54 protein-coding genes and 1 other RNA gene (1 of these 55 only partly in view) are annotated in these 56,298 nt (G+C 51.4%); 25 read left to right on the forward strand and 30 right to left on the reverse strand.

What is annotated here, in order from left to right:
* Window positions 1–516: 516 nt before the first annotated feature.
* Window positions 517–1,542 (forward strand): aspartate carbamoyltransferase, encoded by a 1,026-nt coding sequence (pyrB, locus tag JFC11_RS03160; RefSeq protein WP_038480031.1) that lies wholly within the window; start codon window positions 517–519, stop codon window positions 1,540–1,542.
* Between the two features lie 28 nt (window positions 1,543–1,570).
* On the opposite strand, the gene ruvX is transcribed toward pyrB, so the two are convergent.
* From ruvX to JFC11_RS03195, 7 genes are all read right to left on the reverse strand, one after another.
* Window positions 1,571–2,026 (reverse strand): Holliday junction resolvase RuvX, encoded by a 456-nt coding sequence (ruvX, locus tag JFC11_RS03165; protein WP_038480028.1) that lies wholly within the window; start codon window positions 2,024–2,026, stop codon window positions 1,571–1,573.
* A gap of 12 nt (window positions 2,027–2,038) precedes the next feature.
* The gene (locus JFC11_RS03170; RefSeq protein ID WP_038480025.1) at window positions 2,039–2,596 is read right to left on the reverse strand and encodes a YqgE/AlgH family protein; all 558 of its coding nucleotides are present in this window, start codon (window positions 2,594–2,596) and stop codon (window positions 2,039–2,041) included.
* A gap of 73 nt (window positions 2,597–2,669) precedes the next feature.
* Window positions 2,670–3,626 (reverse strand): glutathione synthase, encoded by a 957-nt coding sequence (gene gshB / locus JFC11_RS03175; RefSeq protein WP_198348708.1) that lies wholly within the window; start codon window positions 3,624–3,626, stop codon window positions 2,670–2,672.
* Window positions 3,627–3,702: 76 nt separating this feature from the next.
* The gene (locus JFC11_RS03180) at window positions 3,703–4,407 is read right to left on the reverse strand and encodes a CvfB family protein (protein WP_198348709.1); all 705 of its coding nucleotides are present in this window, start codon (window positions 4,405–4,407) and stop codon (window positions 3,703–3,705) included.
* Between the two features lie 269 nt (window positions 4,408–4,676).
* Window positions 4,677–5,432 (reverse strand): 16S rRNA (uracil(1498)-N(3))-methyltransferase, encoded by a 756-nt coding sequence (locus tag JFC11_RS03185; protein ID WP_198348710.1) that lies wholly within the window; start codon window positions 5,430–5,432, stop codon window positions 4,677–4,679.
* Between the two features lie 2 nt (window positions 5,433–5,434).
* Complete coding sequence (gene secB, locus JFC11_RS03190; RefSeq protein ID WP_083000211.1) at window positions 5,435–5,944, reverse strand: protein-export chaperone SecB; 510 nt, start codon at window positions 5,942–5,944, stop codon at window positions 5,435–5,437.
* 70 nt (window positions 5,945–6,014) lie between these two features.
* A complete protein-coding gene (locus JFC11_RS03195) occupies window positions 6,015–6,437 on the reverse strand; it encodes a rhodanese-like domain-containing protein (protein ID WP_089040097.1) in 423 nt (140 codons plus the stop codon).
* 251 nt (window positions 6,438–6,688) lie between these two features.
* Here JFC11_RS03195 and gpmI point away from each other — a divergent pair, with 251 nt between their 5' ends.
* The 3 genes from gpmI (at window position 6,689) to JFC11_RS03210 (ending at window position 10,782) form a co-directional block, all read left to right on the forward strand.
* Window positions 6,689–8,251, forward strand: coding sequence for a 2,3-bisphosphoglycerate-independent phosphoglycerate mutase (gene gpmI / locus JFC11_RS03200; RefSeq protein ID WP_198348711.1), 1,563 nt, complete (start codon window positions 6,689–6,691; stop codon window positions 8,249–8,251).
* Window positions 8,252–8,256: 5 nt separating this feature from the next.
* Window positions 8,257–9,393: a murein hydrolase activator EnvC family protein gene (locus JFC11_RS03205; RefSeq protein ID WP_198348712.1), complete on the forward strand. Its 1,137-nt coding sequence runs from the start codon at window positions 8,257–8,259 to the stop codon at window positions 9,391–9,393.
* 87 nt (window positions 9,394–9,480) lie between these two features.
* Window positions 9,481–10,782 carry a S41 family peptidase gene (locus JFC11_RS03210; RefSeq protein WP_120385981.1) on the forward strand — a complete coding sequence of 434 codons (1,302 nt, stop codon included), beginning with the start codon at window positions 9,481–9,483 and terminating at the stop codon, window positions 10,780–10,782.
* Here JFC11_RS03210 and JFC11_RS03215 read toward each other — a convergent pair.
* From JFC11_RS03215 to JFC11_RS03230, 4 genes are all read right to left on the reverse strand, one after another.
* The gene (locus tag JFC11_RS03215) at window positions 10,779–12,035 is read right to left on the reverse strand and encodes a UbiH/UbiF/VisC/COQ6 family ubiquinone biosynthesis hydroxylase (protein WP_198348713.1); all 1,257 of its coding nucleotides are present in this window, start codon (window positions 12,033–12,035) and stop codon (window positions 10,779–10,781) included. The genes JFC11_RS03210 and JFC11_RS03215 overlap by 4 nt on opposite strands.
* 25 nt (window positions 12,036–12,060) lie before the next feature.
* Window positions 12,061–13,299, reverse strand: a complete 1,239-nt coding sequence (gene ubiH, locus JFC11_RS03220; RefSeq protein WP_095603325.1) for a 2-octaprenyl-6-methoxyphenyl hydroxylase — start codon at window positions 13,297–13,299, stop codon at window positions 12,061–12,063.
* Window positions 13,300–13,385: 86 nt separating this feature from the next.
* Window positions 13,386–14,726, reverse strand: a complete 1,341-nt coding sequence (pepP, locus tag JFC11_RS03225) for a Xaa-Pro aminopeptidase (RefSeq protein WP_198348714.1) — start codon at window positions 14,724–14,726, stop codon at window positions 13,386–13,388.
* Window positions 14,727–14,740: 14 nt separating this feature from the next.
* Window positions 14,741–15,319: a UPF0149 family protein gene (locus JFC11_RS03230; protein ID WP_198348715.1), complete on the reverse strand. Its 579-nt coding sequence runs from the start codon at window positions 15,317–15,319 to the stop codon at window positions 14,741–14,743.
* Window positions 15,320–15,523: 204 nt separating this feature from the next.
* On the opposite strand from JFC11_RS03230, the gene JFC11_RS03235 reads away from it, so the two are divergent.
* From JFC11_RS03235 to JFC11_RS03245, 3 genes are all read left to right on the forward strand, one after another.
* Entirely contained in the window at window positions 15,524–15,832 is a 309-nt protein-coding gene (locus tag JFC11_RS03235) for a cell division protein ZapA (protein WP_089040104.1), read from the forward strand.
* A gap of 51 nt (window positions 15,833–15,883) precedes the next feature.
* Window positions 15,884–16,066: non-coding RNA, 6S RNA (gene ssrS / locus JFC11_RS03240), on the forward strand.
* 34 nt (window positions 16,067–16,100) lie between these two features.
* Window positions 16,101–16,733: a 5-formyltetrahydrofolate cyclo-ligase gene (locus JFC11_RS03245; protein ID WP_193059900.1), complete on the forward strand. Its 633-nt coding sequence runs from the start codon at window positions 16,101–16,103 to the stop codon at window positions 16,731–16,733.
* A 412-nt stretch (window positions 16,734–17,145) separates the two neighbouring features.
* Here JFC11_RS03245 and ilvA read toward each other — a convergent pair whose 3' ends face one another.
* A complete protein-coding gene (ilvA, locus tag JFC11_RS03250) occupies window positions 17,146–18,660 on the reverse strand; it encodes a threonine ammonia-lyase, biosynthetic (RefSeq protein WP_198348716.1) in 1,515 nt (504 codons plus the stop codon).
* 160 nt (window positions 18,661–18,820) lie between these two features.
* Between ilvA and rpiA the strand changes: the two genes are divergently transcribed.
* Entirely contained in the window at window positions 18,821–19,495 is a 675-nt protein-coding gene (gene rpiA / locus JFC11_RS03255; protein ID WP_198348717.1) for a ribose-5-phosphate isomerase RpiA, read from the forward strand.
* Here rpiA and waaA read toward each other — a convergent pair.
* From waaA to JFC11_RS03270, 3 genes are read right to left on the reverse strand one after another with little or no spacing between them, the layout of a single operon-like run.
* On the reverse strand, window positions 19,487–20,776 hold the full coding sequence (waaA, locus tag JFC11_RS03260; RefSeq protein WP_198348718.1) for a lipid IV(A) 3-deoxy-D-manno-octulosonic acid transferase: 1,290 nt from the start codon (window positions 20,774–20,776) through the stop codon (window positions 19,487–19,489). The genes rpiA and waaA overlap by 9 nt on opposite strands.
* Window positions 20,776–22,206, reverse strand: a complete 1,431-nt coding sequence (hldE, locus tag JFC11_RS03265; protein WP_193059904.1) for a bifunctional D-glycero-beta-D-manno-heptose-7-phosphate kinase/D-glycero-beta-D-manno-heptose 1-phosphate adenylyltransferase HldE — start codon at window positions 22,204–22,206, stop codon at window positions 20,776–20,778. The genes waaA and hldE overlap by 1 nt, the downstream gene beginning before the upstream one ends.
* A complete protein-coding gene (locus JFC11_RS03270) occupies window positions 22,196–23,293 on the reverse strand; it encodes a glycosyltransferase family 9 protein (RefSeq protein WP_120385986.1) in 1,098 nt (365 codons plus the stop codon). Before JFC11_RS03270 ends, hldE begins: the two co-directional genes overlap by 11 nt.
* Here JFC11_RS03270 and JFC11_RS03275 point away from each other — a divergent pair.
* Window positions 23,292–24,059 carry a 3-deoxy-D-manno-octulosonic acid kinase gene (locus tag JFC11_RS03275; RefSeq protein ID WP_198348719.1) on the forward strand — a complete coding sequence of 256 codons (768 nt, stop codon included), beginning with the start codon at window positions 23,292–23,294 and terminating at the stop codon, window positions 24,057–24,059. The genes JFC11_RS03270 and JFC11_RS03275 overlap by 2 nt on opposite strands.
* A 3-nt stretch (window positions 24,060–24,062) precedes the next feature.
* Here the strand turns inward: JFC11_RS03275 and JFC11_RS03280 are convergent, their stop codons facing one another.
* Together JFC11_RS03280 and JFC11_RS03285 are read right to left on the reverse strand one after the other, a co-directional pair.
* Window positions 24,063–24,977: a glycosyltransferase family 9 protein gene (locus tag JFC11_RS03280; protein WP_198348720.1), complete on the reverse strand. Its 915-nt coding sequence runs from the start codon at window positions 24,975–24,977 to the stop codon at window positions 24,063–24,065.
* Window positions 24,974–26,005, reverse strand: a complete 1,032-nt coding sequence (locus JFC11_RS03285; RefSeq protein WP_198348721.1) for a glycosyltransferase family 4 protein — start codon at window positions 26,003–26,005, stop codon at window positions 24,974–24,976. The genes JFC11_RS03280 and JFC11_RS03285 overlap by 4 nt, the downstream gene beginning before the upstream one ends.
* Window positions 26,006–26,082: 77 nt before the next feature.
* Between JFC11_RS03285 and JFC11_RS03290 the strand changes: the two genes are divergently transcribed.
* Window positions 26,083–26,835, forward strand: coding sequence for a glycosyltransferase family 2 protein (locus tag JFC11_RS03290; RefSeq protein WP_038479964.1), 753 nt, complete (start codon window positions 26,083–26,085; stop codon window positions 26,833–26,835).
* 135 nt (window positions 26,836–26,970) lie between these two features.
* Window positions 26,971–28,623: a sulfatase-like hydrolase/transferase gene (locus JFC11_RS03295; RefSeq protein WP_198348722.1), complete on the forward strand. Its 1,653-nt coding sequence runs from the start codon at window positions 26,971–26,973 to the stop codon at window positions 28,621–28,623.
* On the opposite strand, the gene waaF is transcribed toward JFC11_RS03295, so the two are convergent.
* Window positions 28,613–29,659 carry a lipopolysaccharide heptosyltransferase II gene (waaF, locus tag JFC11_RS03300; protein ID WP_120385991.1) on the reverse strand — a complete coding sequence of 349 codons (1,047 nt, stop codon included), beginning with the start codon at window positions 29,657–29,659 and terminating at the stop codon, window positions 28,613–28,615. The two genes, JFC11_RS03295 and waaF, sit on opposite strands and share 11 nt — an antisense overlap.
* A complete protein-coding gene (rfaD, locus tag JFC11_RS03305) occupies window positions 29,652–30,608 on the reverse strand; it encodes an ADP-glyceromanno-heptose 6-epimerase (protein WP_089040115.1) in 957 nt (318 codons plus the stop codon). The genes waaF and rfaD overlap by 8 nt, the downstream gene beginning before the upstream one ends.
* Window positions 30,609–30,718: 110 nt before the next feature.
* On the opposite strand from rfaD, the gene glyQ reads away from it, so the two are divergent.
* From glyQ to gmhB, 4 genes are all read left to right on the forward strand, one after another.
* Entirely contained in the window at window positions 30,719–31,678 is a 960-nt protein-coding gene (gene glyQ / locus JFC11_RS03310) for a glycine--tRNA ligase subunit alpha (protein WP_198348898.1), read from the forward strand.
* Window positions 31,678–33,744 carry a glycine--tRNA ligase subunit beta gene (glyS, locus tag JFC11_RS03315; protein ID WP_198348723.1) on the forward strand — a complete coding sequence of 689 codons (2,067 nt, stop codon included), beginning with the start codon at window positions 31,678–31,680 and terminating at the stop codon, window positions 33,742–33,744. Before glyQ ends, glyS begins: the two co-directional genes overlap by 1 nt.
* A gap of 241 nt (window positions 33,745–33,985) precedes the next feature.
* Window positions 33,986–34,783, forward strand: coding sequence for a BUD32 family EKC/KEOPS complex subunit (locus JFC11_RS03320; RefSeq protein ID WP_038479951.1), 798 nt, complete (start codon window positions 33,986–33,988; stop codon window positions 34,781–34,783).
* Between the two features lie 9 nt (window positions 34,784–34,792).
* Window positions 34,793–35,371 carry a D-glycero-beta-D-manno-heptose 1,7-bisphosphate 7-phosphatase gene (gene gmhB / locus JFC11_RS03325; RefSeq protein ID WP_038479948.1) on the forward strand — a complete coding sequence of 193 codons (579 nt, stop codon included), beginning with the start codon at window positions 34,793–34,795 and terminating at the stop codon, window positions 35,369–35,371.
* Between the two features lie 156 nt (window positions 35,372–35,527).
* Here gmhB and gyrB read toward each other — a convergent pair whose 3' ends face one another.
* From gyrB to dnaA, 4 genes are all read right to left on the reverse strand, one after another.
* Window positions 35,528–37,948, reverse strand: coding sequence for a DNA topoisomerase (ATP-hydrolyzing) subunit B (gyrB, locus tag JFC11_RS03330; RefSeq protein ID WP_038479945.1), 2,421 nt, complete (start codon window positions 37,946–37,948; stop codon window positions 35,528–35,530).
* Window positions 37,949–37,987: 39 nt separating this feature from the next.
* A complete protein-coding gene (gene recF, locus JFC11_RS03335; RefSeq protein ID WP_198348724.1) occupies window positions 37,988–39,091 on the reverse strand; it encodes a DNA replication/repair protein RecF in 1,104 nt (367 codons plus the stop codon).
* Between the two features lie 105 nt (window positions 39,092–39,196).
* Entirely contained in the window at window positions 39,197–40,300 is a 1,104-nt protein-coding gene (gene dnaN / locus JFC11_RS03340) for a DNA polymerase III subunit beta (RefSeq protein WP_009723350.1), read from the reverse strand.
* A 55-nt stretch (window positions 40,301–40,355) separates the two neighbouring features.
* A complete protein-coding gene (gene dnaA, locus JFC11_RS03345; protein ID WP_038479938.1) occupies window positions 40,356–41,822 on the reverse strand; it encodes a chromosomal replication initiator protein DnaA in 1,467 nt (488 codons plus the stop codon).
* A 534-nt stretch (window positions 41,823–42,356) separates the two neighbouring features.
* On the opposite strand from dnaA, the gene rpmH reads away from it, so the two are divergent.
* The 4 genes from rpmH to mnmE all read left to right on the forward strand — a co-directional run bounded on the left by rpmH (window position 42,357) and on the right by mnmE (window position 46,179).
* Window positions 42,357–42,491, forward strand: coding sequence for a 50S ribosomal protein L34 (rpmH, locus tag JFC11_RS03350; RefSeq protein WP_009723348.1), 135 nt, complete (start codon window positions 42,357–42,359; stop codon window positions 42,489–42,491).
* A gap of 13 nt (window positions 42,492–42,504) precedes the next feature.
* Window positions 42,505–42,906: a ribonuclease P protein component gene (gene rnpA, locus JFC11_RS03355; protein ID WP_084183640.1), complete on the forward strand. Its 402-nt coding sequence runs from the start codon at window positions 42,505–42,507 to the stop codon at window positions 42,904–42,906.
* Between the two features lie 115 nt (window positions 42,907–43,021).
* A complete protein-coding gene (yidC, locus tag JFC11_RS03360) occupies window positions 43,022–44,707 on the forward strand; it encodes a membrane protein insertase YidC (protein ID WP_038479934.1) in 1,686 nt (561 codons plus the stop codon).
* A 101-nt stretch (window positions 44,708–44,808) separates the two neighbouring features.
* A complete protein-coding gene (gene mnmE, locus JFC11_RS03365) occupies window positions 44,809–46,179 on the forward strand; it encodes a tRNA uridine-5-carboxymethylaminomethyl(34) synthesis GTPase MnmE (protein ID WP_198348725.1) in 1,371 nt (456 codons plus the stop codon).
* 38 nt (window positions 46,180–46,217) lie between these two features.
* Here the strand turns inward: mnmE and JFC11_RS03370 are convergent, their stop codons facing one another.
* The 4 genes from JFC11_RS03370 to rdgB form a co-directional block, all read right to left on the reverse strand.
* Window positions 46,218–47,063 carry a 23S rRNA (adenine(2030)-N(6))-methyltransferase RlmJ gene (locus JFC11_RS03370; protein WP_198348726.1) on the reverse strand — a complete coding sequence of 282 codons (846 nt, stop codon included), beginning with the start codon at window positions 47,061–47,063 and terminating at the stop codon, window positions 46,218–46,220.
* Window positions 47,064–47,157: 94 nt separating this feature from the next.
* Window positions 47,158–47,832 (reverse strand): YiaD family glycine zipper/OmpA-like lipoprotein, encoded by a 675-nt coding sequence (locus JFC11_RS03375; RefSeq protein ID WP_198348727.1) that lies wholly within the window; start codon window positions 47,830–47,832, stop codon window positions 47,158–47,160.
* Window positions 47,833–47,880: 48 nt separating this feature from the next.
* Window positions 47,881–49,050: a radical SAM family heme chaperone HemW gene (gene hemW / locus JFC11_RS03380; protein ID WP_198348728.1), complete on the reverse strand. Its 1,170-nt coding sequence runs from the start codon at window positions 49,048–49,050 to the stop codon at window positions 47,881–47,883.
* Entirely contained in the window at window positions 49,043–49,651 is a 609-nt protein-coding gene (gene rdgB, locus JFC11_RS03385) for an RdgB/HAM1 family non-canonical purine NTP pyrophosphatase (RefSeq protein ID WP_038479919.1), read from the reverse strand. The genes hemW and rdgB overlap by 8 nt, the downstream gene beginning before the upstream one ends.
* A 284-nt stretch (window positions 49,652–49,935) precedes the next feature.
* On the opposite strand from rdgB, the gene JFC11_RS03390 reads away from it, so the two are divergent.
* From JFC11_RS03390 to JFC11_RS03415, 6 genes are all read left to right on the forward strand, one after another.
* Window positions 49,936–50,628, forward strand: coding sequence for a response regulator transcription factor (locus tag JFC11_RS03390; protein ID WP_198348729.1), 693 nt, complete (start codon window positions 49,936–49,938; stop codon window positions 50,626–50,628).
* Between the two features lie 22 nt (window positions 50,629–50,650).
* Entirely contained in the window at window positions 50,651–51,166 is a 516-nt protein-coding gene (locus JFC11_RS03395) for a CsgE family curli-type amyloid fiber assembly protein (RefSeq protein ID WP_198348730.1), read from the forward strand.
* Window positions 51,166–51,582, forward strand: a complete 417-nt coding sequence (locus JFC11_RS03400; protein ID WP_051626403.1) for a curli assembly protein CsgF — start codon at window positions 51,166–51,168, stop codon at window positions 51,580–51,582. The genes JFC11_RS03395 and JFC11_RS03400 overlap by 1 nt, the downstream gene beginning before the upstream one ends.
* Window positions 51,583–51,656: 74 nt before the next feature.
* Window positions 51,657–52,487, forward strand: coding sequence for a CsgG/HfaB family protein (locus tag JFC11_RS03405; protein WP_089040130.1), 831 nt, complete (start codon window positions 51,657–51,659; stop codon window positions 52,485–52,487).
* Between the two features lie 268 nt (window positions 52,488–52,755).
* A complete protein-coding gene (locus JFC11_RS03410) occupies window positions 52,756–53,304 on the forward strand; it encodes a hypothetical protein (protein ID WP_198348731.1) in 549 nt (182 codons plus the stop codon).
* A 61-nt stretch (window positions 53,305–53,365) separates the two neighbouring features.
* Window positions 53,366–54,127 carry a hypothetical protein gene (locus JFC11_RS03415; protein ID WP_198348732.1) on the forward strand — a complete coding sequence of 254 codons (762 nt, stop codon included), beginning with the start codon at window positions 53,366–53,368 and terminating at the stop codon, window positions 54,125–54,127.
* Window positions 54,128–54,202: 75 nt separating this feature from the next.
* On the opposite strand, the gene JFC11_RS03420 is transcribed toward JFC11_RS03415, so the two are convergent.
* From JFC11_RS03420 to thiD, 3 genes are all read right to left on the reverse strand, one after another.
* A complete protein-coding gene (locus JFC11_RS03420; RefSeq protein ID WP_198348733.1) occupies window positions 54,203–54,580 on the reverse strand; it encodes a hypothetical protein in 378 nt (125 codons plus the stop codon).
* Between the two features lie 76 nt (window positions 54,581–54,656).
* Entirely contained in the window at window positions 54,657–55,937 is a 1,281-nt protein-coding gene (hemL, locus tag JFC11_RS03425) for a glutamate-1-semialdehyde 2,1-aminomutase (RefSeq protein ID WP_038479904.1), read from the reverse strand.
* Between the two features lie 36 nt (window positions 55,938–55,973).
* A protein-coding gene (gene thiD / locus JFC11_RS03430) for a bifunctional hydroxymethylpyrimidine kinase/phosphomethylpyrimidine kinase (RefSeq protein WP_038479901.1) crosses the window boundary here: on the reverse strand, window positions 55,974–56,298 show its 3' portion. The gene runs 485 nt beyond the window's last position; 325 of the gene's 810 nt are visible here — the last part of the coding sequence; the start codon falls outside the window, past its right edge; the stop codon is at window positions 55,974–55,976.

A 56,298-nucleotide genomic window follows, 5' to 3' on the forward strand; every position in this document is an offset into this window, starting at 1 on the left:
TCACCCTCATCGGCAAGCGCCCACATGAATTACCTGATCAAATTGTTAAAGAGCTGTTTTCGCTGCTGAACTTCCGAAGAAGTAACTGGCTAACCGATGAACCGGCTTGCCTCAGCGAGGAATGCGTATTCTACGCATTTCCTGGTGTTTGTCAATCACTGTTTTGAGTGAGTGAAGCGAGTGAGCGAAGAAAGCGAAATAACGATGCTTTCTGGCGTGGCTCGTTTCAAAAAGCGTTGGAAGACATCGCAGCGTATTACTGCTGAGTTCTTCTAACTCTCTGACAAACCGAAGGTTTTCACCTTCATTTACCGCTGGTAACGCTGTGCGTCCCCGGCAGCGGATGCGTACTTTACGGATTCGCTGCCGTCTTGGCAAGAGCTATTTATAGATAAATGCAAAAAAGTTTTAAGGCAAACCGTTTTGTGTTTGAAAGCGCTTCGACGGCACTCCATTGACGGTTACACTTACTCAAGCTTTATAGCACCCAACGCCCACTTCACTTTGAGGTCCGTGATGAGCCAGCACCTATTAACTGTCGATTCATTACAGCGCGAAAGCGTTGACCACCTGCTACGCGTTGCGGCGCGTATGGAACCCATCGCCAGTCGCCGCCAAGTTACTCGGGTGCTGGAAGGTGCTGTGCTTGGTAATTTGTTCTTTGAAGCGAGTACACGCACACGCGTGAGCTTTAATGCTGCGTTTTGCCGTCTGGGGGGAAGTGTGTGTGACACCACCGGCTTTACTTTCTCTTCTATGGCCAAGGGTGAATCGCTTTACGATACTAGTCGAGTAATGAGTGGCTATTGCGATGCGATTGTTATGCGCCATCCAGATCAAGGATCGGTAGCAGAGTTCGCCGCTGCCACCAATGTGCCGGTAATTAACGGTGGGGATGGCCCTGGTGAACACCCAAGCCAAGCACTGCTTGATCTTTATACGATTGATAAAGAGTTTCAGCGATTAGGTAAATCACTCAGCGGCGCACATATTCTGCTGACCGGTGATTTGAAATATGGTCGCACCGTGCATTCGCTGATCAAGCTACTGTCTCTCTATGATCCGCTGCGCATTACCTTGGTATCTCCACCGGGCCTGGAAATGCCGACCGCGCTGATTGACCTTGTGACGTCTCGTGGGCACCGCGTCGAACAACGTGACTCACTGGCCAGCGACTTCTCAGATCTGGACGTGGTTTACACCACACGCATCCAGAAAGAGCGTTTTACTGATGAAATGAACGAGAGCTTTCAGGGGCTTTCCGACGACTTTATGGTTAATCGCGACTTTCTGGATCAGCGCTGCAGCCAAAGTACGATTGTCATGCACCCACTACCCCGAGATAGCCGCCCTGGCGCCAATGACCTAAACGTGAACCTTAACGGTGATCCGCGTTTGGCGATTTTCCGCCAAACTGACAACGGGATACCCATGCGGATGGCCATTTTTGCCACGCTATTAAAGGTAGATGAGCTGATTGAGAAAGACCTGAGACCCGTGCGCTGGTTTGTGCCATCTCAAACCGGCACTCTAGACCGTTAAGTCAGACCGTTAAGTCATTACATCAGGTTTAATGAGCGATCCGCCCACCAGGAAGTCCTTCTTGGTGGGCAAACCAACCTTCTAGAATAAGCACAGCAGCTATGCCATCGACACTTTCTTCTCGATAGTTACCACGATGACCTGCCGCATGAGCGATCTGCTTCGCTTCGCGAGTAGAGCCACGCTCATCAACCATTTCACAGGGCTTGCCATAGCGCCCGTGCAGGCGATTACCGAACTTGCGTGACCGCGCGCTCATCGCAGACTCAGTACCATCCATATTCAGCGGCAGGCCAACCACAAACAAGTCAGGCTGCCACTCCTCTACTAACCGTGTAACAACGTTCCAGTCAGGAATGCCGTCTCGAGCGGTTAGCGGCGTTAGCTCGCGTGCGCTATTAAGCAACTCATTGCCTACCGCGACGCCAATACGCCGAGTACCAAAATCAAATGCGAGTATTAGCCGTTGCCCACGATCAGCCATAAAACTTAACCATCATGCATGGCCCGCGTCGCGGGTCATCAGGTTTAGATCAACGCCCAGTATGCCAGCGGCAGCGGTTAGACGCTCGGCGGGAGGGGTGTTAAACAGTACGCTGCCTTGGCCTTCGACCGTCAGCCACGCATTCTCTTTTAGCTCGTCTTCTAATTGCCCAACGTCCCAACCAGCGCAGCCTAGGCACACCAGAAAATCTTCGGGGCCGGTATCGTCGGCAAGCGCCTGAAGAATATCCATCGAGGTGGTAAGCGCGATACCGTCTTCTACCTGAACACTGGAGTCCCACTCTTGGCTATCACCGATATGCAGAATAAAGCCACGATCCTTATGCATAGGGCCGCCATAATAGACCGGTGCATTACGGTGCGGGCTATCATCGCCTCCCAGCGACAGCTGCTCAAAGAGGGCATCGAGGGTAATTTCAAGTGGACGATTGGCGATGACCCCCATGCAACCATTGTGATCATGGTCGCAAAGGTAGATCAGGCTACCGGCAAAATTAGGGTCATCCAAGTGAGGCATAGCCATCAAAAAATGATGCTTAAAGCTTTGCATGCGTCTCCTACGGCTCGCTGAATACTCAACGAGCCTCGCGTTATTAGGCGAATAGAACGTTCAACGGCATCGGTTAGTTAAGACGACGCTCAATAGCATCCAGCAGCATTCCGGCAATGTCCGTGCCGCGCTGATCATCAATTTCACGTACACAGGTAGGACTGGTGACGTTAATTTCAGTGATGTAGTCACCAATCACATCTAAACCAACAAACATCAGCCCTTTTTCACGAATCATGGGTTGCACCTGCTGAATCAACCAGTGGTCACGCTCAGTCAATTCACGGCTGACACCGCGCCCGCCAGCGGCGAGGTTACCCCGAGTTTCACCCGCCGAGGGAATACGCGCCAGCCCATAGGGCACGGGTTCACCGTCAACCAATAAGATGCGCGTGTCGCCATCTTTGATTTCGGCTAGGTAGCGTTGCGCCATAATTTGCCGCTGGCCGCGCAGGGTTAATTGCTCAATGACCGCACCAATGTTGCGGCCATCAGGGCCAATATGAAAAATCCCAGTACCGCCCATGCCATCAAGGGGTTTGAAAATCACATCACCATGTTCCGCGTGGAAAGCACGCAGGACGTCATCACGACTGGCGACAATAGTGGGCGCACAGCACTGGGGAAACTGCTGGGCAAATAATTTTTCATTACACTGCAACAACGCAGCGGTTGGATTAACTACCAGAACGCCTTCCCGCTCGGCAAACCCCAGCAGATGGACCGCATTGGTAAAGTCGGCATCGACAGGCGGGTCTTTGCGCATTAGCACAATATCCAACTCCACCAGTGGGCGCTGAGCCGCGTCACCGAGGTCGTACCAATGGTTAGGATCGCGATGCACCGTTAATGGGCGCATACGTGCATAAGCCTGTCCTGCGTTCAAGAAAAGATCTTCTTGCTCCATATAATGCAGTGTGTAGCCGCGCTCTTGCGCCGCCCACAGCATGGCCATGGTGGTATCTTTCTTGTAAGCGATGTCGCTGATGGGATCCATCACCACACCGAGATGCAACGTTGATTGGCTCATCGGGGTAACATCCATACATGAACAAAAGGTAAGCAGTATGCCGCACTGCCTGCACAGCTCCAACCGTCGCTAGGGACTACTCGTCTTGCCCGTCCGTTAACGCGCCCGGTACAAGCCGGATAGCACCAGGCTCTAGGGTAATTAACTGCTGCTTATAAAGTCGCCCGATGGCCTGCTTATAAGCACTCTTGCTAACACCTAATCGCGTCTTAATATCATGCGCGGAGCTTTTATCACCCAACGCTAGATAACCACCACTTTCACGTAGCGCCTGCAATACTTTATCACCCACTATATCTAAGCGAGCCACACCCGGGGGGAGCAGGCAAATGTCGACACGACCATCTTCGCGGCGCTGCTTTACATAGCCTTTCAGCGACTGCCCGCGGCGCAGCGGCTGGGTAATATCATCTTGATAGATCAACCCCCAATAGCGGTGATTAACCACTACCTTCATTCCAAGGTCGGTGCGATCGGCCACTACCACAGCCACTTCATCACCTTTTTCCAGCGCCCAAGCATCGTCTGTCAAAAAACGATCCAGGCGCATGGTAGCCACAGGTCGCCCTTGGTCATCGCTATACAGCATTACCAGTACCCGCTTACCGGGATCGGGACGAAAGCGCTGCTCGCTATAAGGCAGCAGTACATCTTTGGGCTGCCCCCATTGCAGAAACGCCCCTGTGCTATTGACCGCCGTCACGGTCAAATAGGCTACGTCACCCAGCTGAGCAGCGGCGTCGCTTGCGGAACGGGGAGAAGAGTGAGACTCACGGACCATGGGTACCGTCCTTACAGAAAGTAGACCTTCATTATGGTGCCTTGCGCACGCAAGGCAAAGTGCAGCCGGTATACGTAAATTCGACAGCGCATAAGCAGCGACTGACACCACTCAACAGGGCATCAGCCCAGCTAGTAAGCACTTACTTACGCGCACCGTTAAAAAATAAGCCCCTAAAATATTCCTTAAGAATAGGCTCTTAAGAATAAATATTTAAAAATGAGCTCTTACAAGTGGGTACAGAGAAGTGAGCACTAAAAAGTGAGTACTTACACATCACCGAAGTGGTGCTGTAGCAACGTTAACGCAACAACAGGTGCCGTTTCAGTACGCAATACTCTTGGGCCGAGCGTCAGCGGTGTAAAACCACCGACAGTGGCCGCATTAATATCCGCAGCACTTAAGCCACCCTCTGGGCCGATTAAGAGCGCTACTGAAGCGGGGCATGGCTGTTGCGAAAATACATTGCCCGTCGCTAGGTGAAGCATCAAGCGTAACGGCTCTTGCCGCTCGGCCAGCCAATCATCCAGCGCTTTTGGTGGATAGACGGGGGGGACAACCGCTCGCCCACTCTGTTCACAAGCGCTAGCCGCAACCGCCTGCCAGTGAGCCAGTTTTTTCTCTTCACGATCGCCCTTGAGACGCACATCACCCCGCTCTGTGTAGAGCGGGGTAATCGCTGCAACGCCCAGCTCAACGGCTTTTTGAATGGCATAATCCATCCGGTCGCCTTTCGAGATCGCTTGGCCAAGGTGCACCGCTAACGGCGATTCGCCACTACCCGGCCAGACAGCCTCGATGATCACTGTCGTTTGCTTGCGACCAACATCGGCTAAGCGCACGCCAGCCTCTTGGCCGTTGCCATCAAACAGCATCAGCGGTGCACTTTCGCCCAACCGTAGCACCCGCGTCACATGCCGCGCTGGGCCGTCAGGCAGAGTGATGGTTGCGCCCACTGCAAACTCAGCGGGCACATAAAGGCGGGGCATTTTGCCGTGTAAGGCAACCCAGTCAGCAGCATGCATACTTAGTGAGTATTCTCGGCTGCTTGCTGAGCCTGCTGCGCTTCACGCTGCTTGCGCTGAGCATACATGGCTTCAAAATTCACCGGCGCCAGCATTAGCGGCGGGAAACCACCACGGTTGACTAGGTTGTCAACGCACTCACGGGCATAAGGGAACAGCAAGTTGGGGCAGAACGCACCCAGAGTTTGTTCCAGCTGAGCCCCTTCAATTCCAGCAATACGGAACAGGCCGGCTTGCTCTACTTCTGCAAGGAACGACGTAGTGCCGGTTTCGCTATCGTTAACCTGGGCAGTCACCTTTACAACCACTTCGTACTGGTCGTCGGCTATTTTCTGGCTAGTGGTGTTCAGATCCAGATTCACCTTAGGCTTAAATGCCTGCTTGAATACTGAAGGTGAGTTCGGCGCTTCAAAGGAAATATCTTTCACATAGATACGCTGTAAAGAGAACTTCAGCTGAGGCTTTTCGCCTTCTGCGGCGCCTGCCTGCGGGGTGTTGTTATCTTCCGCCATTGGGATACTCCTAATTGTTCATCTGCTAAAAAATTGCGCGACAGCGCACGGTTAAATACTTTCTACTTAATTACTTTTTTACCACCGGAAGACCATCGGCCTGCCACTGCACCATGCCACCTCTTAACTTATTGACACGTTCAAAACCTGCCTTAGCAAGTTTTGCCTGGGCAGCACCAGAGCTCTGGCCATGCTTACATACCACGATGATCGGCTGGCTTTTCACTTTCTCCAGTTCATTCATGCGGCTGTCGAGGTTGCTTTGAGGAATATTGCGTGCACCTGCAATATGTCCTGCTTTAAAGTCTTTGCTTTCACGGATATCCAGCACCACCGCGTCTTCACGGTTAATAAGCTGAGTCGCCTGGGTAGAGGTCACAGCATGCGTGGCGGCGCTGCGCGCTTCGTACGCCACCCATGCTATTAATACCAGCAAAAACGCCCCGACAAGTAGGGGGTGGTTCATTACGAATTCGAACAGCTGATCGATCATCGTGAACACAATCTCTTGGTCTATGCAGAAAAAAGCGGCCTAGCCGCCTCCAGAAACGCAACAAGTATACACGTCACACGGCATACCGCGCAGGCCATGACGCCCAACGGCTGCCTGCGTTATGATGCCCCATGCGCGCGCCTGTCGCGACCCTGATTATAAGGTGTTGTCTGAAAACTGTTTGAGCAACCTTCACCAACGTTTCAAACAGCACCTCATGTCGCTTGGCTGACCAACATAACGAGGTTTTCATGGCTACAACTGCACCGCGCCCCGTGGCGCTAATCATTTTAGATGGCTACGGCCACAATCCCGATAGCGCCCACAACGCAGTGGCCGCAGCTAATACGCCCAACATGGACAAACTGTGGGCCAACCGCCCGCATGCCTTTGTGCACACTGATGGTCGCCATGTGGGTCTGCCTGACGGGCAGATGGGTAATTCTGAAGTAGGCCATATGAATATTGGTGCCGGACGCATTGTCTACCAGGACTTCACCCGCATCACCAAAGCAATTGAAGACGGCGACCTAGACACCAACGAGGTGCTGACCAAGCCCATCGACGAGGCCGTTGCCAATGGCCGTGCTGTCCACTTGCTTGGGCTGCTTTCTCCCGGCGGCGTGCACAGCCACGAAGACCACTTTATTGCCATGGCCGAGCTTGCTGCCCGACGCGGCGCTCAGCGCATTTTTATCCATGCGTTTTTAGACGGACGCGATATGCCGCCGCAAAGTGCGCTCCGCTCGATCGAGCGTGCTAATGCACGTTTGGCAGAGCTGGTAGGTGCCGACAATGGCTTTGTTGCATCAGTCATTGGCCGCTTTTATGCAATGGACCGTGATAACCGCTGGGAGCGGGTTGAGCAAGCCTACCGCTTGCTGACCGATGGTCACGCTGACTTTATTACTTCCAGCGCTGAAACCGCCCTGCGCGACGCTTACCAGCGCGGCGAAACCGACGAATTTGTCGCTTCTAGCAGTATTCCGCTGAATGGCACCGCCATTACGCTCCAAGACGGCGATGCAGCTATTTTCCTTAATTTTCGCTCCGACCGCGCCCGCGAATTAACGCGTGCAATCACTGAAGCTGAGTTTAACGGCTTTGAGCGGCGTGTACGCCCTACGCTGGCTGGCGACGGTTTAGTCACGATGACCCAGTACGCCGCCAACATTCCAGCACCAGCGGCCTTTCCCCCATCTGATCTCACCGACACCCTGGGTGAAGTGGTTGCTAAACGAGGCCTAACTCAGCTACGTATTGCAGAAACAGAAAAGTATCCCCACGTCACCTTTTTCTTCTCCGGCGGTAATGAAGCCGAGTACGCAGGCGAAGAGCGCATTTTAGTGCCCTCCCCTCGTGACGTTAAAACCTACGACGAAAAACCCGAGATGAGCGCCTTTGAGATCACCGATAAGCTGGTGAACGCTATCGACAGTGGTCGCTTTGACTTAATAGTGTGCAATTATGCCAATGGCGACATGGTTGGCCATACCGGTGACTTCAACGCCGCAGTAAAAGCGATTGAAACCGTTGATACTTGCGTTGGCCGGGTAGTAGAGGCCATTGAGCGTGCTGGTGGTGCTTGCCTGATCACAGCTGACCATGGCAATGCCGAACAGATGGTGCATCCAGAAACAGGCGCGCCGCAAACAGCCCACACTACCTTTACGGTACCGTTGATTTACGTGGGAGAGCAGAATGGACGGCTGGAAGATGGACGACTGTGCGATTTAGCGCCGACGCTGTTAACCATGATGAACCAGGCTCAGCCCGAAGCAATGACAGGTAACCCACTGATTCATTTTGATTGATGCTGATGCGATGGACGTTAGCTGTCGCGCTCATGCTGGCGTTAGGTTATGCGCCAGCAAGTTTAGCCCAGCCAAATGAAAATGCCGCGCGCCAACAGTTGGATGCGATTGGCCAGGAGATCGAAGCGGCTGCCCAGCGCCTCAGTGCGACCGGGCAAGCGCGGGATAGCGCCGAGCGTGAGCTGCGCCATGTGGAAACGGAGCTTGCCGAGACTCACCAGCGCCTGGATCAACTTCAGGCCGAGCGCCGTCAACTGGCCGACGAAACGACCCAACTTCGCCAGCACCGAGAGCGCTTGGAAGGGGAGCGTGAAGCACAATACGCTGCGCTGAGCCAACAGCTGGCAGCCCTTTATCGACTGGGGCCAACACCCCAGTTAAAACTGCTCCTTAACCAAAGCGATCCTGCCGAGCTGGATCGAATGCAGGCGTATCTAAATCGCCTGACTCAGGCGCGTCAGCAACGCCTTACGGATATAAGCCGCCTCGACAACGCACTGGCAGATACCGAGCAAGCGCTCAGCGAGCGTCAAACGCGCCTTGATGCATTAGCCGACGAGCTAGAAGAGCAAAGCGCGATACTCGCTCAGCGAACCGAGGAACGGCGTGGCGTCGTAGCGACCCTGGATGATCGCTATGGCAGCGAAGAGGACCGCTTAGCCGATCTAAATCAAAGCCGTGAGCAGGCCGAGCAGCAGCTAAGGGCGATACAAGCGGAGCTAGCTCGTTTAGCCGAGCCAACACCGACCACACATATCACCCGCACGCAGGGCGATTTACCCTGGCCCGTTCAAGGAGCCATTACGGCAACCTTCCAGCGTAGAGACGGCGTGCACTATAACGGTATTGTGATCCGAGCAGATTCGGGCAGTGCAGTTACAGCCGTTCATACAGGCCGCGTGGTATTCGCCGACTGGATGCGTGGCTTTGGCAACCTGCTGATTATTGATCACGGTGACCAGATCATGACGCTCTATGCTCACTTGCAACAATTTAGTGCGCGGCCCGGCCAACAAGTAAGCCGTGACACTGAAATTGGACGTGTCGGCAACAGCGGCGGGCAGACCAACCCCGCGCTTTACTTCGAAGTGCGGCGTAGCGGTGAACCAATTAATCCACAACGTTGGATTGCACGCCGCTGACGGGATAAGCTGCCCCCTATGAATTAACAATCATGTCTCAACTTATGCAGCGCCTTCTGGCGCTGCCTTTCGCCTAGCGGAGTCCGCATGACGCTATCTGTTACCAAGGTATCGGCCCCTGCCAAGCGCTTTTTGGCTACCCTGCTCCCGCTTGTACTGCTGACTGCTCCTCTCCCCTTAGTGGCTCAGTCTGCAAATAGCGTTGCTGATGACCTACCGCTTGAAGAGATCCAGACCTTTGCTGAGGTGTTTGAGCGCATTAAACGTGGCTATGTCGAAGAGGTTGACGACCGCACGTTATTGCGTAATGCCATGCGAGGCATGCTCAGCGAACTAGATCCCCATTCAGCCTATTTAGATGAAGAAGAGTACCGAAGCCTGCGCGAATCCACCCAAGGTGAGTTTGGCGGTATTGGTATTGAAGTAGGCACAGAAAACGGGCAGCTAATAGTTATTACCCCCATCGATGACACACCGGCTTCACGAGCGGGCCTGTTATCCCGTGATGTGATTGTGGCTATCGATGGAACGCCAACCGACAGCTTATCGCTTCAAGAGGCGGTTAACCTGATGCGTGGCGAACCGGGTAGCCAACTGCGTATTTCCGTCTTGCGGGCGGGTGAAGAGTCTCCGCGTGAGTTCACACTAACGCGCGAAGTGATTCGCAATGAAAGCGTTAAGCATGAAGTGCTGGAGCCAGGCTATGGCTACTTGCGAATTAGCCAGTTTCAGTCGCGCACCCCAGAGCAGGCACGCAGATCGTTAGAACGTATGGCCCGAGAGCAGCCACTTGAGGGACTCATTCTCGATTTACGCAATAACCCAGGTGGCGTTTTGCAGGCCGCCGTTGGCGTTGCCGACCTGTTCCTGGATGAAGGACTGATTGTGTACACCGAAGGACGACTTTCTGACACCGAAATGTCGTTTTCGGCATCGCCAGAGACACCCGCTGGTGATGTGCCGCTCGTTGTACTGATCAACAGTGGTAGCGCCTCGGCTGCTGAAATTGTCGCAGGGGCGCTTCAAGACCAGCGCCGCGGGGTGATAATGGGTACCGAAAGCTTTGGAAAAGGCTCCGTGCAGCAGATCATGCCGCTTGGCAATGGTGAAGGTCTTAAGCTGACAACCGCGCTTTACTACACCCCCAATGGGCGCTCAATCCAAGCACAAGGTATCGAGCCTGATGTGGAAGTGGTGCGCGGCCGGCTGGAAATAGCTGAGGGGCAACGTCGAATCCGCGAAGCTGATCTTGATGGTCATCTAAGCGGCCAAGACGCAATGCCCCGGGAGCGGGCTGAAATGTCTCAGCGCCTACGCGAGGACTATCAGCTCAGTGAAGCACTGAACTTACTCAAAGCATTGAACGTGGTGGATCGTCGGCGCCGTTAACGACACGACTGCGGCAGGCGTCCTCGCTCTCCGATTGCCTGCCGCATCACCAGTCGTTTTATCGGCACCAACTGGTTCATACCACTCATTCCCATATTGCGCGCCAGCGTCAATGCAGGCACCTGGCTACCGAAAAGCACTTTAAACCCTTTCATCAGCCCTAGCATGGCGCTGTTATCGAAGCGCCTACGCCGCTCGTAGCGACTCAGCGTGGTCAGCGCCCCCCAGGGGGCTCCTCGCTGCCATGCATTAATCACTTCCTCAGCCAGCACTGCCGCATCCATAAATCCTAGGTTAACGCCCTGCCCCGCTAGCGGGTGAATGCTATGGGCCGCATCGCCCACCAAGGCAAAATTAGGCTGTACGTAGTGAGCTGCGTGGCGCTGAATCAGCGGAAACCGATAGGCTGTATCGACGGCACTCACCTGGCCTAAACGGTAGTCAAAGGCTTCACTTAGCGCCTGCCCCAACGCATCACTAGAGAGCGATGTAAGTTGATGTGCATGCTCAGGGGTGGTCGACCAGACAATCGAACAGTAGCGATCATCACCGCTCACTGTTAACGGCAAAAAAGCCAGTGGATGGCCAGCGATAAAAGCCTGGCGAGCCGTGTCGCCATGGGACTTTTCACACCTTACGGTGGTGACAACGGCCTCTTGCTGCATAGACTCTTCAGCCACCGATATCCCTGCCAATTCACGCATGGTGGAGCGTGCACCATCTGCAGCAATTAATAATGGCGTATTCAGTTGTCGGCCGTCATCCAGCACTAACCAGCGCCCGTTATCCGAGGTTTGCAAAGCCTCCACGCCCACTCCAAAGAAAGTGCTAACTGAAGGCAGCGCTAGCACCTGCTCATTTAACGCGGCCAATGTCACATCGTTTTCAACAATATGTCCAAGTACGGGCGCACCTGCTTCATCGGCGGAAAAATGGATGCTACCGCTGCCTTCTGCATCCCACACCTGCATATAACGGTAAGGCGTTATCCTAGTAGCAGCCATCGCGGGCCACGCCTTCAAATGTGAGAGCAGCCGCTGAGAAACCGGCGTCAGTGCACTCACCCTGGGGGCAGGCGGATGGTCACCAAAGGCATCTAAGCGCAGTGGTGCTGCTTTGGTTTCTACCAACGCCACTTGCATCCCAGCGTTAGCCAGCAGCCCTGCTAGCGCCGTGCCGACCATTCCGGCGCCTACGATCACCGCGTCAAAACGTTCAACCGGCACATCTATTGCCGCTGTTTGCGTTTTCATAACGTTCCCTTAGCTGCTTGTTGCATCAGCGCTCCAGACCCATTGCTCTACGTGCCAAGCTGCGGCGAAGCGGGCCCACTAAATTAAGCCCCACCAGGCCAGCTGCTCGGGCATGCGGCAGTAGGGGCAGCGAATAGCCAAATAGACGCACTAACCCATCGCTAAACCGGATGACATTGGCACGGTCTTGCGCACGACGCTGCTCAAAGGCGAGTAGCATGTCCATATCACCAAGAGTACGTTGGTTCTGAGCGCCCTGCGCTAGCGCTTCGACCAGATCCATCACTGAGCGCAGTGCCAAGTTGAACCCCTGACCCGCTACCGGGTGAAGCGCATGGGCAGCATTTCCCAACACCGCCAACCCAGGTCGAACTGGCTCTTCCGCGGTAATCAGCGAAAGTGGGTAGCTGAAACGCTGCCCCACCCGAGTAAAACGCCCGACTCGATCACCAAAGGCAGCTTGTAGCTGGCGTAAAAACGCCGAATCGGAGAGCGCTAGTCGCGCCTGCTCTGTGCCGCTGGCATGCGTCCAGACCAGCTCCATCGCTTGGCCAGGCAGTGGCAGCAGTGCGATTGGCCCTTCTGTTGTAAAGCGCTCATAGGCAACCCCCTCGTGGGGCTGGCTAATACCGACATGGGCAATGACGGCTGTTTGCTCGTAAGAGCGGTGGCGACTACTGATGCCCAACTGCTCTTTCAGCCCAGATCGCCCGCCATCAGCGAGAATTGTCAGCGCTGCCGTTAGTTCACTGCCATCGGAAAGCACTAGGCGGTGGCCGTTAGCTTGTGGCGTAAGTTGCGCCACCGTTGCAGGGCAGTGCCACTCAATCGGCAGTTGCTGAAGATGGTGATGCAGCACGCGCCCCATCCAAGCATTAGGAATGACATGCCCCAATGCCGACACTCCCAGCTCCTGAGCACTAAGCCTCGTGGCACCTAAGCGACCCCGCTCGCTGATATGAATGCGCTTGATCGGGGTAGCTTCACTGCGCATCGCTTCCCAAACACCCAGTTGGCGAAAGCGTTGGGCAGAGCCCTCAGCGATAGCACTGGCCCTAGCATCAAAGCTTGGCTGCCACGCTGACTTCTCAGCGTTTTCAGGTAAGGCTGCCGCTTCAACAATTGCCACACGCCAGCCGTAGCGCTCAATCAACGGCGCTAACGCACAGCCCAAGCTGGCACCGACCAACCCGCCTCCCACAATAACGATATCGTGGGTGAGCGTAGCTGCTTGCTGCTGTCTTACCTGCTGAGTCTTATGCATTGCCATCTCCTACGGATAAACCAAACCCAGCAAATGTAATTTCGTAATGTAAATTACATAAACAAATATCAATAGAATTTTACTGCTTATTTATTAACCATTAATTGCTCTATATCAGCAATTCGCTTTGGCACGGCTGACGTAAGTACTTCATGCCCATCGCGGGTCACCAAGACATCATCTTCAATACGAATTCCAATTCCGCGGTAAGCGGCAGGAATATCATCATCGCAGGGAATATATAAACCAGGCTCAATCGTGACGACCATGCCTTCGGTTAGCAGGCGCGGTGTCTCTTCATCCAACCGATAAGTTCCTACATCGTGTACGTCTAGCCCCAACCAATGGGACGTAGAGTGCAGGTAGAAGTGCCGATAGCTCTCATCGTCAATGCACGCCTGCACATCGCCCTCTAACAACCCGAGACTGATCAGTCCAGCGGTTAAATCCCTCACGACCCCTTGGTGAATATCCGCCAGCGTGGCTCCCGGCTTGACGGCGTGTACTGCACGCTCTTGCGCATCTAGCACCACTTGATAAAGCGCCCGCTGAGCGTCATTGAACCGACCATTAACCGGGAAAGTACGGGTAATATCCCCAGCGTAGAGGTCGAACTCGGCCCCTGCGTCAATCAGCACAAGTGTATCGGCCTGCAACGTATCGCTGTTCTCAATATAGTGCAGCACGCAAGCGTTAACGCCACCACCAACAATGGTGCTATACGCAGGCCCGCTAGCACCTTGCCAAACGAATTCGTGCTCTAACTCTGCCTGCAACTGATACTCGCTTAACCCTGGATGGCAGACACGCATCGCACGCGTATGCGCCTTTGCTGAAATAGCGGCCGCATGGCGCAGCAGGGTAATTTCAGCAGGGCTTTTAATAAGTCGCATCTCATGAACAAGCGGGCGGCTATCCAACCATCCTTTTAATGCTGGCTTACCTCGGCGTAGGCCAGCTTGAGCGAAGGCCAACGCCTCTTCTGCAATATTCAGCGCCTCAGGGTTATCTAACGGCAGGTAGAGCAGTTCGCGGCCTGCCAATAGATCTGGCAACAGTTCTTCCCGCTGAGCATTTTCAAACGCTTGGTCAATGCCATGCTGAGCCTCAACGCCCTGGGCTCCTAGTCGTCTACCTGTCCAGGCTTCCATAGTGGCGTCGCGGTCTTGGCAAAACACCACGCTTTGGCCTGCCTCGCGCCCAGGCAGCACTACAAGCAACGCATCGGGCTCTTGAATGCCGGTTAAGTAGTAAAAATCACTCTGCTGCCGGAACGCGTATTCGCTATCGTGAGAGCGCGTTACCAAGGCAGCGCTTGGCACCACTAGCGCAGCATTGGCAGGCAGTTGGGCGATGAGCGCTTCTCGGCGCTGCCGGTACTCTGCAGGCGCAATAGCGGCGGGCCGAGGCAGTAACTCAGGTAACATAGATAACTCCTGTATTAATGAACGGGGGCGTCGATCTGCTCAACCTGGGGCATTCCTGGGTGCTGCTCGGTGTAGAGCAACATTGCCGCCATACGCGCGTGTTCCGTCAGCGCAAATAGATCATTTTCGTTTTCAGGACTATCCTCGATATCGGTTTCGATCTGTACGAGTCCTGCGAGATCCTCGATGGCTTCTTGAAGCGTCTTAGACCAACGTTCGCGTAGCGCTTCATCAGCCACGTCTTCAATGACTTCCATAAAACCCAGCGTCCACTCTTTTAGCCCCTGGGCTTGCTCGGCGAGTGAAAAAAGCTCATCGGGTAGCAGCGGTGTGTAATTCAAATCGCTGGCGCTCAATGCCTCCAGCGTTTGACGCCGCCAACCTAGCAGGCGTTCAGCGCTAGCAGGATCTCGCGGCTGTTCGACACCTAAGCTTAGGCATACCTCTTCTAGCCATGCTTCAGCCGTCACATCACGTAGCGCTAACAGACCACTTAGGCGGCCATCCAAAAACGCGGGCGACTGCATACTTCCATGCAGAAGAAAAACATCCGCGACGTCAGAAAAATCCTGGCGTTCATTGATTAGGGACATGGGCATTGCTCGCTATACAAAATGGGGAATGAAGTCGTCGTAACAACATCTCTAAGGGTGTTAAACCGCAGAAGGAATCTTACGGCGCGCGCGCCTGTGCGTTGACCCCACATAAGCGGCTCTCTTATAGTGAACGCCAACTATCCTTCCTATGCAGCGATGTTAACGCATTGGTCAATAAAATGACCTGTGCTGGAGTTTTTGATGAGTAACGCGAAGCGGCCAACCAAAGAAATCACCCTACTGGGTCGCAGCTACATGATTGCTTGCGACACTGGCGAAGAAGCTAAGCTGGAACGTGCTGCTCGCTATTTAGATCGCGCGATGAATGGCATTCACGCCCAAAGCAATGCCCTTGGCAGCGAGCGGGTTGCAGTGATGGCAGCGCTGAATATCACCCATGAGTTGCTTGAAATTATGGATGAGCACCGCGCGAGCGAAGCAAACCTGAACCGCCTAAACGACCGCCTTGAACGGGCACTAGCGGATACACGCCAACAAAAAGAACCGTAAGAACCTGCTGTCGGCTCTTTGGCATTACCACTGGCTCTGTTAGGATAGAGATGTTCTCTGGGGTGTACGCCAGTCGTTATAGTCCCTCGAGCCTATGCGAAGTACCCAGGGGGCCAAATGCTAGCCAAACCCGTGTGCATGTCCGTGCGTCGGAAAGCCTGACGGTTTGGCTGCGGCCACCCACCTGAACCAGTAGGTTCAGGGCCAGAACGACAGCGGCATTCTGGGGAACACTTAGTCTTGATTAGCGCGTCACGAGTAGCTCGTTATGAACGATACTGCTGCCCGCAGTACATTCGGCGATAAAATTGCGCTTCGTCGTGAGCTTAGACGCAGACGCCGCACCCTTTCCCTAGATCAGCAAAAACAAGCCGCTACCGCCCTTTGCCAGCGCCTTAAAGGGTTGCCTGAAATTTGTCGTGCGAAACGCATTAGCCTTTATTTACCGGTTAACGGCGAGATAGACCCGACACCATTAATACCTTGGCTTCGACAGCGAAAAGTAAGTATTTACTTACCGGTATTGCGCCCATTTTCGACTAATCGCCTTTGGTTTGTTGCCTACCGCGAATCTACCCCCATGGTTAAAAACCGTTTTGGCATCGCAGAGCCCTGCTCACGATTTGCCGCCGATAGGCGCAATCGCCTGCCAGCTTGGGCGCTAGATACGCTTATTGTTCCGCTGGTAGGATTTGATAAGCAAGCAAATCGCATGGGCATGGGAGGTGGTTTCTATGATCGCAGCCTCGCTTTTATGCGCCGCCAAGGGCCAGCACCGACACTTATAGGCGTTGCTCACGCCTGCCAACAGGTGGATGCGCTACCCATCGAGCCTTGGGATATTCCGTTGGACGTGATAGCAAGTGACACAAGGGTTATTCGACCAACTAAAACGGGCTGATCATTAAGATCAGCCCGTTTTAAATATCAACCTCGACTAGCTTGGCGCAGCGTTTACGCTGAAAGCGCTGTGATCAACTTAGTAAGTTAACTCCCCGATAGCGCTTGCGCGTATCCAGTGGCGAGTACTCCAAGTAAAAACACCACTGTTAGCGCCATCACCATATCAGGCTTTTTACGCCGCATGCCTCATCTCCAACGTCTTTTACGGTTGCCAAATATCCTTAATGCGTCATCTAAACAGTGTTTCTAAAAAGATGACACACCTCATTAATTTCGCCCACGACTATAGGGCTATAGAAGAGGACTGACAACTGCTTTCAGTGCTATTTTTAACGCACCATTAAACGTTTTCAGAAGCTCACTCTTCTTAACAACTCTGCATCCCGGGGTTAGTGAGTACTTACAATTCTTTACGCCATAAAGAGCTTATACGCTGGGTTATCGCTCTCTAGCCAATAACGGTAGCCAATCGCATCTAAGTACTCTGCAACATGGGTTTGATCACTGCTCGGCACTTGCATACCGACCAATACACGACCGTAGGCAGCACCATGATTTCGGTAGTGGAACAGTGAAATATTCCAGTCATGGGGTAGCTGGGTTAAAAAGTTCATTAGCGCACCAGGGCGCTCCGGGAACTCAAAGCGGTAGAGCTCTTCTTCAAAGCGCTCGCTAGGCCGACCACCGCTAAGGTGGCGAATATGTAGCTTCGCCAGCTCATTGTCGGTCAAATCTTCAACCTGATAGCCAGCTTCACGAAGCTTATCAATCACCGCCTGGCGGTCTTCCCCACCCGGTTTAACTTGAACACCCACAAAGATATGAGCCTCGCTATTATCTGCATAGCGATAGCTGAACTCGGTGACCATGCGCTTGCCCAGCTTTCGGCAAAACTTTTTAAAACTGCCTGGGTTTTCCGCAATGGTCACCGCCAAGATCGCTTCACGCTGCTCACCCAGCTCGGTGCGTTCCGCAATATGTTGCAAACGATCAAAATTGGTATTCGCGCCAGAGTTAATACATATCAACGTCTCGCCTTCAGCACCGGTTTGCTGCACATATTTTTTCAAGCCAGCTAGCGAAAGCGCCCCAGACGTTTCTGCGACGGCGCGAGTATCTTCAAAGATATCCTTCACCGCAGCGCACATCTCATCGGTATTCACCGTGATAACGTCGTCGATTAAGTCACGTACTAAAGAAAAAGGCACTTCACCGATTTGCGCGACGGCGACACCCTCCGCGAACACGCCAACTTGATCCAGCACGACCCGCTCCCCGGCTTCTAGCGCGGCTTTTAAACAGGCACTGTCTTCAGCTTCTACGCCAATGATTTTGATATCTGGGCGTAGATATTTCACATACGCCGCGACGCCTGCAATTAAGCCGCCGCCACCGACAGGGATAAAAATAGCGTCTAGGCGGCCGCTGTGCTGGCGCAGAATTTCAACACCAATAGTGCCCTGACCTGCGACCACATCGATATCATCAAACGGCGGAATATAGGTATAGCCATGCTCTTTAATCAATTCTTGAGCATGCTCAGCAGCAGCAGCAAATGCATCACCTTTCAAAATAACCTTAGCGCCGCGGGCACGTACTGCCTGAACCTTAATATCGGGCGTAATACGCGGCATCACAATAACCGCTTTCACCCCCATCAGCTTGGCTGCCATAGCCAAACCCTGGGCATGATTGCCCGCCGATGCTGCAATCACGCCCTTGGCCTTCTGCTCTTCAGTTAGCTGGGCCATTTTGTTGTAAGCACCACGAATCTTGAAAGAAAACACTGGCTGAAGATCTTCGCGCTTAATCAAAATTTGGTTATTGAAACGACGCGACAAAAAGGGAGCGGGTGAAATAGGGGTCTCACAAGCGGCTTCATAAACGCGGGCTTGGAGGATCTTTTTGACGGTTGCTTCGAGCATGCGGGAATCCCAAAAAAATAACGTGACCCTGACGGGAGAGAGCAAAGCCTTTATTGGTAGCAGATTACGCCTAGCGTCGTCTAGCGGCGTTTCCATCGGCAGTGGGCGCTAAGGCCGTTATACTAGAGAGCACTGCCTAACCCTGACGCAGGAAAATATGATGACCCAAGATGAATTGAAAGCGGCCGTAGCGGATGCTGCGGTTAAAGAGATTGAGCCTCATCTCGAAAAAGATACCGTGCTAGGTATTGGCACAGGTTCCACAGCGAACCTGTTTATTGATCGTTTAGGCCCGCTAAGAGATCGTTTCAAAGGGGCCGTTGCCAGCTCAGAAGCCAGTGCTAAGCGCCTACAGGCGCTAGGTATTGAGGTGTTCGAGCTGAACAATGTTGGCGATGTTCCTTTTTACATCGACGGTGCAGACGAAGTAAACGCTAACTTACAAATGATTAAAGGGGGTGGCGCCGCCCTAACCCGCGAAAAAATCGTCGCCGCCTGCGCCAAGCGATTTATTTGCATTGCCGATGGCTCGAAATACGTGAACCAACTTGGCAACTTCCCGCTACCGGTAGAAGTTATTCCGATGGCACGCTCCTACGTCGCTCGGGAGCTGGTCAAGCTAGGTGCTGACCCCGTCTATCGGCAAGGGGTAGTCACCGATAATGGCAATCAAATTATCGACTGTTTTGACTTTATGATCGACGACCCAGCCTCCATGGAAGCGCGTATTAATGCCATTGTAGGCGTCGTCACGAACGGTTTATTCGCCCAGCGCGGTGCCGATGTACTGCTGTTAGGTAAAACGGACGGCGTGGAACGAACCGCGTTACGTTAACCACTGACTAAGCCCATCGAGCGTGCGCGCCAATGCGCCTCTATGGGCTTCAACTACCTCTCGCCCAGCCTGCCCAATTTGCAGAGCAAATGATGGCGTTGCCAGCCGCTCGGCCAGCGCGTCGGCCAAGGCATCGGGTGTTTCCACCACGCTTAACGCACCTACCGCTAACAGCGGTTCAGCCACATCGCTAAAGTTGTCAAGCGAAGGGCCGCAGAGCACTGGCTTACCCAACGCCGCAGGCTCCAGTACGTTGTGGCCACCCAACGGTACCAAACTACCGCCAACATAGGCCACATGCCCTGCTGCATACAGCGTTGCCAGCTCACCTAGCGTATCCCCCAGGTAAACCTGCGTTTGTGGCGTCACGGCCTGCTGCTGGCTGCGACGGCTGAGTGCCCAGCCGCCTTGGGAACACAGCCTGGCCACTTCGTCAAAACGCTGCGGGTGTCGCGGCACCAATACCAATAACGCTGTTGGAAAGCGCTGCAATAGCTGACGATGGGCCTCCAAGAGCAGTACTTCTTCCCCGTCGCGGGTGGAACCTGCCACCCACACTGGGCGCGCGCCCCAGACTTGAAGTAAGTACTCACTCTCTTCCAGAGCCTTTTCCTGAGAAGGCACCTCAAATTTTAACGATCCAACGACATGAGTTACTGCTGCGCGGCAACCCAGTGCCTGAAAGCGCTCGGCATCTTGGGCAGATTTAGCAGCCAGCCATGTGACGTTAGCTAATGCACTCGCCATTAACGAACGCAAGCGCTGATAGCGTGCAAAGGCTCGTGGCGATAGCCGCCCGTTGACGACCGCGACAGGCACTGCTTGTTGGTGGCAAGCGTGCAGCAGGTTGGGCCACAGTTCGGTTTCAAACAGAATGGCAAGAGTGGGCTGCCCGCGGGTAATAAAACGCTTGGCCGCTCCCGGAAAATCCAGAGGGAGAAAGCAGTGAGCAAGCCTTACTTGATCCGGCGCGGCTTGCTCACCGATGAGTTTTAGAACTTGCTGAGCACCCGTCGCGGTCATTGTGGTCAACAACAGGCTGTGCTGAGGGTAACGCGCCAGCAAACCCTCTATTAGCGGACGGGCAGCGCGCACTTCCCCCACCGAGGCACAGTGCAACCAAATTCGCGGTCCAGGAGGAAGCTTACCCAAACGCATACCAAGCCGCTGCAAGCGCGAGTAAGTAAGTACTTGCTCACGCCAGATGCGCCAGCCAATCAGCGGCGACAACATATAAAGCACCGCTGAATAAACAAGCCGAGGCCAAATCGGCGACGCCATTAGCCCTCGCGATCCAGGATGGAGCTAATCATTGCGGTGGTCGATACGCCATCTTCAAAGCCAAGTACTTTTACATCGCCGCCGTTGGCGATAACGGCCTCCCCTCCTGCAATATCTTCAGGGCGGTAATCGCCACCTTTCACCAAAATATCCGGTAAAACGGCTTCAATTAGCGCTTGGGGAGTATCATCATTAAATGGCACGACCCAATCGACAGCGCCTAATCCAGCCAGGACTTGCATGCGGCGGTTAAGCGGGTTGATTGGCCGTTTAGGGCCTTTCAAACGGCCAATAGAGGCATCATCATTCACCGCAACGATGAGGCGATCCCCCAGGCGTTTGGCTTGTTCCAGGTAGGCCACGTGTCCTGCATGAAGAATATCAAAGCAGCCATTGGTCATCACCACGCGCTCGCCACGCAGCTGGGCAGCCCGCACGGCGTCGACCAGCGGGACTTGGTCAATCACCCCAAATTCAGCCAGCTTGTCGCCGTGTAGCGCGGTGTAGAGCTCGGCTATCGAGAGCGTCGCCGTTCCCGGTTTGGCCACCACCAAGCCCGCCCCTAAGTTGGCCAGCATCATTGCTTCTGGCAATGCATGGCCTGATGCCAGCGCGAGCCCCATCAGGCCAATCACGGTATCGCCTGCACCAGTTACGTCGAACACTTCCTGGGCGCGGGTGGGTAAATGGAGCGGTGCGAGGCCTTCACGAATAAGCGTCATACCTTTTTCGCTGCGAGTGATCAGCAGCGCTTCTAACTCAAGCTCGGCGCGCAACGCTTCTCCGCGCTGGGCAAGAACATCGTCGTTGGCACAGTGACCAACCACCGCTTCAAACTCGGTTAAGTTAGGCGTAATTAAACTCGCCCCACGATATTTACTAAAATCTTGGCCTTTCGGATCGACCAGCACTCGCTTGCCGAAAGCACGCGCCATCTGAATCAGCGACTCGACCTGGTTAAGCGTTCCTTTACCGTAGTCAGAAAGAATCATCACATCGCAATCAGGCAGCGCTTTTTCGACCTGCTCCAGCAGAGCAGTGGTATCGACACCATCAAGGCGCTGCTCAAAATCCAGCCGCAGTAGCTGTTGATTACGACTCATCACACGCAGCTTGGTAATCGTTGGTATCTCTGGGCTTCGCTGAAAGTAAGTACTCACATTCGACGATGCCAAACGCGACGTCAACAACTCGGCGTTCTCATCCTCTCCCACCACACCTGCCAGGGCGACGTGGCCGCCTAGAGAGGCCACATTGAGTGCCACGTTCGCTGCGCCCCCGGGACGATCATCAGCATCTTCGACACGCACCACCGGCACCGGCGCTTCGGGTGAAATACGCGACGTGCCACCATGCCAGTAGCGGTCGAGCATCACATCCCCCACCACCAATACGCGGGCATGTTCCAGGGCGGTTAAATCAACTCTCATCCAAAGGTCCTGTTGTTGGCGGCACTGCGGTATACGCCAGCAGCGCGTCTAGCTTAGCAATCACGTCGTCGGCTTTGATCAAATCCATGGCATCCGCATGGCGTACTCGCTGTCCCCAGCTAACCTCATCGACGGATTTATTCAGATACGTGCGAACCGCTTCGGGATAAGCATTGACTGCAAAATCCCGCCAACAATAAGGCGCGGCACGCTGAGGATTGGTGGTCGCATAGAGACCAAGTGTGGGCGTACCCATGGCATTCCCCATATGCGCCGGCCCCGTGTCGGGGGCAATGACGGCACGGGCATTGTCAATCAACGCCAGTACGCCTTTGAGCGATGTACCACCGATAGCATTAATAACGCTATCCGGTTGGCATAGCGCCTCAATTTGATCGCCGATTTCTCGCTCTAATGAACTCCCCCCACCGGTCAACACGCTCTTCAGACCATGGTGTACCCAAGCATGTTCAATTACGCTGGCATAGCCTTCCACTGACCAATTGCGGAAATTGCGCAGCCGTGCGTTGCTGCAAGGATTAATGACCAGATATGGCGTATCGCCACTGACCCCTCGGGCTTCTTCATAGGCCAGCGGTGGTACGGCCAGATTCCACTCCAATCGATCATCTTCTACGCCGAGCAAGCGAGCGAAGTCCATAAACGACTCCAACACATGGGCGTTAGGATGCGGCGCAAGCTGATGCTGTGTAAACCAGTGCTGAGCGTCTTTGGCGCGCGACTTATCATAGCCCACTCGTACATTGGCCTTGAGGCCAAGCGAAAGCACGCTGGCGCGTATCGCTTGCTGCATGTGCAGCAGTACATCAAAGCGAGTATCGGAAAGCTCTTTCCACAGGGCACGCATGCCCGCAAGACCGGTGGACTTGTCATAGACAACAAACTCGACCCCAGAAAGCCCCGCCAGTAAACTGTGCTCCCCCTTGCCGATTATCCAGGTAATGCGAGCGTGCGGCCATTGGCGCTGCAACGCACGCACCGTGGGCACAAGATTGCACACATCTCCCAACGCGGAGAGGCGCAAAATGGCAATATGGTTAGGTTGAGCAGGCAGAGAGGGCTTCATGCGCTTAGCGGCACTCCGGCAAAGAAATTGGCTGATTTTACATGATGTAGACAGTTTAAGTGACGCTGCCACGTCACACCAACTGTCGCAACATGGATCTCAACAACGATCGCAACAACGGTCTCAAGGGCAGTCACACCCACTTCATCCTGATCTATTCCATCAGGCCTATTGGCGTGAGCGTAATTTAATCGTCGGGGAAGCACCAGGAAGGGGTAGCAGTTTCTTCTTAAAGGCCAGTGATTCAGAGCAGTGGGTATTGCGTCCTTATCGCCGCGGTGGATTGATCGCCAAGCTAAGCGAGAAACGCTACTTGTGGCTGGGTGAAGAGCGCACCCGTGCGTTTCACGAGCTGCGCTTAAACGCTGCGCTGTATGACCAGGGACTGCCAGTGCCACGCCCCGTTGCCTGCTGTGTTATGCGTTACGGCCCTACGTATGAAGCGGCGCTCATCACCGTTAGGATTCCAGGCGCTCAGGCGCTGGCTAGCTTATTGGCGGCAGGGGAAGCAGATGAGGCGTTACTTCAGCGCGTTGGCGCAATGATCAAGCGCTTCCATCAAGCAGGCCTTGATCATGTTGATCTAAATGCGCGCAATATCTTGATCGCCCCCCATGGTGAACCCTGGCTGATTGATCTGGACCGCTGCCGCCAACGGCCACCAGGTAAGTGGCAGGAACACAATATAAACCGCCTAGCAAGGTCGCTAAAAAAATTCCATTGCCATAGTGTGCTGCCCACCATATTAAAAGGTTATAACCGTTAACCTTTATTTTTCAGCGCCAACATCACACGCGAGGATTTTCGATACGCAGTTTATTAGTTCATCAGGAGTAATTGATGAAAGGTCTGTTTGTGATGAAATATAACCGCTGTTATCCCTTTCAAGAAACCATTCAGGTAAATATTTTTTAAAAACAACAACTTGATTAACTCCCATTATATGGGCGACATGCGATGGGCCACAATCGTTGCTAACAAATAGTTTGCAACCATTTACCAATCTAAAAAGAGTAGTTACATCAGGACTATGAATAACAGAAAACCCTTCTTGCTCAAGGATGTTCTTTTCCTCTTCTTCTTTAGGTCCTGTGAGAAAAACAATCGTCTCTGATCTTAACTCAGAAATCTTTCTTGCTAGCTGAATATAATTAGCAAGCGACCATTTTTTTTCTTCGCCCCCAGCACCAGGAGCAAGTACAATTTTATTGTTTAATACTTCATCAGATTCAATCTGTTTTTTCAAACAGGGAGTAATATCTAATGTTGATGATATCCCTAGAAGGGACAAGAAAAGGTCTGCTCTGTAGGTAGTTACATCAAGAGGTACCGAGTGTGTATAAAACGCTCCAAATTTTTTAAATCCTATTCTATAAGGAATTCGCAGCTTCAACATTTGAAGTGAAGTCCCAATACTAGAGGGACGCAAGTTAAAACCAATATCGAAATTATATTCCCTACTTAAGCTGGTGGTGCTAAAGCCGTCAATCACTTCAAGCTCGTTTAAAAAACCTGCTTCAACTAGGAAATCTGCCCCTGAACTTTTAGAGATACCCACCAATGTAGCATTTGGATACCTTTCCTTAACCGCGACTAAAAAAGGAATATGAACTACATATGCACCAAAAAAAGGCCTATTATGTAAAAATATAGCGATGCATTTAACTTTTAAAAAGTCGTTCATTTAAAAACAATTCCCTTATAGACATCGAGATAACTTTCAGCCATTTTTTCTTTACTATAAAGCTCTAAAAGAAGACGTGCATTCTCAACAGCAGACTCTCTCATCTGTTTATTTTTTGCTAGCTTTATTATCCAACTCTCGACTTCTTCACTACTTCCTGGTGTTACTAGAAAACCTGTTTCACCATGCTTAATTAAATCAGGAATGCCGCCAACATTACTAGCAACAATAGGCACGTTTGCATCCATAACATCTAAAAGAACTGAGCCTAGACCTTCGTTGCGAGACGGAAAAACAAACAGATCCAGCGCTGGAATAAAATCACCAATATTAGGCTTAAAGCCAGCCCATACAACATTTTTTAAGTGACTGCTTTCCAAGCGAAGCTCTTCCTCGTCTTCACCTCGGCCAAAAAAAACGCACAGCACTTCGGGATAGCTATGCTGTAATCGTTCTGCAGCTTCAAGTAGTACCCGCTGACCTTTGTGACGATCAACTAATGCACCTATATGGCCGACAATAAAGCGGCCTGGATAGCTGGCACGAAAGCGAGCAGCAACTTGGGCATCCGCGGTAAATCCCGTCATCGCACTAGGAATCGTCAATACTTCATTCTTATTCCAGTGTGATAGCTGTTGCCGAATAATCGATGAAATAGCGACACAACGATCTGCATTACGATAGAACAGTCGATTCACCCATTTATCTTTAATGGGTGTATCCACTCGGCGAGTCACCACATAGGGCGTACCGTATATACGCTTATGCAACCACGCCCAGTGTACCGCTTTAGCTTCATGAGCATGCACTAGCGATGCACGGCCAGCTTGCCTATGCCCAGCCATCTGCTGGTTAGCATCCACGAATCTTAAGTTCTCAATGCATTGAAGCTCATTACGCAATGGAGAATCTTTCCTGCATACCAGCGTTTGCTGATCTACATGCCGTTGCAAGGCTTGAATTAGCAGCGCTGTCTGGCGTTCTCCACCGCGAAAACCTTTGGCAAGGTTAACGTGAATAATATGCAAATTGCCCTCATACAAATCGTTGCCATCACCCTGGTATAGTACTGTATCTACCAACCACCAGAGCAGGGTTTGAATAAATGTCTATGGATGTGAGCGTCGTTATCATTACTCGCAATGCGGCCGCGACACTTAGCCGAACACTAGACGCCTTGACGTGCTATGACGATGTCGTGGTATATGACAACGGCTCCACAGACGAAACATGTAGCATTGTACAAGCCTACTCCAATACAACATTACACCATGGTGAATTTTTAGGCTTTGGCCCTACCAAACGTGCTGCCGTGTCGTTAGCAAAATATGACTGGATCTTATCAATAGATGCTGATGAAGCGCCGACAAAAGAGCTCAACGCTGCGATTAATGACTGGGTCGCCACTGCAACACCTCAACAGGCTGGTAAAATATTGCGCGAAAACTGGATGCTGGGTAAACCCGTTCATCACTCTGGCTGGGGAAATGACTGGTTAGTTCGACTGTTTAATCGTAACACGTGTAATTTTAATGATGCCGCTGTTCATGAGTCAGTAAACTTAGAAAAAAATACAGAAGTTTCTCCGCTTAATGGAAAAATTGAACACCTTGCCATTAACGATCTCTCCCAGTTCCTTGATAAAATAAATCGCTATTCAGATCTTCGCGCATCATCAAAAAAACTCAAGCACCACCCTTTTTCACTCATATTTCTCAAGGCACTTTTTGCATTTATACGCACTTATTTTTTTCGCCTCGGCATACTGGATGGCTGGCGAGGGCTCACTATATCTGTGGCTAATGCAAACGGTGTTTTTTGGAAATATGCCAAAAATAATGTTAATAACCGCCTATAATACGTTGTAAATTTTCTATCACGACGTGTTGATATCACTAAAGATATCTCTACTACCGGGCAGTCTCTCACCTGATCCTGTGATCAATATGCGTCCGTATTTCTTTACTCTATCAACACTCGTTTCGGGAGACGCATGCCAGCACTAAGGTCACTCAAACTTACTCCATGGTTGCCACTGCTCGTGATCGGCATCTGTCTTGGCTATGCCCTCACCGTGCTTACTCGGCTACCTTGGTGGACACTATTTTTCACAGCCGCCGTGTGGGTAGGCTTCGGCATCAAGTTACGCTGGGGAGCACCGCTAAACGCCCGCTACCGCCCGGTGTGGCCTTGGTCGCTGGTGCCGCTCAGCTTGCTAGGCATTTATATCTACTTGGCTGACAGCTTTGGCAATGTTGATTTAGGTGCGGTATTTTTCCATCTTCAAGCGGGCATGGCCGAACATGGCGGTGCTGGAAAAATGATCACTGCCGTTATTTACACAATGAGCGTAATCGCAGTGCTGGCATCCGTTACCTGGATCACGCGGCATGATCAGCGATGGCGGCTAACTGAACGCTTCGTTGCACTTCTCTTATTAGCAGCAAATCCAATGCTCTACGGTTTAGGGCAGCGCAGCGCAGCCATTGTAACGGACGATGGTGCTTGGCTAGATCGCCGTTACGTGCCGCCGCCCACGGAAGATCAAACCAATGCGCCTAACCTTCTGGTCATGTATCTGGAAAGCATTGAGCGTACGTATAGCAATGAACTATTTGGTGATGCTTACGCTGACTTAACCGCGTTAGGCGAACGCGGGCTGGTCTTTGAAGGTATCCAGCAAATGGAAAACACCGGCTGGACCATGGCAGGCATGATTGCTAGCCAGTGTGGCGTGCCGCTGATGCCTGCGGGACTTTTGCACGACAGTCAGTTCGAGCCGATTTCCAAAGTAGTTCCCGGCGTCGATTGCCTGGGTGATGTGTTAGCGGCTCAAGGCTATCGGCTTAGCTACTTGGGTGGAGCTAGTGCTCAGTTTGCCGGTAAAGGACTTTTCTATCGCGGCCATCAGTTTAATACGGTAAAGGGAAAGGAAGAGCTTTCAGCGCAACTCAATGACCCAGAATACATAAATAGCTGGGGTCTATACGATGACACACTTTACGATTTTACTGTGGATGAGATTCGTCGTTTGAGTGAAGAAGATGACGGCCCATGGGCAGTGGTTAATCTAAGCATTGCTGGTCACGCCCCTAACGGTTTTCCCTCCCAGACATGCCTAGACCGTCAGGGTGAATTCGATGGCCAAGATATCTTATATTCGGTGAAATGTTCAGCAAGTCAGGCGCGTGACCTTATTGAGCGTCTTGAACAAGAAGGCCTGCTCGAAAATACATTGGTTGTCGTGCTCAGCGACCACCTTACGATGCGAGTATCCGTTTGGGATCAGCTGACAACATTAGATCGAGACAATACGCTGATCATGCTGGGCACAGACATCACACCGTTGACGGTACGTCGGGGAGCGACAATGTTAGACGTATTTCCGACTATTTTGGATGCTATGGATCTCCCCCTGAGCGGTAACCGTGCAGGGCTTGGAGCATCTCTACTTAGTAGTCAACCAACGCTGGTTGAAACGCATGGGCTTGAGGTGCTTAACGAGCGACTCCGGGAAGAGACCGCCTTACAGCACCGTCTTTGGGAAGGACTAACCCCTCAACGGCGCGAACCTCAAGCAAGCGCCGACCAACAAGTCATAGAAACGCCTGCTGATCAGGCTGATGAAGTCGAGATTATGCGCTAACGTTAGCGCCATTAGCGCGCTGACTATCGACACTCATCGCTCGGTACACTTGCTCCACGCCTAAATCATTCAGACAGTTGGTATGCCCCAGCGGGCAGGTACGCTTAAAGCAAGGTGAGCAGGAAAGCGCCAGATAGTGAATGACAGCATTATCGGTTAAGGGGGGGGTGTAAGCAGGAGATGAAGAGCCGTACAGAGCGTGAATGCGCACGCCTACCGCGGCGGCAACGTGCATTAAGCCTGAATCGTTGGTGACCACCTGACGGCAGTCTGCCAATAGATCTACCGCATCCGCCAATTGGGTTTTGCCGCATAAGTTATGCGCATGGGGCAACCCTTTCACAATGCTATCTCCGGCGGCATGATCTTTCGGCCCGCCAAACACACGCACCTCAAATCCATCCTTAACCAGTCGCACCGCTAACGCATGGAAATAGCCTAACGGCCACTGCTTAGCGGGCCCGTACTCCGCTCCGGGCATCATACCGATGGCTGGACGCGACGATAGCGCATGAGTAAGACGTAAATTGACCAAGTTATTTCGATCAATCGTTAAACGCGGTGTCGGAATCTCAAATTCGCCTTGTATGGCTTCTTCCAGCGGCAGGCCCAGAGAAACAAACCGCTTAACCGTTTGATCCAACACCTGCTTATCCAACTTGCGGCGCTCTTTCAATAAGCCGTAACGGTGTTCACCCAAAAAACCGATGCGCTCGGGAATACGTGCCATAAAGGGCACCAGCGCCGCTTTCCAAGAGCGTGGCAGAACAATGGCACGATCAAAGCGTCCTCGTAAACGGGCAGCCAGCTCACGGCGGCTGGCTAGGCCAAATTCACCATGCCCTACTGCCAATGGAAGCACCTCGTCTACCTCAGGCATACGCTCCAAAATAGGCTGTGACCATGCCGGAGCGACCACCCCCAGGGTTGCCCCTGGGTTACGGTCTTTCAAGGTCATAAACAGGCTTTGCGCCATCACCATATCGCCGACCCACGAAGGGCCGACCACCAATATGCGCTTGGCAGAATTAGCCATTTAGCCACTCCAAGTAGGCTTTCACACCCTGGGCAACGGTTTTGAACTCAACATCGCAACCAGAGGCACGCAGATTGCTGATATCTGCACGCGTGTAACTTTGATAGCGGCCTTTTAGTTCTTCAGGGAAAGGTATGTAGTCAATTTCACCCTGACCATAAAAATCGATTACAGCCTCGCCAATAGCTTTGAAAGGCTCGGCTCGCCCAGTGCCCAAATTAAAAATACCGGACGCATGAGGGTTATCTAAAAACCACAGGTTGACAGCCACCACATCGCCAACGAAAACAAAGTCGCGACTCTGCATTCCCGCCTCATAACCGCCGTAAGCCCCAAACAGCTTTAACGTTTCCCCATTGCGAATTTGTAAATGGTTATGGTAGGCGACACTCGCCATCTTGCCCTTATGCTGTTCACGGGGGCCATAAACATTGAAATAGCGAAAGCCAACCACTTGTGTCGTCAACTCATCCCAGCGAGAGCGCACGTGCTGATCAAACAGCAGCTTAGAGTAGCCATAGACGTTGAGCGGTTTTTCGTGCTCAGGCGCCTCTTTAAACACCTCACTACCGCCGTAAGTAGCCGCCGATGAAGCATATAGAAATGGAATGCCTAACGCTTCACAGTAGTTAAGCAGCACTTTTGAGTACTCGAAGTTATTCTCCATCATGTAGTGCCCATCCCACTCCGTCGTATCGGAGCACGCACCCTCATGGAAAATAGCATCAATGGTCGGCAAATCGACTGACTCACCTCGCAATGCCGCCTTAATCCGCGCTAGAAAATCATCTTTATCCAGATAATCGGCCAACGTGCAGTCAGCTAAATTGACGAACTTAGTGCCGTCACGCAGGTCATCAACCACCATCACATCATCGCGGCCACGAGCGTTCAGCGCTTTGACAATATTGGCACCGATAAAACCAGCCCCGCCTGTTACAACGATCATCTCGTTCTCCTCACCAAAAACAGCTCTGTTGGCTAACGTGCCTATAACCCATCTCTCTGTGATTGTATACTTGACGGCCTATGAATTCATGGCCAACGGTGCTTTCCGCGATGAGTGTCTCGACAAACCAATCGACACCCGATGTGTCGACCTTTCAAGGCTTGATCCTTGCTCTGCAACAATACTGGGCAGAACAGGGCTGTGTCATTCTCCAACCTCTCGATATGGAAGTCGGCGCGGGCACCTTCCACCCTGCCACCTTCCTACGGGCAATTGGTCCAGAAACCTGGAACGCGGCCTATGTGCAGCCTTCCCGCCGTCCAACAGACGGCCGCTACGGTGAAAACCCCAACCGCCTACAGCACTATTACCAGTTTCAGGTGGTAATGAAGCCATCGCCCAGCAATCTTCAGGATCTCTATTTAGGCTCTTTAAAGCGCCTGGGGCTCGATCCTCTCGTCCATGACATACGCTTCGTGGAAGATAACTGGGAATCCCCTACCCTAGGTGCCTGGGGCCTAGGTTGGGAAGTGTGGCTCAACGGTATGGAAGTCACTCAGTTTACTTATTTCCAGCAGGCAGGCGGCATTGAATGCTACCCCGTTACTGGTGAGCTCACCTACGGGCTTGAGCGTATCGCCATGTACCTGCAAAACGTCGATAGCGTATATGACTTGGTATGGGCCATTGCCCCCGACGGCAGCAAGGTCAGCTACGGCGATGTTTATCTTCAGAATGAACGTGAGCAGTCGGCGTATAATTTTGAGCATGCTGACGTTGATCAGCTATTTGCCGCCTTTGACCACCAGGAAAAAGAGTGCAGTAAGCTTCTGATAGCCAACCTGCCGCTGCCTGCCTATGAGCAAGTTCTGAAAGCGTCCCATACGTTTAACCTGTTAGATGCTCGTCATGCGATTTCCGTGACCGAACGGCAGCGCTTTATTCTGCGCGTTCGCACCATGGCACGGGATGTCGCCACTGCCTATTTTGAGTCTCGTAAAGCAGAAGGATTCCCAATGGCGCCCGAAGCCCTACGCCGCGAACTACTAGCCGACCAGGGAGACGCATAATGGCTGTTGATACGCTTCTATTAGAACTAGGTGCCGAAGAGCTTCCCCCCGCTGCGCTAGATACACTTTCCGATGCATTTGCTGCAGGCATCGAAAAAGGCCTGCAAGAAGCCGAGATTTCCTTCCAAAGCATCGCTGCTTACGCGACCCCGCGCCGTTTAGCAGTACAGGTTAGCGGGCTTGCAGACAAGCAGCCTGACCGTGAGGTTGAGCGTCGTGGCCCTGCCCTAGCCGCTGCATTCAAGGACGGCGTGCCCACCAAAGCAGCCGAAGGTTTCGCGCGTTCTTGCGGCGTCAGCGTTGATGAGCTGATTCACTTAGAAACCGATAAAGGTACTTGGCTTGGTTTCCGCGAACAGCAGCAAGGCGAGACGGTACAGGCGCTGCTGCCAGAGATGGTTCGCAAAACGCTACAATCGCTACCGGTACCTAAGAATATGCGCTGGGGTTCGTCACGCGTTGAGTTCTCCCGCCCAGTTCACTGGCTAGTTGCCCTGTATGGCAGCGACGTCATTGCCGCAGAAGCGCTTGGCCTTCAGGCCAGCCGTACCACCTTTGGCCACCGCTTCCATGCGCCAGATGCCATACAGCTTGAACATGCCGATGACTACCTAGCCGCACTGGAAAATGCCTACGTCCTAGCCGATCGCCAGCGGCGCCGCGAACGCATCCGTGAGCAGGTATTAGCTGAAGCAGAGGTTCAAGAAGCCAATGCCGTTATCGACGAAGAGTTGTTGGTAGAAGTCAGCGGCCTGGTCGAATGGCCAGTCGCATTAACCGGCAGCTTCGATGAACGCTTTCTGGAAGTGCCCGCCGAGTGCTTAATCTCGTCCATGAAGGCTAACCAAAAGTACTTCCACCTGCTGGATGACCAAGGCAAGCTGAAACCGCTGTTCATTACTATTTCGAACATCGACAGCGCTGATCCGCAACAGGTGATTTCCGGCAATGAAAAGGTCATTCGCCCACGCCTGGCCGATGCGGCCTTCTTCTACGAAACTGACCGGAAGCGTACTCTCGCCTCACGTATTCCTCAGTTGGAAAGCGTGGTATTCCAACAACAGTTAGGCACCTTGGCTGACAAAGCACGTCGTAGCACAGCGATAGCAACGTATATTGCCGAGCACATTAATGCAGATGTGAGCCACGCCCAGCGCGCAGTGGCACTGGCCAAGTGCGATTTGGTCACCGAGATGGTGCTCGAGTTCCCAGAACTTCAGGGCATTATGGGCCGCTATTATGCCGAACAGGATGGTGAGCCAGCTGAGGTTGCTCAGGCATTAGAAGAGCAGTATCTGCCCCGCTTTGCCAGTGACGACATTCCACAAAGCCTTGCAGGCCAAGCGCTAGCATTGGCTGACCGGCTAGATACCCTGGTTGGCATCTTTGGTATTGGCCAGCGCCCAACCGGCGCAAAGGATCCGTTTGCCCTACGCCGTGCCTCTATAGGTGTGCTTAACATCCTGGTCAAAGGTCAGCTTAATTTAGATCTTCGCGAGCTACTCAGCGTAGCCGCAGAACAGCACCAAGGCCTGCCTAAGGCTGAAGGCTTGGTGGAAGATGTATTGACCTACATGCTGGACCGCTTCCGCGCCTGGGGCCAAGAAGAAGGTATTAGTGCTGAAATGTACTTGGCGGTACGCGCTCGCCCAGTAACTAAACCGCTGGATTTTGCTCGCCGCTTGCGTGCCGTTAAGGCCTTTGCACAGCGGGAAGAAGCCGCTGCTTTGGCTGCCGCGAACAAGCGGGTTTCTAATATCCTTAGCAAGCAGGAACACAACGGTAGTACCCAGGTTGATCAGAGCCTACTTCAGGAAGAGGCTGAGAAGACGCTGTTCAATGCAGTAACAGCCAGTCAGCAGCAAGTAGCCCCGTTATTTTCATCCGGCGACTACCAGCAGGCACTAGATGCGCTGGCAACACTACGTGAACCTGTCGATGCTTTCTTCGATCAGGTAATGGTCATGGCCGATGACGACGCTGTCCGCCATAACCGCTTGGCACTGCTTGCCAGTCTGCAAGCTCTGTTCCTTGAAGTGGCGGATATTTCCCAGCTGCCACAATAAGACACTGTGCCGCTATCGGTTCACTCAGCTCAAATCGCAACAGAAAGCCCGGCTGCTCGAAAGCCGGGCTTTTTTGCTTTTCAAATTTGTATTACCTCTTTTCTCCAGACTAAACTCGGAGTTATGCCGACTAATTGTTTCACGTGAAACACCAAGGTAAAATTAGAAGCGTAATCACAGCGCCATTTCCTTGTAAAAGGTCGATGGTCATAACTTGCTTTTATCGCCATGGAAACGGCCTATGTATGACTTATTTTTGCTTGATACTCTCCCTCAGCAACAGACTAACATTGCGCCTTATACGCTTAACACACAAAGAGTATGGCTAAAAAAGGCGACGAAAAGAAATTCACGTCTTGCCTATCTGCCGCTTACCCTATTAGCTAAGTGGCTAAGTATCGAAGCACTTAAACCAGTCCCTAACTTAGGGGGTGAACAAAGCGTTGCCTTAGAAGCCGCTCGAATTAAATCTCTCTCAAAGGCAGGAATAGCAGTCCCGACTATATTAGCTGAAACCCCCCAAGCACTACTTCTTGCTGATGTAAGTGACACAGAAGAGCCTTCTCAAACGCTGCTAGATAAATTACTGACTGCCGAAAGTGTCAATGAAATTGATCACTACCTTCAGATGAGCACTCAGGCGCTGAATGATGTTCACGCAAAACAGTGTTACTTAAGCGAAGCCTTTGCCCGAAATATATTGGTCAGTAAAGAGGGTATTGTCTTTATCGATTTTGAGACCGATCCGGGCACCTATCATGAGCTAACAAACTGCATGGTCCGCGATTGGCACTGCTTTATCTTCTCTCTCTATGGCAAACTAAGCACTCATGCCCCTCATATTGAGCGTTTAACGCCAGCCCTACTTGACGGATTGAGACAGTCGCAACCAAAGGTTCAAGAACGCTTCATTAGCACGCTCTCACGTTTTAAGCGCTTAGGTCGTATCCCCTTTCATCGTTTAGGTAGTGATGGAAAGAAAATTGCAGTCACCCTTAATGCACTGTCCATTCTTGACCAACAGCTACGTAGCCAATAGAAGGACGCTATGTCCATTACTTCAGACTCATCAAGGCTCCCTGCAGCCTGCCTAGTCATTCTTGATCGTGACGGTGTTATCAATCACGATTCTGATGCTTATATTAAATCACTAGAAGAGTGGGTCCCCTACCCTTCAGCGATCGATGCTATTGCACAACTAAACAAGGCAGGATATACCGTGGCAATAGCTACCAATCAGTCGGGTATTGCACGGGGCTATTACGATGAGGCAACGCTCCATTCAATGCATGATCGCTTAATAGCACTGGTTGAAGCGAAAGGTGGACGTATTGCCCATATTGCTTACTGCCCTCACGGCCCCGATGATCAATGCGCTTGTCGAAAACCCTTGCCAGGATTACTTTTGCAAATTCAGCAGCAATTAGGAATGGATAGCCTCACCGGCAGTTGGATGGTCGGTGACAGCCTACGAGATCTCAAAGCGGGTGAATCAGTAGGATGTCGTCCAGTGTTGGTCAGAACAGGTAAAGGAGAGAAAACGCTAGCCAGTCATACTAATCTTGAAAATACGCTTGTTTATCCAGATCTAGCTGCATTTGCAGATTGGCTATGCCAACAGCAGTAATGGGGTTTCTTTCTTCCGTCCCCTTCCTCTCTCTACTCTAGACACGCAAAAAAACGCCGCTCCCATTTAATTAGGCGCGGCGTTTTATTTTTCATTTGACTGAGTTTATTAGTGCCTATCGCACTGTTTCACGTGAAACACACGCTGATAAACACATCAGACATCAAGATTAGCAACTAGCGCATTCGTCTCGATAAAATCACGGCGAGGCTCAACTTCATCCCCCATTAACGTGTTGAACATCATATCGGCAGCAACCGCATCTTCAATGGTTACTCGCAGCATACGACGGCTGTCGGGATCCATGGTGGTTTCCCACAGCTGATCGGGGTTCATTTCCCCCAGTCCTTTATAGCGCTGGAAAGAGAGCCCACGCTGCCCCTCTTGCATCAACCAAGCCAGCACTTCAGAGAAGTGTGTGACTGGCTTCTGACGCTCACCACGGGCAATGTAAGCACCTTCTTCAAGCAACCCGTTCAACGTCTCACCGAGGCCCGTAATGGCTCGATAATCAGTACTCTCAAAGAAGTCCAGTCCCCACACATACTCAGTTGTAACGCCGTGGGCAATCAAAGACACCGCTGGCAAGTGCAAACCGCGCTCGCTATCTTCATGCAGATAGAACTGGTAACGCGGTCCGCCTTCATAGGCCACCATGTCATCCATTGCTTTCTGTAGCTCAGCAATCCAATTTTCCATGGTGACACGGTCTTTAAGACTAACTTCGCCTTGAAGCGCCGTTGCATGTACAGCTTGCTTGAGCACTGCGATAGGATATACCCGCGCAAGGCGGTCAATCCGCTTCATCACATTTCGGTATTGAGTAACCAATGCTTCTAGCTGCGAACCAGCGATACCAGGCGCATCAGCATTGACATATAACCCAGCCCCATCTAATGCAGTGGTGGTCAGGTAGTCGGTCATTGCCTGTTCATCTTTCAGGTAGAGCTCTTGCTTACCCCGCTTAATTTTATAAAGAGGGGGCTGAGCAATAAAGATGTGACCACGCTCAATCAATTCAGGCATCTGACGGAAAAAGAACGTTAGCAGTAACGTGCGAATGTGCGAACCGTCAACGTCGGCATCCGTCATAATAATGACTGAATGGTAACGTAGCTTATCGGGATTAAACTCTTCGCGACCAATACCACAGCCTAACGCTGTAATCAGCGTTCCGACTTCTGCTGATGACAGCATCTTATCGAAGCGCGCTTTCTCAACGTTTAGTATCTTACCTTTCAGCGGCAAAATTGCCTGGGTACGACGATCACGCCCCTGCTTAGCACTGCCACCAGCCGAGTCACCCTCCACCAGATATAGTTCTGATTGGCTTGGATCTTTCTCTTGGCAGTCAGCAAGCTTTCCAGGTAGCCCAGCGATATCGAGCGCACCCTTACGGCGAGTCATATCCCGTGCTTTACGAGCGGCTTCTCGCGCCCGTGCAGCATCTAGCATCTTGTTAACGATCGATTTAGCTTCGTTAGGCTTCTCGATCAGATAGTCAGCAAATAGCCGCCCCATTTCTTGCTCAACCGCCGTTTTAACTTCGCTGGAAACCAGCTTGTCTTTGGTTTGAGACGAGAATTTAGGGTCGGGAACTTTAACAGAGATAATAGCGGTCAAGCCTTCACGAGCATCGTCGCCCGACGTATTGACCTTGGATTTTTTCAACAGCCCCTGAGCTTCGATATAGTGGTTAAGCGTTCGCGTAAGCGCGGCACGAAAACCCGCTAAGTGGGTTCCACCATCTCGCTGAGGAATATTATTGGTGTAGCAAAAAATGTTTTCAGTGAAGGCCTCGCTCCACTGCATCGCCACTTCTACTTCAACGCCATCTTCTCGCACTGCATTGAAATGAAAGACGGGATTCAGAACTGTTTTATTTTTGTTCAGGTGATCGACAAATGCCTTCAAACCACCTTCATAATGAAACAGCTCCTCTTTGCCGCTACGCTCATCCATTAAACGAATAGCAACGCCTGAGTTCAAGAATGAAAGTTCACGTAGGCGCTTGGCGAGAATATCGTAGTGAAATTCGATATTCGCAAAGGTATTCGGTGATGGACGAAAATGTACACGAGTGCCACTTTTTTCCGTTTTACCGACAACACCTAGTGGCGCTTGAGGTACACCGTGATGATAGACCTGCTCAAACACTTCCCCTTGACGCCAGATGGTTAGCCGCAGTTCTTCCGAAAGCGCGTTAACAACCGACACCCCTACACCGTGTAGACCGCCTGACACTTTGTATGAATTATCATCAAACTTACCGCCAGCGTGCAGCACTGTCATGATAACTTCTGCGGCTGAGACGCCTTCGCCTTCATGCAGCTCAGTGGGAACACCACGGCCATTATCACTTACCGTTACTGATTCATCCGGGTGGATAACCACACGAATTTCACTACAGTGACCTGCCAGAGCTTCATCGATGGAGTTATCCACCAGCTCGAAAACCATATGGTGCAGCCCGGTGCCATCGTCGGTATCGCCGATATACATGCCTGGGCGCTTGCGCACTGCGTCTAGCCCTTTGAGCACCTTAATGCTTGATGAATCGTAAGCCTGCTCGCTCATTGACCACTCCGTCGTGAAGTCTGTCTCGTTCCGTGTCGCCTACCCGTCCGGCAGTAATTGGCTTAACCCTTGACTGGACTGTTTCACGTGAAACATCCCGGCATCTGTTGAGGGTTCCCATATACCACGAAGCGCGGAGGGTTCGACGCTTGTAATAAATGCCTGACACTGCATCTTTTCAAGCAAATTGCAAAACCGACCTCGGTGCGTGCTATCTAGCTCCGCTGGTAAATCGTCGATTAAGTAGATGCAGTGTCGTTGTGTGGTACTTTCCAGAAGCCGCCCCTGGGCAAGCTTTAATGCACTAACCACCAGCTTTTGCTGGCCTCTGGAAAGGACTTCAACAGCAGGCTGCTTGTTTATTCTGATTCGCAAGTCTGCTCGCTGCGGCCCCTGCTGGGTAAAGCCCATTTGCTGATCCGCTTGACGACTATCCTGCAAAACCTCCGCAAGTGCGCGCTGCTTATCCCAGCCTCTTACATAACGCAGCGTTAAATCGGGTAGAGAGATCAGCTCCTTTAAGGTTTCATCGAATACCGGCAAGAACTCGTTGAACCATGCTTGCCTGAGTGCATCCATCTGCTCCCCCCAGGTAGCTAACTCATACTCCCATACCGCTATTTCGCTTGGGACTATTCTACCACGCCTAAGGAGCGCATTCCGATGTTTCACCGCGCGACGCGTTCGCTTCCATGCGTCGAGAAAGGAGTGTTTCACGTGAAACACTCCCCAATCCAAAAACTCTCTGCGACCTGCGGGCGATCCTTCGAGAAGGCGAAAGGCATCTGGATTTATTAGCTGCAACGGCATAGCTTCAACCAGTTCGGCCAAGCGGACGCCTTTCTCTCCACGCAAACGCAACTCTAGCTCGCGCTGTGCGCGCATTCTTCTCACACCAAGCGTAACCTCAGGGTCTCCTGCCAAACGGCCGTAGAGCGTCATATAGGGCGCCTCAGACTGTATAGCATGTTTGAGCTGGCGAGTCCGGAAAGAGCGCCCCATTCCTAAGATATGAATACCTTCCAGCAGGCTTGTTTTACCACTGCCGTTAACGCCGTATATCACATTAATACGGGATGCAGGGCACATCTCAACTGGCGCTAAATTACGCAGCCCCTGAAGATTTAACCGAGACACACTCATTAACGACTGCCAGTAAATAAGACCATAAAACCTGCCATCCTTTAAAACGCGAAAACGGCGCTTCTGCCATCAGAAGCGCCGCCCTCATTAGCCAGCTATTGCGGGCTATAGCCGCATCGGCATAACAACATAAAGCGCATCACCGCCGCCAGGTTCTTCTAACAGCGCACTGCTGTTGGGATCTGCCAGCGTCATCTGCACTCGATCCTCATCCAGTACCGAAAGCACGTCTACTAAGTAACCTACGTTAAAGCCAACTTCCATGGCTCCGCCATTATACTCAACGGCCACATTCTCTTCGGCTTCTTCCTGTTCAGGATTATTGGCCATTACTTTAAGATTGTTTTCCTCAAGGTACAGCCGCACACCACGATATTTCTCATTCGAGAGAATAGCAGTACGTGAAAGCACCTGACGCAATTCAGCACGCTCAGCGATTAGTACTTTATCGCCATTGCGCGGCACTACACGCTCGTAGTCAGGGAATTTGCCGTCAATCAGCTTAGAGGTAAACGTAAAGTCGCCTGTATGAGCGCGAACATGGGTTGAACCCAAGGTAAGACTTACCGGCTCATCGCTGTCATCCAACAAGCGGGAAAGCTCTAGGATGCCTTTACGCGGCACAATAAGCTTTTGCGCTTGGTCAACCACAATATCGATAGGCCGTGAGCACATAGCCAAGCGGTGCCCATCAGTGGCAACGGTGCGCAACAAATTACTTTGAATTTCGAGCAGCATGCCGTTCAGATAATAGCGAACATCCTGCTGGGCCATTGCAAAAGACGTTGACTCAATCAGGTGCTTCAATGTCCCTCTGGGCACACTAAGCTCCTGACTACCATCAGCATCTTCAATATTTGGAAACTCTGCAACGGGCAGCGTCGAAAGCGTAAAGCGCGAACGACCACTGCGCAGTACGGCACGCCCCTCTTCTACCGCCAACTGAATCTCAGATTGATCAGGCAACGATTTACAGATATCCATTAGCTTACGAGCAGGAACCGTGGCAGCACCCTCTTGATCAACTTGGCTCGCCACGGTACGGCCCACTAGCTCTACTTCTAGGTCGGTACCGGTTAATGCTACCTGATCCCCTTCTACTTGGATCAGTACATTAGAAAGTACTGGTAGCGTTTGGCGCCGTTCGACTACGCCCGCCACCAGAGTCAGCGGGCGAAGCAACGCCTCTCGGGAAATAGTAAATTTCATCGGTACTCCGGTTTCTATCCTGAAAGGCCCGCAATGCAGGCCCAAACGATAACGGTTAACTAGTTAGCAGGCGAAGAAGATTCTTGTAATCTTCACGAATATCCGCATTTTCCTCTTGCAGCGCTTTTACTTTACGACAAGCGTGCAATACGGTCGTGTGATCACGGCCACCAAAGGCATCGCCTATTTCCGGCAAGCTGTGATTTGTCAGCTCTTTAGCTAGCGCCATAGCAACTTGCCTCGGCCGTGCGACGGAACGAGAGCGGCGTTTAGAAAGCAGATCGGCAACTTTAATTTTGTAATATTCGGCAACCGTTCGCTGAATATTATCAACCCCTACCTGCTTATCTTGAAGCGCTAACAGGTCTTTAAGCGATTCGCGAATAAAGTCCTGGGTAATGGTTTTCCCCATGAAATGCGAATCTGCAATCACCTTTTTCAGCGCACCTTCAAGCTCGCGGACGTTCGAGCGAATCTTCTGAGCAATAAAGAAGGCAGCGTCGTGTGGAAGATCAACTTTCGCCTGATCTGCCTTTTTCATCAAAATCGCTACACGGGTTTCAAGCTCTGGCGGCTCAATAGCCACTGTCAGGCCCCAGCCAAAGCGCGATTTCAGACGCTCCTCCACACCACTAATCTCTTTTGGATAGCGATCAGAGGTAAGTATCATTTGCTGCCCACCCTCTAACAACGCATTAAAGGTATGGAAGAACTCTTCCTGGGAACGCTCTTTTCCAGCAAAAAACTGAATATCATCAATAAGTAGCGCATCAACGCTGCGATAAAAGCGCTTGAAGTCGTTAATCGCATTTAACTGCAGTGCTTTTACCATATCCGCGACAAAGCGTTCAGAGTGTAGATACACCACACGGGCATTTTCGCGGCGGCCAGCCAGGGCGTTACCGACAGCGTGCATCAAGTGTGTTTTACCTAAACCAACACCACCGTATAAAAACAGCGGGTTATAGGCACCGCCAGGATTTTCAGATACCTGACGGGATGCCGCACGAGCGAGCTGGTTCGATTTACCTTCAACAAAGGTATCGAAGGTAAAATTAGGATTAAGACCACTACCATGTTTTAGGCTGCCTTCAACCTGTACCTGGCGCTCATTTCCTCGCCGATTCGGTGACTCTTCACGCAGTTGATCAATTTCTCGCTCATCAGCAAGGTCTCCCCTTGGCGGCGTATGAACCGCAGGCGATGCTTGCCTTGAGGGAGATGCTGAGACCGGATTACCCAAATCTCTTGGCTGCGGGGCAGGAGCAGCCACACGGCGGCTACCTACCGTCAAACTGACTTTGGGAGGCTTGGATGGCGCAAGTTCTCGCATCAGCTCGCTGATACGCTTTGAATACTTATCACTCACCCAGTCGCGCACAAAGCGATTCGGCGCCAACAAGCGCAGCTCATTGGTCTCTCCTTCTTCTGCCTGCAGCGGACGTATCCAGGTATTGAACTGCTGTGAATTCAGTTCGTCCTGCAGGTAGTCCAGGCACTGTTGCCAAAGCGCGAGTGACACTCATCTCACCATCGGTTGAAAACGGCCGACCATTGTAGCGCCCAACGAGACGGTTATCCACACGCACTAACGCCTCTTTTTGCCCTGTGGACAACTATTCATGAGGCATAGGGAAAAGCTGGTAATGGATCAAGGAAAAAGCTGTTTTGATGTCTTCTATACCCTGTTGAACACACCTAATTAACAGTTTATTTAAGGCTTATCCGAAGGTTATGCACAGATTTTTTATGTTTTTAAGCTGTTGATAAAAGTAAGCTAAAATAGCTTATCCACAATTAGTATCCCCACTATTAATAACAATAGGTTTTAAATAATTCCATTAGTAATAGTAGTGTCATGGCAAGAAGCCACGATGGCGATGTACGAAGAGCCTCCATTGCCTTTTTAACGCTTTTTATGCAAGGAAAAATTGCACCTGACGCGGGAAGTCTCTACAATTTCCGGTCTTGAATTGAAACTCCCCGGCTAGTTCCTCACTGGACCGGGTCTTTTGGAATTCACTTTCCGTCCTAAACCACGTGGGAATAACGAGTTATGAAACGCACTTTTCAACCCAGCGTTCTCAAGCGCAAGCGCGCGCATGGCTTCCGTGCTCGTATGGCAACCAAAAACGGCCGTGCCGTTATCGCACGCCGCCGCGCCAAAGGCCGCAAGCGTCTGAGCGCCTGATCTCGGATTGCGTGTGCCGCATCAAGGCTTTCCCCGGTGCTTACGTTTGCTAAACGCCGGGGATTTTAGTCACGTGTTTGAACAAGCAGACCTGAAGGTTCATGGCAAAGGTATGATGGCGCTAGCGCGTTTGAGTACCCGGGGACATCCCCGCATTGGACTGGTGGTCAGCAAAAAGAATGTGAAGCTCGCTGTTGATCGCAACCGCTTTAAGCGACTCGTGAGAGAATCTGTTCGCCTCCGCCAAGATCACTTACCCTCTGTGGATATCGTGATACTGGCAAAGCGTGGTGTTCAAGATATTGATAACGAGACGCTTAATCGCCAGCTAAATGGCATGTGGAAACGACTTCAGCGTGACGCACAGGCGGTGTCTGTACCACTCCCGCCTAATGGCGTAACACGTGACGCTTGACGACACACCTCGCCGCTCGACCTCGGCCTGCCGCCTGGCAGGCTTTCGTGTGTCATGGGTCGAGTAAATGACACTGCGCCATTAGCATGTTCACCACCCATCGGGCAGAACCCTCATGGACGTAAAACGACTTTTATTACTGATTCCACTGGCAGTACTTGCCTATCTATTGGTTGTACAGTGGAATCAGGATTATGGGCAAATAAGCGTCGATTCGACGCCTGAAATTACCCAAAACAGCAACGGCTCATCCGCCAATAATGTTGGCAGTGATGATTTATCGGTTCCTAGTTCATCGGCTCCCCAAAATGCCATTAGTGAAGGCATGCCTGGAGAAGCAGAAAGTAACTCGTCTAGCCGAGACTTTATTGCTGTCACGACCGACGTTCTCGACGTACGTATTGACCCATATGGTGGCGATATCGTGTACGCCGCTCTACCGCAGCATAAGCTAACGCAGGATTCAGATCGTAACTACGTGTTGCTTTCTGATAACTCAACGCGTAGTTACGTCGCCCGTTCGGGTCTTCAACTGGACGGCCAGGCTAGCCGCATTGCCTTCACGCCCGAGCGTACCGAGTACCGCTTAGGGAACGATGAAGAGCAGCTAAGTGTTGATTTAACAGCGGAAGTTAACGGCGTTGAGGTTATTAAGCGATTGACGTTTAAGCGCGGCGACTACGCTGTCAACGTTAGTTACTATTTAGCCAACAACACCGAGTCACCGATTAGCGCACGCTTTATCGGTCAACTGGCGCGCGATAATAGCCCTGACCCCTCAAGTGGCGTCTCTATGGGTATGAAATCGTATCTTGGTGCAGCCTACTCTACCCCTGACGCGCGGTACGAAAAAATCGACTTCGACGATATTCAAAGCCATAACTTTGAAAATCGTGAGGCGCAGGGTGGCTGGATTGCGATGATCCAGCACTACTTCGTATCTGCCTGGGCACCGGCGCAAAATCAGCAAAACCTCTACTATGTCACTACCGATTCACGGGATCGTAATGTCGTAGCGTTTGCTGGCCCCACGAGCAGTGTGGCCGCTGACGGCGAGGCAACGCTAAGCGCAACGCTGTACATGGGGCCCAAGGTTCAAGACTATCTTGAACAAGTCGCTCCCAACCTACGCCTAACCGTAGATTACGGTTGGCTGTGGTTTATCGCTAACCCGCTGTTCTGGTTACTGGATAAGATCCACGACATCGTTGGCAACTGGGGCTGGTCAATTGTACTGCTGACCGTACTCGTGAAACTGGTGCTGTTCCCGCTATCCGCCAAAGCCTACAAGTCAATGGCGCGTATGCGTAAGCTTGGCCCGGAAATGCAGCGTCTCAAAGAGATGTATGGCGATGATCGCCAGAAAATGTCTCAAGAGATGATGAAGTTCTACCAGAAGGAAAAGATCAATCCTCTGGGCGGCTGCTTACCAATTCTGGTGCAAATGCCGGTCTTTATCGCGCTGTATTGGATGCTGCTTGAGTCTGTTGAGCTGCGCCATGCGCCGTTCATGTTCTGGATTCAAGATCTGTCGGTGAAAGATCCGTACTTTATCTTGCCAATTCTGATGGGGATCTCGATGTTCGTTCAGCAAATGCTGAACCCGACACCGCCCGATCCCATGCAGGCGAAGATTATGAAGATGCTGCCGATTATCTTCACCTTCTTCTTCCTGTGGTTCCCAGCAGGTCTGGTTATCTACTGGGTCGTCAACAACATCATCTCGGTGGCGCAGCAGTACCTCATTACGCGTAATATTGAGAATGATCCAAACGTCGGCAAAGGGTTGCGAACCAAGTAGCACGCTCCCTTCTCCTACCTCCAGACCCCCGCCCTAGCGGGGGTCTGGCGTTTTAGGATGAACAACGCGACAATCTTCGCCATACACCAACGAGAAGCGCCATGGCCGATCGACTTTACACCCAAGACACCATTACCGCTCTGGCAACTCCTCCTGGCCGCGGCGGTGTTGGCATTATTCGCGTCTCAGGCCCTGCCTGCCGCGATATCGCTGCCGCAGTACTTGGCCACTGCCCCTCCCCTCGTTACGCTCACTACGGCCCGTTTTATGCCGCTGAAAGCGTTATTGATGAAGGCATTGCCCTGCTGTTCAACGGGCCCCACTCATTTACCGGTGAGGACGTGCTTGAACTGCAAGGACATGGCGGGCCAATCATTATGGATATGCTGCTTGAACGCTGCCTACAGCTTGGCGCACGCCTAGCACGCCCGGGTGAGTTTTCAGAGCGTGCCTTTCTAAACGACAAGTTGGATTTAGCCCAAGCCGAAGCCATTGCCGACCTGATAGACGCCACTTCCCGTTCCGCTGCCGAAAATGCCGTACGTTCGCTACAGGGCGAGTTTTCCCAGCGTATCTCGGCGTTAGTGGAGCGACTCATTGAGTTACGGGTATACGTCGAAGCGGCGATTGATTTCCCTGAGGAGGAAATCGACTTTTTAGCCGACGGCCACGTCGCCAACCGTTTAGACAGCGTTCAGCAAGCGCTGACGGCGGTTCGCAAAGCCGCAGGCCAAGGGGCACTGTTACGCGAAGGAATGAGCGTGGTGATTGCTGGACGACCTAATGCCGGTAAGTCTAGCTTGCTCAACGCACTGACCGAACAAGATACCGCCATTGTCACGGATATTGCCGGCACCACCCGTGACGTGCTGAGGGAATATATTCACATTGATGGCATGCCACTGCATATTATCGACACCGCAGGGCTACGCGACACCCCCGATGCCGTAGAGAAAATCGGCGTTGCCCGTGCTTGGGAAGAGATCGAAAAAGCCGACCGCGTGCTGTTATTGGTAGATGCCTCAACGACTGATGCGACCGATCCTATGACTATTTGGCCGGAATTTGTCGCCAGGCTCCCCGATCAAACACGCCTGACACTGGTGCGAAATAAAATCGATACCAGCGCCGAACAAGCCGGCATTGATTTATCCACAACCCCACCAACGATCAGACTATCCGCAAAAACTGGCGTGGGTGTGGATAACTTAAAAACCCATTTAAAGGACATCATGGGGTTTTCTGCGACGACTGAAGGGAGATTCTCAGCCCGCCGTCGCCATTTAGACGCCCTAGATCGCGCCATGATTGCGCTGGAAACAGGACGCGCCCAACTAGATGGCTACGGTGCAGGGGAATTGCTGGCCGAAGACTTGCGCGATGCTCAGCAGGCGTTAGGCGAAATTACCGGTGAATTCAGCGCTGACGACCTGCTCGGCGAAATCTTTGGCAGTTTTTGTATTGGGAAATAATCATCTGCTTTGGTCAATAACAGACAGTGGCTAACAAGCTATTCGCCTACCAGCCACTCTGACCGATAGTCACTTTCCGAGCCTAGCAGCGGCGTAATGTGCTCCATCGCCGCCGCTAGACGCTCATCTAATCCCCAGGGCGGGTTAATCACTAGCATTCCACTACCGTACATGCCATGGCTTTGCTCGTTTGGCGTATGCCGTTGAAGTTCGCTGCGCCAAATTTTACGGATGCCGCTCTCCCTCAAGCCGTTTAGCAGCGAGAGATGGTTGCCTGCTGGTAGCAATGGATACCACACCAGGAGCACCGCATGTCGCGCTTTTGCCAGGCTATAAGTCACCGCATCAACCACCTCCAGATATTCCGTTTTACGTTCGTAGCTAGGGTCAATCAATACGCACAAACGCGGTGTTGCAACCGGTACCAGCTCACTCAAACCTGCCAGTCCATCTCCATAAATTCGCTGCGCCTGCGGGGAAAGCGATTGGGTACTTAAGTGCTCATGCTCACCTGGATGAAGCTCAAATAACGTCAGGCGATCTTGCTCACGAAGCGGCTGAGAAAGCCACCAAGGTGAGCCAGGATAATGGGTAAGCTCAGATGCATGGGGCTGGGCAGTTGCCAACGTGGTTAGCCAACTACTCAGTAAAGGGTCACTTAGCTGCTCGCTCGCTTTCCACAGCGGCCAAATGCCCTCACGGTATTCTTGAAGCCGCTGAGTCTCTTTGGTGTTAAGTGGATAGAGGCCTCGTCCCGCATGAGTATCTATATATGTAATGGCTGTTTTTTTACGTAATAAGTAATCAACCACCGCGTAAAGCGTTAAATGTTTCTGCACATCGGCAAAGTTACCGGCATGGTAAGCGTGTTGGTAAGACAGCATAGTCGCTCGCTAACAGAGAATCGAAAAAAGCCCGCTATGTGAGCATAGCGGGCGTTTATCGGCAATGCCGAGGTTAGCTAATCAATTGTTAGCGTTAACCCTGGCCATTTCCCATGGGACTCAAGGTGATTTCAACACGGCGGTTTTGCGCCCGCCCTTGTTCAGAATTATTGCTAGCAACCGGCTGATTGGCCCCATATCCCATGGTGTTTAATCGAGCGGAGGATACGCCATTTTGGCTAAGGTAATTACCCACAGACTGGGCACGGCGTTCAGACAGACGCTGGTTATAATTTGCATCTCCGGTGCTATCAGTGTGGCCAGCAATGTTGACGCGAGTATCCTGATACTGGGTCAGTACATTCGCTACTTGGTTAAGTGAGTTACGTGCTTCGCTGGTAAGGTCAGCTGAGTCGAAACCAAAGGTAACGCCACTGGGCATATTAAGCACAATATCGTCACCGCGACGATCAATCTCAATACGCGAGCCCTGGAGATTTTGGCGCAGCTGTTGCTCCTGACGATCCATGTAAACGCCTATACCGGCACCCGCTGCAGCACCTACCGCCGCACCAATCAATGCGCGATCACGACGGCTAGTGCTGCCATCGCCAGACAGCGCACCGGCAGCAGCGCCAATGGCCGCGCCAATGCCAGATCCCATCGCAGTGCTAGAGCGCTGCGTCTGACCGCCATAAGGGTCCGAGGTAGCACAACCAGCTAACAAAATGGCTGCCGCCAGCGGGGTCAGTAGTCGAGAAATACGCATCACTCACTCCTTGATAATCTTCAGGGTAATTGCTTTATATGTCGCTGATCACTCATCGCTTATTAATGTCAGCAATTCATTCAAGAATAATAGACCTTGAGGCGATGCACGCAGCTTTTCGGGCATTTCCATTAAAAGTCCTTTTTCATACGCGCTTTGTAACCGTGAAAGTAACACGGCTGAGGGCTGTCCTGTGTAAGCCGTCCAGACACCCATTGCGACCCCATCGGTTAAACGTAATGCATTCATCGCAAACTCAAGGGGTAGCTCCTGCGTTGCTATCGGCTGCTTGCCAGCCACAAAGCCACGCGGATCATTTGCACGACGTAAATACGCCTCTGGCTGACGTGTTTTCCAGCGCCTTTCGATATGCCGCTGCCCCTGACTATCGACCGTCGTCAGCTTTCCATGCGCTCCCGCCCCAATACCCAAATAATCGCCAAACTGCCAATAATTGATGTTGTGGCGACTTTGTTGTCCCGTTCGCGCGTAGGCGGAGATTTCATAGCGCCGCAAACCGGCTTGCTCAAGGCGTTGATGGCCAGCTTCTTGAATGTCCCAGAGAGCCTCTTCTTCTGGTAACACAGGCGGATGAGAGAAAAACGCCGTATTCGGTTCAAGCGTTAACTGATACCAGGAGAGATGCTCTGGCTCCAGAGCCAATGCTTGATCAATATCCTCCATCGCTTGAGCCGGGGTTTGTTTGGGTAACCCATGCATTAAATCAATATTGAGATTATCAAACCCAGCCTCACGCGCCTGGTGAACAGCATTGACCGCTTCTTGGCCGCTATGAATACGCCCCAAGGCGCTAAGCTGTTCAGGGCGAAAGCTCTGAACTCCCAAAGACAAGCGATTGATCCCAGCTTCTCGATAACCAACAAAACGCTGCTGCTCGGTCGTGCCAGGATTCGCTTCAAGGGTAATTTCAATAGTAGAAGAGAACGGCAACCGGAGGCGTATCTCTTTGAATAATCGATCGTAAAAAGCTGGCGATAACAGGCTTGGCGTGCCACCACCAATAAAGATAGTTTGAATCTCTCTTTCATTCGCTAACGATAAATCACCCTCCAAATCACAGAGCAGGGCGTTTAGATAAGCGGCTTCGGGCAGCTCGTCAGTGTTGGGCTCATGGGAATTAAAGTCACAGTACGGGCACTTACGTACGCACCATGGCGTATGGATGTATAGGGATAAGGGAGGCAATAGCTCAGCCATGCGCCACCTTCAACAATTCAACCAAGCCCTGTAATGCCCGCCCACGATGACTAAGTCGATTTTTGGTTTCACTGGATAACTCGGCAACACTCATTCCTTGGTCCGGTAACCAGAACAGAGGGTCATAACCAAAACCGCCATTACCTCGCGGGTGCGCCAGAATTTCACCTTCCCAACTGCGTTGCACAATCACAGGTACAGGGTCTTCGGCATGACGCAAATACACCAATACGCACCAATAACGTCCACTACGCTGACCTTCAGCATAGCGACTGAGCGACGTTAATAACTTCTCATTATTGCGCTCGTCACTTTTAGGCTCACCGGCATAGCGCGCTGAATAGATACCCGGCGCACCGTGAAGTGCATCCACCTCAAGACCTGAGTCGTCTGCCAATGCAGGCAACCCACTGATTTTACTTGCCTCACGAGCTTTCAGAAGTGCGTTTTCTACAAAAGTAAGCCCTGTTTCTTCCACATCTCCCACTCCAAATTCGGATTGCGGACGAACATCTAACCCAAGAGGTGCTAGTAATTGATTGAATTCTTTTAGTTTTCCTACATTTCCACTGGCTAAAACTAAGGTATTGGGCGATGCCATAACGATATCTCCAAAAGGAAGGTTAATGAGTTTACATATATCAAAATTTCTTCTAAAGCAGGCTGTTTGTTACATAATGTAATTGTTAAAACTAATTTAAAGACTGCTTATATTAATAACAAAAAACATTATAAACATACACTTACACTAATTATTCTAAAAAATACTATATATATTCAAATTGATTTCACCAGATTTCTAATAACAAAACTTTACGAAATGTATCTTATAGGCAACACTTCTGAGAGCACCTGCTCACTCTTTCTTTCCACGAGGGCTTCCCAATGTCACAGGAAAAGACCATAGGTTCGGTGTATCTCATTACCGAAAAAAGTCCGCAATCACAGCTATTCGCAGACTATTTACACGATCACACCAACTGCTCAATTAGCATTTACTCGCCAGACGTCACCATACCCTCTTCACCCGTCGAAAAGCTGCTCATCCTCATTGACAGTGATCATATTAGTGTAGAGACATTGCCAGACTGGCAAGAGAAACTGCCAGAAGCGTTAACAAAAACCCCTCTAGCCGCTTTCAATATTCGCGATATGGACCATGCCCTAGAAGCTCTCTCGTGCGCTCAACTGAAAGGGGTATTTTATCGCAATGAGAGCTTAGAGGTATTTTGCAAAGGTATCCACGCGTTACTTGATGATGAGCTGTGGATGTCTCGTGAGTTAATGGCACGACTGATTCTTTTTTATCGCAAGTATCAAAGCAACGCGTTCCGCCCAGCCTGTGGATTAACCAACCGTGAAATGGAAATTATCTCTTTATTAAGTGCGGGTTCCTCCAATCAACAGATTGCCGATAAGTTGTTTGTAAGTGAACACACCGTTAAGTCTCATCTTTATAACATCTTCCGAAAAATAAACGTTCACAATCGCATTCAAGCACTTAACTGGATCCATCAGAACCTTGGTCCAATTCTTCCTAATATAGAAACTGCACGCAGTTTACAACGTCATCGGTAGCCTTTTAAAAGGGTATATAGCTATGAATTTACGTCGCTATTTACTGGTCATTTTTATCAGTTTTATTACATTAACTACTGATACATTTGCCAATGAACCAACCAATTCTTCCCGGGCATTAGCCACCAGTGAGCAGGAAGAAGTCAACGCTATTAACCAACTATCAAGTCCCGATGGCCCAGAAATTCAAGGACAACGAAATAGAGGTAGTGAGCTTACCGGTATCATGGTCGACCGTACCGTCACCATGGCAGGCAAGACCTTCTATCGCGCTTTCAGCCAGCGGGCTATGGATAACCTCATTATCGGTAATGCCACGATTACCATTCAAGAACGTCCCGATGCCCGTTGGGGCAGCCAAATTGCCATCGTGGAAGGCAACCGGATGTACTTCAGAACACAGCTCTCTCCCAGGATTAGCGAAGCTGACCGCGTAGCAGGAGAAGCTGTAAATATCGTTGAGGAGGCACTTCTCCAGCAGCAGCTGGCATCTGCTCTTACCTCAGATAAAGACTTGGGAAAAGAGGAGTTATTCTGATGAAAAACTGCAGAAAAATAGCTTGCGCTACGTTCATAGTGTTAATGGGAATAGGTGCTCACGCGCACTCAGGTGATTTAATTTATAAACCTATTAACCCTTCTTTTGGCGGCGATCCTTTTACAGGTAGTTACCTGTTAGGTAAAGCCCAGTCACAGGATACCAATACAGATCCAAATGCACGTAGGGGGCAAACATTATCATCCACTGAGCGCTTATTACAAAGTTTAGAAAGTCGATTGATATCACAGCTCATTTCCGATGTTAGCCGTGGTGAAGTCAGTGAGGGTAGCTTCGATAGTGATGAGTTCGGCGTTGTCGTGAGTGACAATAACGGACAACTAATTGTGCGTGTTGTGGATAAAGTTACTGGAGATGTAACAGAGATTAGCGTTGGCGGTTTATTTAACCCTTAACAACGACATCAATATCAACCGCTAAAAAAACCAGCAATAACGACTAACGCTATCTGCTTTGTCAGGGGATCATTATGAAAATTATCGCCTCAATTGTCATCGCTAGCCTACTGAGTGGCTGTGCAGGAATGGTGGCAACGTCTGAAAATTTAGAAGGTGCTGAAGCAACACTCACGCCCAGAGGAGCTACCTACCAAGATCTTGTATCGCTCCCGCCACCGTCAGGAAAGATATTTGTCTCTGTGTATGATTTTCGCGACCAAACAGGACAATACCGACCAGCCCCCGCCAGTACGTTTTCAACTGCGGTAACCCAAGGGGCTGCAGCAATGCTTACCGGAGCCCTGTCTGACTCTGGCTGGTTTATACCGCTGGAACGTGTTGGGTTACAAAACTTGTTAACTGAACGCCGTATTATTCGCGCAGAATTCGAACGCTTTGGGCAGCCCGATACGCTGCCATCGTTAAGAGCAGCGTCGGTTATGCTAGAGGGCGGCATTATTGCTTATGAATCGAACGTACGAACCGGGGGAGCCGGTGCTGAATATTTTGGCATTGGGGCGTCAGGCCAGTACCAGGTAGATCAGGTAACGGTGAATTTACGTGCGGTGGAAATCTCAACAGGCGAAATATTAGCTAACGTCACCACCACCAAGACCATCTATTCAAAAGAGCTACGAGCTGGGGTTTATCGCTTTATTGATTTCAGACGCTTATTAGAGGCCGAAGCAGGTATAACTACAAACGAACCGGTTCAGCTCGCGGTAATGTCAGCAATAGAATCTGCTGTCATTCACCTTGTAGCGAGAGGCATTGAAAACCGATTATGGAATCTTGCTCCCGGAACCAGTATTCAAGACACCATTTTAGATGACTATCTTAATGCATCGATACCTATGCTTTAGTAAGAATTAATCAAGGGAACACTACTTAAATAAAACTATAAAAAACAATGGCCACTCAACAGAGTGGCCTTTTTTATTTAAAAAAACAAATACTATATAATTACATAACTAACAAGCCAATAATTAAGAAAGTAGTAAACAAAAAATATTATAAATGTTAAACATATAACCACAGCATTAACAAAACTTCCTATAGCGTCATTTTTAGAATGGTCCAAACTCAATCCATGAAACAAAAAGACACATTGAGTTTCAAAAGGAATTAAAAATGAAACATTATAGCTATCGGCTCAGGACAGCTACAACGAACAGAATTCGTTGTAGTGCTGTGATAACGGTAGCCACTTCATTGCTGACTTTTTCTTCTGTATTGCAAGCTAACGAGAATGAAAGCGACTTATTTAACAGAAGTGCAAGAGTTACTCAGTTTGCGGCCATTGATAACGCCGCGCTAAACAGCAATCTAAGTATCATTCGTCAACAAGGTAACAATAATAAAGCAAGTGTTGCCCAGTCACGTTCTGTGAGTTATCAGCTTTCTAATTTTGCCTACATCGATCAAGTCGGCAACGGTAATCAAGCAAGCATAATGCAAAGTAACGGAAATAATACCGGAATTATTTGGCAAGTGGGCGACGACAACACCGCCTCTATTAATCAGCAAGGTAATAGCGTCCAGTATAAAGCCGACATTTATCAAAATGGATTTAAGGGTGACGTTTCAATTTCGCAATCGGGCAGTGGCTCACGTGGTGTAAGTGTCCAGCAACAAAACCTTTCGGGCAATGCACGACCAGTCACTATCGATACCTACTGAGTCGCCAGCTGCTTCTCAGTAAACAACCAAAGCAAGTCGATCGAAAAAAAGGGGAAACACCATGAAAACTCAAATGACCGTTATCGCTGCTGCTGTTGCAATGGCTGTTAGCTTCTCTAGCCAAGCGCGTGACTTTGATGACTCTACAACAAACCCTGCTGCTAACGCAGGGACAGAACCCGCGTTTGTAAACCAGCAAGATATCCGTGAAGGCATGAACGGCTTCGCTCGTGACCCAATGCGGACTTCGATTATTGTTCAAGTTGGTGACGATAACGCAGCTGAAACTGATCAGTATGATAACGAGCAATACTCACGCGTTGGTCAAGAAGGTAATAACAACGACTCTTATGTTTATCAAAGCGGCGATCAGCATGAGTCAATTGTTTATCAGATAGGCAATTATAACGATTCAGTCGTAGTACAAGATGGTGGCAGTCTTAACGACTCCTATGTACGTCAACAAGGCGACAACAACAGCTCTACTGTTGCTCAATTCTTGAACACTGCGCAAAGCGACTCAATTATTGAGCAGTTCGGTAACGGAAACGATGCTGAAGTTTACCAAGCATTAAATACTGATGAAACGTGGAGCTTTATCCATCAGGACGGTGATAACAACGAAGCTAATGTTCTCCAGGTTGAAGCAGACCTGAGCGCTTCCTACATTTATCAAGGTGGCGAAGGCCATGTAGCGAATGTCTTCCAGACAGGCAACAGCAACGTGTCGACTATTCGCCAGAACACCGTTGGTGGTAGCGCAGCTTCAGCAACTCACTTCCAGGCTGGTAACAACAACTCTGCTATCTCTACTCAGTGGTAAGCATCTTTGTAGGTACGTCTGTAAGTACTTTCTTAGCTCAGGAAACCGCCCCCTTCGGGGCGGTTTTTTTTATGTTTAACGCACCATTACCGTTAACGTGCCACCTTTCCCTTGGGTAGCAGAACGCGAGCGATTACTGCCTTTAACGATATCTACTTCTAAACGATCATCTTCGCTGAGCAGTTTTACCGTACCTTCTAGAGTGGTGCCTTCAAAGGTAAATTCAGCGGGCACTGTGCCGCGTGTTTCGGGGTGATCAATGGTTTCATCGTTATGAGTAATGCGCCATTGGGCTGAGAATTCCGCGCCAGGTGTGCCACCCATGGTAATATGGATTTGAGTCATATCCTGCTCCTGTGCGGCCATCCCCGTTAACGGTAGGCCAAGGGTGAGAACAGCGGCTAACAATATGCCGTTAAAGCATGAAGAGTGCCAAGCCAATTGTCGTTTCATAATGTGTTTACCTCACTAACCACAGAGCCGCTCAATAGGAGCGGCTCTTGCAGTGTAGCAGGCGCTTTACTTTATGTTACATAACGGCAAAGGCTTTTTCTGCAGCATCCAACGTTAGCTGAATATCTTCTGGCGTGTGGGCACTCGACATAAAGCCAGCTTCATAGGCAGAAGGTGCGAGATACACACCGTGATCAAGCATAGCACCAAAGAAGCGGCGGAAAGCATCGGGGTTGCAAGCAGTGGCTTGGGCGAAGTTATCTACACGGGATTGCGACGTAAAGAAAACGCCAAACATGCCACCTGCGGATTGGGTCATCATCGGTACGCGGGCAGCGTTGGCACGCTCTTGCAAGCCGGTACACAACGTTTGCACCCGTTGAGTCAGCGCATCATGGAAACCCGGCACCTTTAGTTTGGTTAGCAGAGCGACCCCTGCAGCCATGGCCAGCGGGTTACCGGACAGCGTACCCGCTTGGTAAACCGGCCCCAGCGGCGAGATATTCTGCATAATTTCTTGTTTACCGCCAAACGCCCCAACGGGCATGCCACCGCCAACGATTTTACCTAAGCAGGTAAGGTCAGGCGTTACGCCGTAATGTGCCTGAGCGCCACCTAAAGCGACGCGAAAACCGGTCATGACTTCATCAAAAATCAAAATACTGCCGGATTCATTGCACACCCGGCGCAACGTTTCCAAGAAACCCGGCTGGGGAGGAATGCAGTTCATATTACCCGCCACCGGCTCCACGATAATGCAGGCAATTTGCTCTCCGATCTCTGCAAAACACGCTTCCACCCCTTCAGGGTCGTTATACGAAAGCGTGATGGTGTGCTCAGCGAGTGATGCGGGTACGCCTGGTGAGCTAGGTTCCCCGTGGGTTAACGCGCCGGAGCCCGCTTTGACGAGCAATGAATCCGAGTGGCCGTGATAATTGCCTTCAAACTTGACGATTTTGTCGCGTCCCGTTGTTCCGCGCGCAAGTCGAATGGCCGACATCGTCGCTTCGGTGCCCGAGCTGGTCATACGCACCATTTCCATGGAAGGAATCATTTCACAGATCAGATCAGCCATGGTGGTTTCGACAGCGGTCGGCGTACCAAAGGAGAGGCCGTTATCTAACCGCGCTCGCACAGCGGCCAGTACATCCTGATCGGCGTGTCCAGTGATCATCGGTCCCCATGAGCCGATATAGTCTACGTAGCGGTTACCTTCCACATCGAATAAGTAGGCACCCTGAGCACGTTCCATAAAAACAGGCGGGCGATGTAGGCCTTTAAAAGCACGAACAGGGGAGTTAACCCCCCCCGGAATGTGACGACTGGCAAGGTCAAATAGTTCTGCAGATGTGGTCATGGCATCCTCAACATTAATGGCTTACTGCCAATGAGATCAAAAGCGTACGGGGCGTGGCAAGCGTTTCGGTAAACACTGTCCGCTAGGGGGCTGATAACCATGAGACAAACTCTCCCAGGTAAAGTGCTGGGCTTGCTCACAGGCAGTTGGTAAGCGCTCACCAACGGCTAAACGAGCCGCAAGCGCTGAGGCTAATGTACAGCCTGATCCGTGAAATACTTCAGGCAAACGTGGCCACTGCCATTGGCGCGTAGTGTCAGGAGAGTGCAGCGTATGCACAACCTGTTGCGTATTACCCGGGAGTGGATCGTCGGTGGCGGTCACAAGGACACCTTGGCAACCCTGCGCCAGCAACGCAACA

The organism is Vreelandella alkaliphila, assembly GCF_016107625.1.
In the GTDB taxonomy this organism is placed as follows: domain Bacteria; phylum Pseudomonadota; class Gammaproteobacteria; order Pseudomonadales; family Halomonadaceae; genus Vreelandella; species Vreelandella alkaliphila.

What these genes read in the sequence shown, in the direction of transcription:
- pyrB (WP_038480031.1), top strand. Translation starts at nt 517, where the DNA reads ATGAGCCAGCACCTATTAACTGTCGATTCATTACAGCGCGAAAGCGTT.
- ruvX (WP_038480028.1), bottom strand. Translation starts at nt 2,026, where the DNA reads ATGGCTGATCGTGGGCAACGGCTAATACTCGCATTTGATTTTGGTACT.
- JFC11_RS03170 (WP_038480025.1), bottom strand. Translation starts at nt 2,596, where the DNA reads ATGCAAAGCTTTAAGCATCATTTTTTGATGGCTATGCCTCACTTGGAT.
- gshB (WP_198348708.1), bottom strand. Translation starts at nt 3,626, where the DNA reads ATGAGCCAATCAACGTTGCATCTCGGTGTGGTGATGGATCCCATCAGC.
- JFC11_RS03180 (WP_198348709.1), bottom strand. Translation starts at nt 4,407, where the DNA reads ATGGTCCGTGAGTCTCACTCTTCTCCCCGTTCCGCAAGCGACGCCGCT.
- JFC11_RS03185 (WP_198348710.1), bottom strand. Translation starts at nt 5,432, where the DNA reads ATGCATGCTGCTGACTGGGTTGCCTTACACGGCAAAATGCCCCGCCTT.
- secB (WP_083000211.1), bottom strand. Translation starts at nt 5,944, where the DNA reads ATGGCGGAAGATAACAACACCCCGCAGGCAGGCGCCGCAGAAGGCGAA.
- JFC11_RS03195 (WP_089040097.1), bottom strand. Translation starts at nt 6,437, where the DNA reads ATGATCGATCAGCTGTTCGAATTCGTAATGAACCACCCCCTACTTGTC.
- gpmI (WP_198348711.1), top strand. Translation starts at nt 6,689, where the DNA reads ATGGCTACAACTGCACCGCGCCCCGTGGCGCTAATCATTTTAGATGGC.
- JFC11_RS03205 (WP_198348712.1), top strand. Translation starts at nt 8,257, where the DNA reads ATGCGATGGACGTTAGCTGTCGCGCTCATGCTGGCGTTAGGTTATGCG.
- JFC11_RS03210 (WP_120385981.1), top strand. Translation starts at nt 9,481, where the DNA reads ATGACGCTATCTGTTACCAAGGTATCGGCCCCTGCCAAGCGCTTTTTG.
- JFC11_RS03215 (WP_198348713.1), bottom strand. Translation starts at nt 12,035, where the DNA reads ATGAAAACGCAAACAGCGGCAATAGATGTGCCGGTTGAACGTTTTGAC.
- ubiH (WP_095603325.1), bottom strand. Translation starts at nt 13,299, where the DNA reads ATGCATAAGACTCAGCAGGTAAGACAGCAGCAAGCAGCTACGCTCACC.
- pepP (WP_198348714.1), bottom strand. Translation starts at nt 14,726, where the DNA reads ATGTTACCTGAGTTACTGCCTCGGCCCGCCGCTATTGCGCCTGCAGAG.
- JFC11_RS03230 (WP_198348715.1), bottom strand. Translation starts at nt 15,319, where the DNA reads ATGTCCCTAATCAATGAACGCCAGGATTTTTCTGACGTCGCGGATGTT.
- JFC11_RS03235 (WP_089040104.1), top strand. Translation starts at nt 15,524, where the DNA reads ATGAGTAACGCGAAGCGGCCAACCAAAGAAATCACCCTACTGGGTCGC.
- JFC11_RS03245 (WP_193059900.1), top strand. Translation starts at nt 16,101, where the DNA reads ATGAACGATACTGCTGCCCGCAGTACATTCGGCGATAAAATTGCGCTT.
- ilvA (WP_198348716.1), bottom strand. Translation starts at nt 18,660, where the DNA reads ATGCTCGAAGCAACCGTCAAAAAGATCCTCCAAGCCCGCGTTTATGAA.
- rpiA (WP_198348717.1), top strand. Translation starts at nt 18,821, where the DNA reads ATGACCCAAGATGAATTGAAAGCGGCCGTAGCGGATGCTGCGGTTAAA.
- waaA (WP_198348718.1), bottom strand. Translation starts at nt 20,776, where the DNA reads ATGGCGTCGCCGATTTGGCCTCGGCTTGTTTATTCAGCGGTGCTTTAT.
- hldE (WP_193059904.1), bottom strand. Translation starts at nt 22,206, where the DNA reads ATGAGAGTTGATTTAACCGCCCTGGAACATGCCCGCGTATTGGTGGTG.
- JFC11_RS03275 (WP_198348719.1), top strand. Translation starts at nt 23,292, where the DNA reads ATGCGCTTAGCGGCACTCCGGCAAAGAAATTGGCTGATTTTACATGAT.
- JFC11_RS03270 (WP_120385986.1), bottom strand. Translation starts at nt 23,293, where the DNA reads ATGAAGCCCTCTCTGCCTGCTCAACCTAACCATATTGCCATTTTGCGC.
- JFC11_RS03280 (WP_198348720.1), bottom strand. Translation starts at nt 24,977, where the DNA reads ATGAACGACTTTTTAAAAGTTAAATGCATCGCTATATTTTTACATAAT.
- JFC11_RS03290 (WP_038479964.1), top strand. Translation starts at nt 26,083, where the DNA reads ATGTCTATGGATGTGAGCGTCGTTATCATTACTCGCAATGCGGCCGCG.
- JFC11_RS03295 (WP_198348722.1), top strand. Translation starts at nt 26,971, where the DNA reads ATGCCAGCACTAAGGTCACTCAAACTTACTCCATGGTTGCCACTGCTC.
- waaF (WP_120385991.1), bottom strand. Translation starts at nt 29,659, where the DNA reads ATGGCTAATTCTGCCAAGCGCATATTGGTGGTCGGCCCTTCGTGGGTC.
- rfaD (WP_089040115.1), bottom strand. Translation starts at nt 30,608, where the DNA reads ATGATCGTTGTAACAGGCGGGGCTGGTTTTATCGGTGCCAATATTGTC.
- glyQ (WP_198348898.1), top strand. Translation starts at nt 30,719, where the DNA reads ATGAGTGTCTCGACAAACCAATCGACACCCGATGTGTCGACCTTTCAA.
- glyS (WP_198348723.1), top strand. Translation starts at nt 31,678, where the DNA reads ATGGCTGTTGATACGCTTCTATTAGAACTAGGTGCCGAAGAGCTTCCC.
- JFC11_RS03320 (WP_038479951.1), top strand. Translation starts at nt 33,986, where the DNA reads ATGTATGACTTATTTTTGCTTGATACTCTCCCTCAGCAACAGACTAAC.
- gmhB (WP_038479948.1), top strand. Translation starts at nt 34,793, where the DNA reads ATGTCCATTACTTCAGACTCATCAAGGCTCCCTGCAGCCTGCCTAGTC.
- gyrB (WP_038479945.1), bottom strand. Translation starts at nt 37,948, where the DNA reads ATGAGCGAGCAGGCTTACGATTCATCAAGCATTAAGGTGCTCAAAGGG.
- recF (WP_198348724.1), bottom strand. Translation starts at nt 39,091, where the DNA reads ATGAGTGTGTCTCGGTTAAATCTTCAGGGGCTGCGTAATTTAGCGCCA.
- dnaN (WP_009723350.1), bottom strand. Translation starts at nt 40,300, where the DNA reads ATGAAATTTACTATTTCCCGAGAGGCGTTGCTTCGCCCGCTGACTCTG.
- rpmH (WP_009723348.1), top strand. Translation starts at nt 42,357, where the DNA reads ATGAAACGCACTTTTCAACCCAGCGTTCTCAAGCGCAAGCGCGCGCAT.
- yidC (WP_038479934.1), top strand. Translation starts at nt 43,022, where the DNA reads ATGGACGTAAAACGACTTTTATTACTGATTCCACTGGCAGTACTTGCC.
- mnmE (WP_198348725.1), top strand. Translation starts at nt 44,809, where the DNA reads ATGGCCGATCGACTTTACACCCAAGACACCATTACCGCTCTGGCAACT.
- JFC11_RS03370 (WP_198348726.1), bottom strand. Translation starts at nt 47,063, where the DNA reads ATGCTGTCTTACCAACACGCTTACCATGCCGGTAACTTTGCCGATGTG.
- JFC11_RS03375 (WP_198348727.1), bottom strand. Translation starts at nt 47,832, where the DNA reads ATGCGTATTTCTCGACTACTGACCCCGCTGGCGGCAGCCATTTTGTTA.
- hemW (WP_198348728.1), bottom strand. Translation starts at nt 49,050, where the DNA reads ATGGCTGAGCTATTGCCTCCCTTATCCCTATACATCCATACGCCATGG.
- rdgB (WP_038479919.1), bottom strand. Translation starts at nt 49,651, where the DNA reads ATGGCATCGCCCAATACCTTAGTTTTAGCCAGTGGAAATGTAGGAAAA.
- JFC11_RS03390 (WP_198348729.1), top strand. Translation starts at nt 49,936, where the DNA reads ATGTCACAGGAAAAGACCATAGGTTCGGTGTATCTCATTACCGAAAAA.
- JFC11_RS03395 (WP_198348730.1), top strand. Translation starts at nt 50,651, where the DNA reads ATGAATTTACGTCGCTATTTACTGGTCATTTTTATCAGTTTTATTACA.
- JFC11_RS03400 (WP_051626403.1), top strand. Translation starts at nt 51,166, where the DNA reads ATGAAAAACTGCAGAAAAATAGCTTGCGCTACGTTCATAGTGTTAATG.
- JFC11_RS03405 (WP_089040130.1), top strand. Translation starts at nt 51,657, where the DNA reads ATGAAAATTATCGCCTCAATTGTCATCGCTAGCCTACTGAGTGGCTGT.
- JFC11_RS03410 (WP_198348731.1), top strand. Translation starts at nt 52,756, where the DNA reads ATGAAACATTATAGCTATCGGCTCAGGACAGCTACAACGAACAGAATT.
- JFC11_RS03415 (WP_198348732.1), top strand. Translation starts at nt 53,366, where the DNA reads ATGAAAACTCAAATGACCGTTATCGCTGCTGCTGTTGCAATGGCTGTT.
- JFC11_RS03420 (WP_198348733.1), bottom strand. Translation starts at nt 54,580, where the DNA reads ATGAAACGACAATTGGCTTGGCACTCTTCATGCTTTAACGGCATATTG.
- hemL (WP_038479904.1), bottom strand. Translation starts at nt 55,937, where the DNA reads ATGACCACATCTGCAGAACTATTTGACCTTGCCAGTCGTCACATTCCG.